We start from the raw sequence: 40,893 nt of genomic DNA, 5'->3' as shown, positions 1-40,893 counted from the left end.
CACTTGGTCCTTGAGACCGCCAAGGCGTTGAAGTCTTGACCAGCAAGTAGCACTTGCAGCTTAGCCGTTCAAGGCACACTATATTCATAACCGTGATGAGACACCGGCTGTACTTGATGACGCTTGGCTGCCTCGTTAAAATCACTCTGGACAGATGCTCGGGCTTACCTGTCTGATGCTTTGGCCAGGGATGGAATGACCATGATGTTCGCGACCTACGAGATGAACTTTGCCCGTGGAAGTCGCTGACAGCGTCTAATTCATGGCCGCGGGTCTGCATCGGCTATTGATAGACAGATTCTCAAGGTCGAGGAAGAGCTCGGCGTACCGCTATTCGAGCGGCTGCCTACCGGATTTAGTCTGACATCGGTGGGTGAATTGGTATGGGCCACTGCTTGGCAGAGATGAGGGAGTGCATGGCGCTCTTGAGCGAGCGTCAGAATGTGAACTCATAATTGTGGGGGCCTACAAATTGATTCGCCGGAAGAATCGATGCTGATGTCGGGTTGCTGGTCCCCGGAGGAGAACCGTACTTGCGGGGCCCAGAGTTGAATGCAGTGCTCCTAAATATAGTAGCGGCAACAAGCAATTTTCCTATTTACGTCAACGGGCAAATGATTTCTACTGATTGTATACGCTGATATACATCACATCACTAGATTTTTTTGGTTTTCAAGATTTAGGTGCTATAGGCTATCCTTTAATAAGGTATGTCATCAGAAAATTCTGCTGGCAGTGGTGATTTTATAATTTCGTAAACCACCATTCGAGAAGCATTGTTTTTCAAGTTGTCGTAATAAATATATTCTATTTTAATGTCCGGGGACGTGGTGCTTTCTGGGTTGACAGAAGGAGAGTTGGTTGAGTTCTCTATAAGTTGCTCAATTTTTTCCTTTAGGTCTTCTTTTTCTAGAGTTTTTGCCATGTGGAGTGTGATCATTCTGGCGTAGAGTTGAAAACCAGGCCAGAAGTTATGGTAATGATTAAAATTTATTGTAATGGCGGTGTTTTTTTCATCGTCTGAAATGTAATTCCATACCAAATTGAATTTTTCTTCTGTTGATTCTGCGACAATCAATTTTCTTGCAAGGTTTTCGGGGACGCAGGGGAATCGCATTAGGGCTTTAACTGATTCTTCTGGGTTTGTCCAAGTGCTACCAGATCGGGCTTCGTGCTCGACCTTTGCTACTGCATCAAGTATCCATCCAATGCATTGAAATCGACAAATCCTCACAATTCTGAATTCATTGCTTAGGTACTCAAAGTCAAGCCCGACGGCCGACTCTAGCTCGTTGCTACTTACACTTATAGAATAAGCCATAATGTTTTCTTGATGCCTGTGTATGAGAAGTGGTTTTATTTGCCAGCTATATTTTCCATATGCTCGGCGGGCAGTCAATAGTGTATTTTGTAGAATGTCTGTCAATTGTGTTTTTTCAGTGGGCAAGCACTGAAAAATGACTGTAAATTCAGGGTATTTTCAATGAGTGAATTTTTACGAATTTCTTCAGGCACCCGCTTTTTTTGCCGATTTTTGAGTCAGAATTGCTTGTGAGTTGATTACTTTTAAACGTCTGGAACCGGGATGGTGATAGCAAAATAGTAACAGTTGCAAAATGATACCAGCGGAAATTAGCTTTTTTCTACAAGTGTGGTAAATCGATACGGAAATGGGTTTTGAAAGTCTGGTGAATTAAATCTGTCCGGATCGGTGCCTGATACACAAAGTTTGCAGAACATATCAATCGATATAGAGTGAGGGATCGAAACAGCAAGAAACTACCCAATGAAAAGCTTATTGGGTTACCGGTGAAATAACACGGAAAATTGTGCCCTGCTCCAGTGTCAATTCGACCTCTATCGTTTCACAATGGCCCTCGACAATCTGAGCGGCTATGAATAGTCCCGGACCCCAACCAGAGGTACCGCGCCTGGGTCGTGATGCAGCTTTTCTTGGACTTGGACTCCAGCAGTGCTCGGAGCGCGTCTTTGTCGGGTCGGTTAAGCAATTTGAAATCCCTATTCGGAAGCCAGGCACTCGCTATTCGATTGGTACATTGAGCAGTTAGGGATGGTCTGAAGTAACCGCCAATTTTTCGGCGATTGAGCCATTGGCGCTTTCAAAAAACGACAGCCGTAAAAAGTCGGTCAAATCTGCCGACTACTTTATGTGTTTTGCTGCTGCGAGCGCCTCGTAGCAGCCATTTCCCCCATTACGGACGCACCTCTCCCACGCCGCAGAGCAAATGTCGATGCATCATCCATAGGTGCGACAAGGCGAACAGCGTCACCATTTGAGCAGTGTTCTTCACCAAGCCCCGGAAACGAACTTTGGTATAATCAAACTGGCGCTTGATCACCCGAAATGAATGCTCAACCTTGGTGCGAAGCTGAGCCTTGGCTTTTTCGATCTTGCGTGTCGCGTTGTACAATACGCTGCGTTTGCGATGTTTTTTGTAGGTGCTACGCCGGGTTGCAACCTGCCAGATGACTTTGCGTCCCGCATGTTCTTCACACTTCTCGACGCCGGTATAGCCCGCATCAGCGCAGACCACGTTCTCGGTGCCGTGTAGCAGTTTTTCGACTTGGATTACATCCGCGACGTTGGCCGCAGTGACCACCACGCAGTGCACCAGCCCTGATTCATCGTCGACCCCAATGTGCGCTTTGGCACCGAAGTTATACTGGTTGCCCTTTTTTGTCTGGTGCATTTGCGGGTCACGCTTGCCATCCTTGTTTTTGGTCGAACTGGGCGCATGAATCAGCGTGGCATCGACAATGGTGCCTTGTCGCAGTGACAAGCCACGGTCGCCCAGATAGCCATTGATCACACCGAGAATACCAGTGGCCAACTCGTGTTTTTCCAGCAGGGGACGGAAGTTGAGGATGGTGATTCCATCCGGAATTCGCTTCAGGTTTACACAGGAATACTGGCGCAAGATCGTCGTTTCGTACAGGGCCTCTTCCATCACTGGATCGCTATAACCGAACCAGTTCTGCATGAGGTGAACCCGCAGCATCGCCATCAACGGATAGGCAGGACGGCCACCTTCGCTCTTCGAGTAATGGGGTTCGATCAAGGCAATCAAACCCTTCCAGGGTACGACTCAATCCATCTCGATCAGGAACAGTTCTTTGCGGGTCTGCTTGCGCTTGCCGGCGTACTCGGCATCGGCGAAGGTCATTTGCTTTATCATCGAAAAGCTCGGCGATTGGTATCCTGGGATTTTGCCAAAGGGGATGCGGACAAAAACTTGGACTGTTATGCCGCGAAGCCCAGGCTTTCACGATACTCAATGGGACTGAGCGCGCCGAGGGAAATCTTTATACTTTTTTCGTTGTACCAGCGAATGTATGAATCCAAAGCCTGAATGAACTGCTCGATGCTCGTTGACTGCCAGTTGCGAGGATAGAACAGTTCCGTTTTCAGTCGACCGAAGAAACCTTCACAAGCCGCGTTGTCAGGTGAGCAGCCTTTGCGCGACATCGAACGAATCAGCTTCGCATCAGCGATGCGCGATAACCAGCCGGGCCAGCGGTAGTGAGCGCCACGATCGGAGTGAACAACAGGCCGTTTATCGTTGCTGGCCACCGTTTCGACAGCGGCATCCAGCATCGTGTTCACAAGCTCGGCGTCGGGACGCGTGCCGATCGACCAACTGATTACCTTCCCATCGAAGCAGTCGATCATGGGGGGCAGGTACACCTTGCCGGCTGGGATCTGGAACTCCGAGATGTCGGTCAGCCATTTCTCATTCGGAGCTAGGGCCGTGAAGTCGCGGTTGAGCAGGTTTTCCGGCGCCGGACTGATCTCCCCGAGGTAGGAACCGTATCGACGCCGTTTCGGCTTAGCGACGACTAGGTACTCCTGCTTCATCAAGCGCTGCACCACCTTCTCTGAAAGGCGCACACGCTGCCTGCTCAACGAAGCTCGCATCTGACGGTAACCATAGCAACGATGATTGCGCTCGAATATGTCCGCCATGGCGCGACGCACTTCGATGTACTTTTCCGCGACCTGCATTCGGGCTCGATGATAGAAATAGGAGCTTCGGGCCAAGCCCAGCGCGTCAAGCAACTCTAGCAAGGAGTACCTCGGCCTTAGGGCATCAGCCAGCAATGTCTTCTCCCGATTGGTCAGGACTCGCCGGTTGATGCCCGTCTCTTTTTTTATGAGTTCATTCGCCCTGATCAACAGGTCATGTTCAAGCTGCAAACGGCGAACATCGAGCTGGAGAGATTCGAGTTGTCGCTGCAACTCCTCTCGTTCCGGTGACGATGAGGGTTCAAGCCGACACTTCATGGATGGGGATACCTCTGGGCCGAGTAGCTGGTTTTTCCAGTTGTACAAGGTAGGCCTGCACACGCCCAGCTTTTGAGCCAGGGCTTTTGCACTTTCTTTTCGCGTGCACAGTGCGATGACCGCTGCCTGCTTCACCGCAGGTGGCCGCGCTAATCCGTCTGATCGACTGACAATACGCGTGTGCAACTCGGGGTGCATTTCGTAAATCCAGGCACGCAACGAATTTCGCGCGGGGTAGCCCAACGCCTTGATAGTAGCGGCGATGTTGCGACCGTATTCGAGATAGTGCCCGACAGCCTTTTCCCTTTGGGCCAGTGAGTACTTCGACTTCGAGTTCTCGTAGCCGCGTGGCAGGTCGAGGCATCGCTCATACTCTGCGTGCCAACTCTTCAAAGAGTTCTTCGTCGGGTAGCCCAACTTACGAATAGTTGCCCCGGTTCGCTTGCCTCGCTTGATGTAGAGCTTGACCGCTCGGATACGGTCTTCGTATGAATACATGAACTACCTCCAGGTAGTCCAAGATTTCAGCCGCATCCCCAGGTGTTCAACTGCTTCTGCTCACTTTTTGAGCAGGAGAACACAGTGTGATCGGCATGGAAATGTTGGGAAAAATCCGGCGGATGTACTTCCGCGACAAGCTCTCGCTGCATCAGATAGCCAAGCGTATCGGGCTGTCGAGAAACACCATCCGAAAATGGGTCAGAGCGCCCGAAGCCACTCAGCCGGCGTACGAACGGTGCGCAACCTTCAATAAACTCAGCCCTTTCCAAGAGACACTGCAACAGGCCCGATTCGTTCCGGCCAAAACACAACCGCAGGAGCGCCAAAGCGCTTTTCGAGCAGATCAAGGCCGAGGGTTACGACGGCGGCTACAGCCAGCTCACGGCGTTTGTACGCTCTTGGCTAGGTGAGCAAGGGAAGTCTTTACGCGCTTTTGTACCGCTGACTTTTGCGCTCGGCGAGGCGTTTCAATTTGACTTGAGCGAAGAGAGTCTGCTGATCGGTGGCCTGTTTCGACGTATCCAGGTCTCCCACATGAAGCTGTGCGCCAGTCGCGCATTCTGGTTGGTTGCGTACCCCAGCCAAGGCCACCAGATGCTGTTTGATGCCCATACCCGTTCGTTTGGAGCGTTGGGTGGCTTGCCACGTCGCGTCATCTACGACAACATGAAACCGGCTGTCAACAAAGGCAAAGGCCGCACGGTCAACGCCCGGTTTTCCGAGATGCGCGCGTACTATCTGTTCGATCCGGACTTCTGCAACGTGTCCTCTGGCTGGGAAAAGGGTATCGTCGAAAAGAGCGTTCAGTACAGCCGGAGGCGAATCTAGCTTGATGCTCAAAACTGCATGTTTCAAACCTTCGAGGAACTGAATGTCTGGCTCGGCCAACGTTGCCGGTCGCTCTGGAGCGAACTGGTGCATCCGCAGTACAACGGGCTGACGGTGGCCGAGGTACTGGAGCTGGAGCAGGTCGAAATGATACCAGTGCCAACGGCATTAGATGGCTACGTCGAGCGCACCGTGCGGGTCTCCAGCACCTGCCTGATCAGCGTGGCGCGAAATCGCTATTCAGTGCCATGTGAGCGAGTCGGCCAGTGGGTCAGTAGCCGTCTATATCCTTCACGAATCGTGGTCATCGCCGACGAAACGGTGATCGCCAGCCACGAGCGCCTCTTTGATTGAGATCAGGTCAGCTTTGACTGGCAGCATTACATCCCGCTTTTCGAGCGCAAGCCTGGTGCACTGCGCAATGGCGCCCCATTTGCTGAACTGCCAAAGCCGTTACGGCTTCTCATACGTGGACTGAGGCGTCACACCAACGATCGAATCATGATGTAGCAACTGGCTGCTGTGCCCATCGGTGGTCTCGAACCAGTGTTGGTGGCGGTGGAGTTGGTTCTTGAGTCGGGAAGTCTTAGCGCCGTTCACATCCTCAATGTCCTTGCCCGCTTGACCTTCACCGCACCAAAACCATGTATTAGCGTCGGAAGGAAAAGCCGTCCAGGATACATGTCGTACTGATTCTACCGATGGACAAGACCCTACAGTTTCCTAGGCCAGCGCAGTGCGGCGGCAAGAGAAAAAACTCAAGTTCAAGACTCAAATGAAGGAGCTTCACGCTGTTGAAATCCAGCGCGATGAACGCCGGATTAACAATTCTCATCGACCGATCCAGACGCCTGCTTGCCGCGCAACATAACAAGGGGGGGAGCTCTTAATGAAGCATATTTATACGATGAACTTCACTTCTCCAGAGTGTAGCTGATAAACCCCGCCAATAATCTTCAAGCGCCCTTGCTGCACCGCATCAGCCAATAAATAAGATGAGCTTTTTAGGCGCGCTACATTGTCCTTAACATTTTGGGAAATAGCATTTTCCAACAAGTCTCCGGGCTGTTTAAGGACCTTGCGCACGGACGGCTCAATGGCGGTCGCCAGGCTTTGGATGCTACCAGGATAAGTCGCACCTTCCTTGACGGACTTAACGCCCGCCGACACAGCACCGCAACGCTCGTGCCCCATAACAACCAGCAGCGGTGTGCCTAACACGGCGACCGCATACTCAAGACTGGCCAAAACGTCAGTGGTTATAAAGTTTCCCGCCACCCGTACTGCGAACAAGTCACCACGCCCGGTATCAAAGGCGTACTCAGGGGCAATGCGTGAGTCGGCGCAACTGAGTACGGCGACATATGGATTTTGCCCATCCACCAGTGCAGCACGCTCCGAAAGGAAGTCCTGTCGCCTGGTGACACCTTCTATGTAGCGCGCGTTACCGGCTCTCAATCTCTTGAGCGCGTCATCAGGATTAATAGCATTTTGGGGTTTGGGGGGGGGCGCGATAGGGCGTGCCTGAGCCGGCTTTATTGAGAGGACGTTTGAGAAAGCTACGAGGCCAACACCAATTCCTGCGAATCGCAAAAACCTTCGACGATCACTTCTTTCAAGTTCTGCATGCAATTTACGAGAGGAGCACATAGGTAATCTAATTCCCAATATAAGTCAAATTAAGGTGTGGGTAATATTAAAAGTGCAGAAAGCATTTGCTTATTAAAACTCGACAGTCGCTATTTTGTGGGCTTGACTCTCTGAATTACCTCGATAATCCCTAATGAATGATATGAACAAGCGAAAAGCAATTTTTGTATCGCTCACTGCTTGGGAAGTCCCGGCTGCGACGGCACAACTCTGTGCAGATAGAGATTAATTCAGCGAGGGCAGCCTGGCTTTCATTAAGTCGCAACAGTACTTCTGGAATGGATACATAGCTCTTCATGGCAACGCTTTGACTGGACGGTTCGAATTGCATCATGGAAATGTCGAGCTCTTTATATGAATAAGTCGACTGAATTTATACTCCTAACCATATAGATCTTATTGCGTAACGTATTTCAGAAAACTCCTAATTTACCGCATCAACCTGACCGGCGATTACTTATGGCGGCAGAGCCGCAAGCTGGAATACGGGAAATTCAGGCCGTTACGATAGCTCGGAAAGCCTTAGCGTACGATTTTTCCGAATTCTCTCGGCTCCCCATAAAAATTCATGCATTGGCCGGACTCAGTAAAATGCGATCCTCTAAACTTCTAGAAATAGTTAGTGGAAGCAAGTTGTTGAAATTTAGAAGTAAAAGTCCTGCTGACGGTTACTAAGGGGCCGGACTAATTCGTGATGTGCCACTCTGCCTGTTCCATTTAAATGCATGGATACGGGGGGAAGTACTGACGATACGTAGAAAGCGGGAGGTGCCGATTTCTTTATATCTCGGACGTTTAGCGAAAATTGAATGTTGGCACGTCCCAATGCCTGGCTTCGAATCCGGGCGCATGTTTTTGCCAAGTCGATCAGAAACGCTGTTAGGAGGCCGTATCAACTTAAGCCTCTCAGGGCGCGGCGATAAATCTGGGTGCGAGAAAAGGAGGGAGGCAAACTGAATATAAAGGCGTTCTTCTTAAGCCATAAACAAAAGGGTCATCGCAATGGATGACCCTTTGAGCATCAAGCTATCGAATTGATCGGCCTTTCCGGGTACCAGACGTCGAGCCGCGGGCTGACTTCAACGCTGGTTAGCTCGGCGCGGCCTTTGAGCCAGATTTCAACGGCAGCGCGTTACTCAGCGCTGACCGAGCCACGCTTATGCAAGCAATCCAGGTCGTAGTCATCGCCGCCAACATAGCCGAGACCATTGGCTTCCATCGCTTCTTTCAGGAATGCGTTGAGGAGTGCGTCGATTGCGTCTTCAGCCAGAGGTTCCTTGAAGTCCAAGTGCAATTCGAAGCCCAATTCCGGGAACTCGCTCACAAAAAGCATTTTTTTTTGCAGACGCTGGGAGCGACTAGTGGCCATGAAACGATCCTGTTGAGAAATAACGGTTAGTACTTTTCCAGTTAATAGACATAGATGCCTGGTTGAATGAAGCGAAATCGATTATATCGATTACGGCTATTTCAGTTACCCTCAAATACTGTCACGTGTCCTTGAGGTCGGTTGTTGAAAGCCCAGTGTAGCCTGTAACGCTGTTATCTAACGGTTAGAAATCACTTGGAGGGAGCAAATTTAGTAAAAGATTTTTTCTTTGTAAAGGATTTTCTATGCTGATTTACGCTGGTATAACTCAAGCTGCTTTGAGTGTAGTTTGGCGCTATGAATAAAGTGATCTCCTTCCGGACATAACCGCGTCATCGAGTTTTTGATATGGCCGAGGCCCAAAAGTAGGTCAGGACGGATGTACGTAAGTCTCAAGCGGTGGGGGTATAGCGATATGGTACGTGTTACTGATTGAGTTATATTGACCCCCCCCCTAAAGTATGTTATTTCAACACATGAACAACCGTGTATGGCTGATAGTAATCACGCTTATTCGACGACCATCGCGCTAGCAGATGATGGCAGATAAAATGTGACGGCTTAGCTCGGGAAGTTTCTCCGGATCAAGTCTGATGCCGACGGGTGGGGGGCATGACGATCTCCGAGTGCTGGCTGAAAGAACATCTATAACCAGTCAGCCGGAGATCTAATTTCTGAGACCGTAAACTAGCCTTCGCTCAAGCGATGATATCGGTTGTCGCGGCCTGCCCGACGGTACCTACCGCAAAGTCCACCTGGCCACTGCCATTGAGATCGATCATCAGACTGCTCTGATTACTCTCTAGGAAGTATGTCAGGATGGCGTCGCCGGCATGACCTGTGAAGCTGCTTACGAAGTTCAGCGTCGCGCTGGCCGACGAAAACGCGGCAATGCCTGACAGATCTATTTTGTCTTGCCCTGTGGTGAAGTCCATGATCCAGGCCGGCGCTGTCATCGTCGAGTCGCTAGCTTGGCCGAACACAAAAGTGTCTGCCCCGGCACCGCCCCACAAGGAATCCCCACCGCCACCCCCATAGATGATGTCGTTCCCGGCACCGCCTTCAAGAATGTTGGCCGCCAAATTACCAATCAAGAGATCGTTACCAGCGCCTCCGATCGTGTTTTCCAGCGTCACACCATGAGCAACAGATACGTTACCCACCAGGCCACCTATATCGGAGAACGAACCTGCATTGAGGTTGATTTTCTGGTTCTGGCTGAAACCGGAGAAGTCCAGGGTGTCGTTACCACCGCCATCCCACACCGAAAACACCAGCTTGTCGCCGGATGCGGTCGCCGTGTAATAGTCGCGCTCGGTGTTCGAGTTGAACCCGTAAACGGTGTTGCCACTGCGGGTATCCAGGTTCGCCCCGTAGAGCTTCTGGATTGCCACGATGTCATCCATTAACGGCGCTGACGAATAAGTGCCACTGAAGTTCTGGTGGGTATTACTTTCGCTCCAATAACTCATGAGGCTATAGCCACGCGTGTCCTCAGCATAAGTGACATCGTTGTACGTCGGGTTGCCGTTTCCAGCGTTGTAGTTGCCGGGGTGAGACAACCCCAGGGAGTGGCCAATTTCGTGGGTGAGCGTTTGCCGGCCGTAGTTACCGTTGTCCGGCGTGGTGTTGACCTGATACTGATCATTGACCATATACCAGGACTGACCGTCACGTGAACCACCGGTTGGTAAGTACGCGAAGGCTGCACCGCCCGTATAGGTGCTGTAGTTGCCAAACGTCAGGTGACCATCGGCCCCGCCAGGGGTGTCAGCGAAGGTCACATCTGCAACATCAGACCAAGACTGCAAAGCGAGCACTGTCTGGGCCTTTTGCACTGCATTGAACTCACTGAAATTACCCAGGTTCGGGTTGAAGTCAGCGGGCTTGGAGGTCAGAAATGTGTAGCTGAGGCTGATTTTTCCGTCCCCGCTCTGATCGTGCCAGCTTGCGCCTTTACGCAGTAATTCGTCTGCAGCCTGATCGGCGGTGAATGAAGGCTTACCGTTCACCAGAGCGGGCCCGCCACGATCATACCAATGATTAAAACTATCGACCTGCTCGTGTGCATTGATGGCCTGAATAGGGGGAGATACTTTATTCTCTTTTGGTTTTGACATATAATTCCTTGTTTATAAATAATTAAGAATCAATTAGCGGGAATGGTTCTTCTGGATGGAGTCAAACTCTTATATTGTGGTGGTAGGGCATGATTTTTTAATTAATATTTAACTAGTTTTTAGTGCTGTCCAGGTATGGCAAGGCATTCTTTAGAGGTTTTGGTTGAAGTTGATCGTCCTCATTTTTTGAAGTGATTGTGGTATATTTAGATATCTTTATTTGCGTATTGGTGCGAGATAAATACTTTAAAGATAGTTGTCATTACTCGAGGAGTAAGATAGCAAATATGCACTAGGTTTGGGCGGTTGTTGTTAGCTCCTAATCCTGATTGTCCCTTGTATCCGGGGCAAGAGTATTAATCAGAATAAATTTTGTTACAAATTAATCGAGTGGGTACAATGAATGGGTACCTGAATTCAGTGTGTTAAGGCCGCGCTTGTAGTGCTGCTCATCTAATCCTTTAGATGCTAGCCTTGGAAACCTGCAAGCACTTGGCACAAACGATCTTTCAAAAATTGCTGTTCATGAATGTCTTGCGGGGCACTGACGAGCAAGGCTTTCAATTGATTGATCGCTTGGGTTTTCGCTCAGACTGCGTTGCGCCGAGCGACCGAAACCTCCCGCGTCGCCTCGGCACACCCGATTGGGTCATGGCGATCGCCTTGGCGTCTCCCGAAAGAACGGATCGATCAGCGCTCTCAGCGCTCTCAGCGTCGGTAGGGTTCGGATTTCTCCTGGAGCTGGCGTTTGGAGCGATCAGGGCGGTTAACCTCCAGCACCTTGATGCCATGATCACACAGGATACGGGCTCAATCCGAGCCATAAGTTCTGGTGCCTTCCACGCTCGCACGCTTCAACATACCGAAGGGGTTGGCCCAGGTAACGAGCTTGAGATATCCGCGGGTATCGGTTGTTGCCGCCAAGCTGCCAAGAAGGTTTCGACACTTGATCCGAATTGTATAGCAGTCCTGAAGGCATACCACGCTGCTCGTATGCCATATCCACGGCCTTGATTACGAGCTCAGCGTCCGGTTTTTCAGGCAGTGCCATCCCACTATCCGGCGTGTGCAGAGATCCAGAACGACAGCCAAGTAATGCCACTTTTCTTGCGCCAAATATAGGTGATTGCGTCATCACGAGCGAGTTAGCAATGGTCGGGATTGAACTCGGCAAACACAGCTTTTATCTGCACGGTCAGGACAAGACAGGCCGGGAGGTGTTTCGTAAGAAACTCTCACGTCAGCAGATGATGCAGTTCTTCAGCAACCTTCCGGTATCTACCGTGGTTATGGAGGCCTGTGCTGGAGCGCATTTCGTTGCTCTTCATTGATGGTCATCGGTCATGAAATCAAGCTGATTTCCCCCCAATTCGTCCGCCCTTACGTCAAGGGTAGCAAAATGATTTTGTCGATGCTGAAGCCAGCTGCGAAGCGCATCACGCCCGTCCATGCGTTTCGTTTCGCCTAAGGCCGAAGCCTGGCAGGCACTTTCAGTTTTGCATCTTCTGCGAGAGTCACCGGTGCGAGGCGGCACCAAAACCGCCAACCAGATGTATGGTTTCCTATTGGCGTTCGGGATGAGCCTGCCCAGAGGGCTGGCCATCATGAGGCGCCTGCCGGTCATCCTGACTCAGCATGAGCTGCCCCATTCGTCTCAGGACACTCTTGGATCGTTTACGCGAACACTTCAACTACTTAGGGGCACTCTGAAGAGGACTTCCAAATCTGGTGAAATACCCGCGTGACACGAACACGACGGTTGAGTCCCGATGAAACAGATGTCCTTCGCCGATGCCGAGCACGCCGGCAAACGTAAGCCGACCCGCCGCTAGCGCTTTCTGATCGAGATGGATCAGGTCGTGCCCTGGAAGGGCTTGGTTACTTTGATCGAGCCGCATTATCCAAAGGGCGAAGGGGGCCGTCCGGCATATCCGTTGATGGCCATGTTGCGCGTTCATTTGATGCAGAACTGGTTCGGCTACAGCGATCCGGCGATGGAAGAATCACCATATGAAACGACGATTCTGCGTCAGTTCGCGGGCTTGAATCTGGATCGGATTCCCGATGAAACCACGATCCTCAACCTCCGCCGCTTGTTGGAAAAACATGAGTTGGCAGGCGGGATCTTGCAGGTCATCAATGGCTATCTGGGCGACCGTGGCCTGCTGTTGCGTCCCGGCACGGTGGTCGATGCGACGATCATTCACGCGCCGAGTTCGACCAAGAACAAGGACAGTAAACGCGATCCCGAAATGCACCAAACCAAGAAAAGGAATCAGTACTTTTTTGGTATGAAAGCGCACATCGGCGTCGATGCCGAATCCGGCTTGGTGCGTAGCCTGGTGGGCACGGCGGCCAATGTGGCGGACATGACGCAGGTCGATCACTTGCTGCACGGTGAGGAAACTTACGTGTGTGGCGACGCCGGTTACACCGGCGTGGACAAACGTCCCGAGCATCAGGATCGCAAGATGATCTGGTCGATTGCCGCCTGACCAAGCAGCTATAAAAAGCACGCAAAAAAGAGTCTGATACGGGCGCATGCGACGCAAGATCGAATACGGCCGCGAACGTGGTGGATGTCACCTAGGTCGACCAGTTGCTGCACGGTGACGAAACCTATGTTTCGAGTGGCGTTGGATACACCGGTGCGGCCAAGCGCCCGGCGGAGTTGTTGAGTCGATTGGGTTGGTCAATCTGATACTGGCTAGGCGGTATTTGCAACGGAGTCGGAATAAATCCGTCTGAAAGGCGGGATAGACCCGCAAATCAGCAAAGAGGGCGAAAATCGGCCTTGGAAATGGGGCCGATGCGAACGGGTTAATCGTTCAGCGTCTCCCTTGAGATCGTCGTTTGAATTCGTCTGTTGTTAAATAGTGCTTTAAGTTTCTTTAGATTCATCTTCATAATTCAAGTTCATCGCGAAACGCAATAAGTGAGCAACCGGCTCGAACAGTGAGGAAGGGATATAACTACCAGGAGCAACCTGTGCTGCGAGCATCCGCGCGATTTCTATGTTCTCCACTACCGGGATCCTGGCCTTTTCGGCAAGTCGAACAATATGTTGTGCCATGCGGTCATGACCGACTTCGAGTACCTGTGGCAGAGGGGTTTCTCCTTGCTGGTAGTAAAGGCATACTGCAATGTGCGTCGGGTTGCGAACTACCATAGTTGATTTTTTGACATTTTTTGCCAGGCTGCCGCTTTGAATTTCCCGATGAATTTCTTTGCGCTTGCTCTTTATTTCCGCATTACCCTCAGTGTTTTTGAACTCCTGTTTGATGTCCTCAATCGACATCATCAGCTTCTTGTTCGTGTTGTAGCGTTGAAACGCGAGATCGGCGAGACCAAAAATTGCATAAAAGCCTAGCAATACAGCCAGCATCCAGAACAGCAGGCGGGTTGCGGTCTTCATGCCGCAATCGATGTCGCACAATGGTAGGTACTGGATCGATGGGGTATAGGTTTTGATCAGGTAGTAGCAGATCAATGACAGAATCAGCACCTTCAAAATCGACTTGGTCAGCTCGAATAGACTATGCATCGAAAACATCTGCTTGGCATTGCTCAGTGGGTTGACCTTTTCCAGTGAGGGCTTGAGCGCTTCCGAGGCCAATAGCGGGCCGATCTGAGAAAGAATCGAGACCACGGTAATGACGATGACAAGCGCGGCAATGCCGCCGAGAAAGCGCAGTGCAAGTCCGACGAAGGTCGCAAGTATTCGGTCGGTAGCGGGTCCAATTGAGTAGTTGATAACTTCGATAGAGACAACCACCAGCAAATTTAATGCTTGCAGCAGGTACGGACCTTCAAGCAGGAAATAACCGAGGATGGCAGCCAGTTGCAACCCGCTGGTGATCTCCATGCTTTTGGCTACTTGCCCTTTCAAGCGGGCATCACGAATCTTTTTCGGTGTGGGTTTTTCTGTTTTTTCACTCAACGCAAATGATCCGACAATTCTTGCCAGTGTTCTACGATGTGAAGGGACCACTCAGTAGGCGATTGCATGGCATACTCGAGTGACACAATCAGCAAAAAGATGGCGAACGCACTCTTAACGGGCATAGACAAGAAAAAGACATTCATTTGCGGAGCTGATCGGTTGATGAGTCCAAATGCCATATCTACCAGTAATACAGCGACCATCGCGGGCATTGCGAAGCGAATGCTGAGTTCATAGAGCAGTTGCCATTGGCGTATGAGAAACGTTGGAAAACTTTCCCTCAGTTGCCAGGCAGCTCCCGGTGGGAAGGTTACGTAGGAGTGATAGAGAGCAGCAATCAGTTCATTCAAACCCCCTGTAACGAGGAAGATGACGCTGAATACGCGAGTAAGCAAGATCCCCAGTAAAGAAGATTCCTGGCCGATCATGGGGTTGATGACGCTGGCCATTGCCGTACCTCGCATGGTGTCGATCAGTGTGCCGGCCATATCGACTACCCAGAATGGAATAGCGGCGACGAAACCTATCATGACGCCAATGCTGATTTCCGAAGCGACTATCCACAAATATCCCCAGCCGTTCAACTGCTCGCTCCCCGGGAGGGGCCAGGTTTCGTACAAGGCTAGCGTGGGAAGTGCTAGTGATAGCGCGAAGGCATTGCGTATGAGCGTGCCTCCAAGCACTGACGGGGTCATGATCGGAACAATCAGCATCATCCCTAGGGGGCGCAGGATGGAAATGCCCAGTGCCGGCATCCAGACCGTCAGCAGTTCCATGTTTACAAAGCCATTCGATTGATCTGTTCGAACGAACGTATGGTGTAATTCATCAGCACGTCTCCCATCCAGTGATATGTAGCTGCCAGCGTTATGGAGACCGCGATCAGCTTAATAAGAAACTGAACGGTTTGATCCTGTATCTGAGTCAGTGCCTGCACCAGACCTACGATGACGCCGACGGTGGAAGCGACGACGACGACAGGTAGGGATAGCAGAAGAATGATCCATAGCATCTGGGTGGCTAAATGGGTGATAACGGCGGTGCTCATTGACGCTCCCGGCAGGCTTCATCAAGAAAATGACAGCAGCAATTGTCCAATCAGTTTCTCCCAACCGTTTATCAATACAAATACGAGCAGCTTGAGCGGCAAGGAAATAGTCATGGGCGAGACCATCATCATGCCCATTGCCAACAGTATATTGGAGACGATTAGATCTATAGCAACGAAGGGCAGAAACAACAGGAGGCCGATCTTGAAGCCCTCGATCAGTTGGCTAACCGTAAACGCCGGCAATATGACGAGTAGAGAGTTTTCGGGGATACGCGCGTGGTATTTCTCGGGCCAGATCTGATGACCTATTTCCGAGAAAAAGATCACCTGCTCTGGCGCGGTGTTATGCTCCAAAAACTCTCTATAAGGCACAAGAATGCTAATTTCGATCTGCCGCACGAAGTCCTTGGATTGAAGCTCGATGGGTTCCCTTGAGATGCGTTCCTGTATATCGAATCCCACCGGTGCCATGATGAATAACGTTAACACTAAGGCAAGGCCGTAAAGTGCGATGTTGGGTGGAATCTGCTGTGTGCCCAGTGCATTACGCAGCAGCGCAAACACGATTGCCAGTTTAAGAAACGACGTTCCCATAATAACAAGTAGTGGCATGATCGAGAGTGCTAGGAGCACGACTATCAACTGCAAGGGCTGATCCAGCAAACCCATTGGTGGCTCCGCGTGTTAATGATGTAATTCATTGTCCAAGGGAGTCCTCTCTGTAGATATAGGGGTAAGACCTGAACTTTCCTAGTAAGGATTCCCCTGGAGTGCTACGTGTTTAGGCCAGCCGTTCAATACGGGCCGCGAGTTGGCCATCGATATCGAGAAGGATGCCGTGCGCAAAAGTACGCCCGCCGACTTTTAGCGTTACAAGTTCGTCCTGATGGATTAGCCCTTGCAAAATGTCGCCTTTTTCGAGAGATGTGAGCCTATTCAGCGCTAGCTCTATACTGGCTACTTCGACCACAACTGTGACAAGCGGGTCTGGAGTGGAAATGCTCACATTCGTGGGGGCGGCCGGTTGTACGTCTAGCCAATCATTGAAGTCAGACATGAGGCCCTCGATTTGAATGGTATCGGGAAACGTGAGTTTGACAGTGGCCAGCGGACGCTGCAGGAAAAGGAATAGGCGGGCCTCCGCGACGGCGCAAGCGCGGCGCATGACAAGTGCATCGCCTATATGCATGCTGTGTAGGCGAGTCCTTTCAAGTGTGCTCCAGCCGGCCACGAGTGACACTGGAGCTCGAAAGGCAGGTGCTCCATCGTCCATTGCGTAAATGGGATGCAGAGCATTGATCAGTGACTCCAACCATATTAGCGGGACTTCTAATAGTTGCAGGCTCAAGAAACGGTCACCCTGCTCCAGACGCAGAAACCAACCCTTTTGCGCTTGAGTCGGTGGCGTCTCGTGGAGCTTGCACGCGAACGGGTAAGGCAGGTTGAGCGCGCGTAGCGCCTTTTGCAGGGCTTCTAGTGTCAGAGCCGCTAGCGGTAGGTGTAAATCCTCAGCAAGCATTTGCCAGGACGGAATCGGCAACTCAAGATCAAGCCAGCCGCACCATTGTTCTGGGAGCATGCCCAAACGCAACGGTTGCTCGTCGAGCATGCATTCGAGTACCAGTTCACAGGTCGGCTGCTCGGTATAGCCAAGGCGTAGTCGACCTCCGTCCCAAACGTATTCTCGTCCTATGCCGAGTTTGCGCAGCAGCTCGCCCTCTAGTGACGACAATTTAGTCAGTGGGCGCATCGCAATCGAAAAACTCTAAATGGATGGGAAGTTCAAAGTGTGCGGCGAGTTCGAGCTTCAACTCAGCCTGCCAGTCACCACAGCGACCGCTTCGTTGAGTGCCACTCAAGCGTAAGCGTAGTGTGAGTGTGCCTGCTTGCCTGTGTATTTCGATGAGCATGCCTGCGAGTGCTCCATTTGTGAGGCGCACACTCAGTTGTTCAGGTGGTTGCAAGGTACGCGGTAGCATGAGCTCGTATAGGTGTGTGATCTCTTCACGCCGACCGACCGGCTTGGTTTGCGACGTGTACAGTTCGTCCGCGACACGCGAGGTGCCGTTGTTCAGCAATGTAAGGAAGGAGGTTTGCTGTCCAGCGCTTATAAACTCAACCATGGGTGTTTCGCAGTGTACGCGCGGCTTTGTGTTCTTCGAAATCTGCATAAATTATTCCAGGATCATTCTGAGCTTCTCTTGCTCGAGCAAGTTCTTGCGTAACAGCGACTGTTGCTCTGATTTGCTTACCTGTAGTTGCTGCCATTCGGCCTTAATCTGATCCAGATTTTCTGTGAATCGGATATCTTCCTCCCCGTAGCTGGCAAGCGTGCGTTTGTGTATTTGAAATTGATCATGGCTGAATTGTTGCTCAATCCCGCTTAGCCGACGCCAGGACTCCCAGTGTTGCTGGCGCTGATCGAGCAGTACGTTCTTTCTTTCCAGCAGATCCGCTTCCTGTTGCAGGTACGTAGCGAACAACAAACGCAAACTGCGTTCACGCTTTGCCTTGATGGACAGCAGGGTATTCAGAGTTGTCCTTCCGTGGTTTTCCATAGAGCCTCCAGTGTCTGTTCATAAGCAATTTTTTCATCGGTGCGTTGACATAAAAATGCTTGGATTGCTTCCTTGCGTGCGAGTGCCTCGTCGGCTTGTGTGTCTTGACCCGCTTGATATTCTCCAACCCTGACCAGTAGTTCGATTTCTTTGTGTGCAGCGAGTAGACGGCGTAGTTTGCCTGCTTGACGGCGATGGTCATCACTGGTGACCTGATGCATGATCCGGCTCACGCTGGCGCTAACATCGATGGCTGGATAGTGGTGGGCCTGGGCCAGTTGGCGCGATAGAACGATGTGCCCATCGAGGATCGAACGCACCTCGTCAGCTACGGGCTCGTTCATGTCATCTCCTTCCACCAGCACTGTGTAGATTCCTGTGATGCTGCCGACCTTGGCAGGCCCCGCGCGTTCCAGCAAACGGGGTAGTCGTGCAAAAAAGCTCGCCGGGTAGCTGCCTGCCACAGCTTGCTCACCCGCCGCGAGTCCGATTTCGCGTGCCGCGCGCGCAAAACGCGTGAGCGAATCCATCATGAGCAAAACCTTCTTGCCTTGATCGCGAAAGTACTCGGCTACGGTCGTAGCAGTGTAGGCAGCTTTCAATCGTTCAGTTGCTGGGCGGTCAGAGGTTGCAATGATGATCACACTGCGCTGTCGCGATTGTTCAGGTAGGGTCTGTTCGAGAAATTCGCGAACCTCTCTACCGCGCTCGCCAATCAATGCCAGCACGATGACGTCGGCCGAACAGCCGCCGCAGATCATCCCTAGCAACGTACTCTTACCGCCGCCGGCTGCAGCAAAGATTCCGATGCGCTGCCCTTCTCCACAGGTCAGCATAGCGTCAATGGCTCGAACACCCAGTGGTAACGGTGTATCGATGAGCGTTCGGGTAAGCGGGTTGGGGGCGGTATTCTCAAGACCTCGTCGGGGGGCGTCGTCGGGGCTGACGTTGTCATCGAGAGGGCGACCCAACCCATCGATGATGCTGCCAAGCAGGTGCTCTCCTACGCTGATCGAATGAGGTTCGCCCTTCGTGCTGACTAAGTTTTCGACCGTTATCCCGAAGGGCTCGCCGAAAGGTAAAAGCCAGGCGAATTCGCCTTTGATGGAAACGACCTCTGCTTCGAGCCCTTGAGGTTCTATACGGCAAAGCTCACCCAGCCCAACCCCTGGCAGAGACGCCCGCAGTAGCGTTGGGCCGACCTCTACGATGCGTCCGAAGCGGGAGGCTATCGCTATCGGACAATGGCTTAGCGAGTCAATACGCTCTGTAAGGCTGGCGGTGACTAAGTCGTGCACTTTGTGTGGATTGGGTCGGTGCATATCAGACCTCGCCGATCAGATCGATATTGCTGATCACGTGTAACTCGCTTTCATCGCTCACTTCCTGGAACGAAAGCACAGGCAAATGGTAGAACTCCCGCTCTATGAGTTTGCGCAGGAAGCGTCGCACATCGATCGCCGTCAGAAGAACGCTGCTCTGTGATTTTCGTTGCTCGAAAGCAGATCGGATACAGCCTAGAATAGCCTGGTTCTGTTCCGGTGCGAGGGACGAGTAGGATCCCGCCGAAGTCTGTCGGATTGATTCGCGAATCATGCCCTCGATACGATCTCCGATCGTCCAGGCATTGATACAAATCTGGCCGGCCCGATGCCGTGTGGTGATGTGTCGGCGCAACGCCATGCGCGCGTACTCTGCAATCATGAGCGGATCTTTCTCGCGCGGTGCCCACTCAATCAGTGCTTCGAAAATAGTCCGCAGGTCGCGGATCGATACTTGCTCACTAACCAGGCGTTGCAGTGTGTCCGCGATTCTTCCAATCGGAAGTTGGCGTTGTACCTCCTTCACCAATTCTGCGTATTTGCCCTCCATCGCGTCCATCAAATAGCGCGTTTCCTGTACGCCAATGAAGTCCGCGGCGTAGCGCTCGATTGCCAGCGATACGCAATGAACTGTACGGGCATCCCCCTCGTATAAAGTCACGCCCGTAGCTGCCAGTGCCTGACTTGTGGAGGGATCGAACCATTGCAGGTTCAAGCTGTTGAATGGCAGTGCATCGGTCTGTCGGGCGAGTGCCTGTAATGGCGTCGAAGTGTCTGCCAGTAGCATGTTCTCGTGGAGCTTGATGGACAAAACAGGCTCCAGATAAAGCAGCACTCGCAAGGTCCCCGGTAGTAGCTCTGGACTTTCCTGGACGTGAATTTCCGGCAGCGGAATGCCAAGTTGCTCAAACATTGTGTATCTCAGGGAAGCAAGGCTTTGGGGGAGTGTGCCTGTGTATAACAGGTCGGGAGCTACTTTCACCATCAACGGCTCTGCGCCAGGTCTAAGCTCGCTGCCGCCTTCGCTTAGTCCGTCAGCGCTAGCAGTAAATGCCCGCTCAGCATCGTTGGTTGCAGCAGTGCCGTGCTTGGTGGTGCCACGACGCCGCTTCTTCAGCCACCAGGTGCAACTGAAGATTGCCGCTGACAGCAACACGAAGTATACGAATGGAAAACCAGGGATCAATGCGAAAGCGATCAGTACGCAAGCTGCCAGTATAAGCGCCTGGGGATATTTGGTGATCTGATCACTTATGTCATCTGCAAGGTTCTGGCGTTGTTCGCCTGGCACTCGCGTGACGATGATGCCAGCGGTAATTGAGATCAGGAGCGCTGGAATCTGACCGATCAAACCATCACCGATGGACAGGAGTGCATAGGTGGACATTGACTCCCCGGCACTCATGCCATGCATGAAAACACCTACCGCTGCGCCGCCAAGAATGTTCACGATAATGATGATGATACCGGCGATGGCGTCCCCTTTGACGAACTTCATCGCGCCATCCATCGCGCCGTACAGTTGGCTTTCCTTTTGCACCAGCCCTCTCTGACGGCGCGCTTCGCGCGCATCAATGACGCCTGCGCGCAGGTCTCCATCGATACTCATCTGCTTGCCTGGCATGCCGTCAAGCGAGAAGCGTGCGCCGACCTCGGCCACCCGCTCGGAACCTTTGGTGATCACGATGAACTGGACAACCGTAATGATCAGAAAGACGATCATCCCGACGCCAAGATTGCCGCCTACCGCAAAGGTGCCGAAGGCATAGATGATTTCTCCGGCATCGGCCTGCAGAAGAATGAGTCGCGTAGTACTGATGGTGAGTGCCAGTCGGAACAGCGTGGTTATCAGCAATAGAGACGGAAATGCCGAAAACTCGAGTGGGTCGCGGATGTAGAGCGACATCATCAGCAGGATGATGGATACGGTCAGATTTATTGCGATCAGAAGATCGACCAGCCCGGTAGGCAGCGGCACAATCATCATGAAAACGGCTACCAGCAAAACGATTGCCAGTACCACATCCTGGCGTTGGGCTGCCAGAGTCAGCCATTTGCTTATGTATTTCATTGTGCGCCGCTGAAATGGGCTTCAAGTAGCCGCCGCATCGTCTGGTAGCAGGCCAGCCAATGTCTGACGTCATGCTCCGGAGCGGGGGAGAGGCTGAGAAACAAGCGTTCGCTAATCATGTAGGCACGCAACGGTATTCCCTGCGTCCGAGCGGGATGACACAGGCTCAGCAGAGTCTTGAAAGTGCTGGCTCGGTGGGGATGTTCGACAGTTCGACTCATCGTAAACACGACACGGGAATTCATGTACTCAATGTAGAAATGCAGGGGCGGCATATGGAATTCCATGCGCGGATCGATGCGCACCATCGGGATAGCTGATAGTTGCAGGAATTTTTCTAGTCGGCGCTCGGTTTGCAAGTCCATGGTGTTCTTTCAATGTCATCACTGTGCTGTATCTTCTGCCACTTGCCTGCCTGGCTCTATCGGGTAGAAACCTGAAATCGGGATTGGAGTGATTGTTCCGATGTCACTGCTGAACATGATGTTGAGAGGGCTCTGGCATGAACGTCAGGGGCGGCGTATCGGGTTTGTGCTGGCTGGTGTGATGGGTTTTTTCTGGCTTCTGCCCGAAATGATCGGGCTTTATTTTCGTTACATGAAAGGCCAAGAGGACGCTCACACCGCGATGCGTATTCATTTGCAGGGAGTTGTGGAGCGCGAGGAACAGCGTTACCAGTACGATGAAATGCGTGTGGATTTGCTAATGCACACATGGCTCGGCTTGCGAGAGCGTCTGCGAGTTGGTCACGGCTTGGAACAGTTGTTGAACACGGTGTTCATCCCGTTCGTAGGCATGACATCTGACCCGAACACTTTGCGGATGGCGCGAGAGGTCATCAGTCTGTTTGGTAGTGGTGCGCCTACAGATCGTTCAAATCTCTTTTTGGTCTTGCCGGGGCAGGGAGTGATCTTCTATCGACCAACGTTCGAAACCCAGGATCTTGAACGTACCGCTGTCGAGCTGAAAAAACATTCATCGCGCGAGGTCGATTCTGCCCTGGTATGGAGCATGCTGCCCCGGAACAAAGGAGATGCACCTTTATTGCTGCTGCTCAAGAAAGATGCCGGCACGCAAATGGTGGCCGGCCAAGTACTGAACGCTGAGGTCTCTCCATCTGTTCGAGTGGGTGTGCAAATAGCGATAAGGGATCGCGCAGGGCAGTTTTTGCGAGCTTCGCCAGAACTGCTGTCGTCCTCTTTGCTTCCGGAGCATTGCAGTCAAGAGGCCAAGTGGTTTTCCGGTTTTTATGTGCTGTGCATGCCCATGCGTGGCCCGCATGGCAGCATTGTGATGATCTACTCGCAGGAGATCATTTCGCACTTGGCGTTTGCTGTATCGCATCCAGCAATGCATTGGGAATTTTTTGCTCAAGTGCTTTTGTTGGTAATCGTTGTGATGCTCTTCAAGCGAACACACGGTTCGCCGTTAAAATACATTATCAGTGTGCTGGGTGGGGGGCGTTTCTATAACAGGCAGCAGTGCTTGATTAGGTACAGCCAGCGAACGCTTGAGCAGCAGGTGCTATCGCGTACTCGCGACTTAGTCGATGCAAAATTCAAGGCTGAGCAGGCGAGCACTCGCAAGAGCGAGCATCTGGCTAACCTCAGCCATGAGATCCGTACACCGCTCAATGGTGTGATGGGGGCGCTCACATTGCTGGAGCGCTCAAATCTGCCTTCGCGTCAGCTTGAGCTTCTGAGGACCGCCAGGCAGTCTTCCGCACTGCTTTTGGACATCATCAACGACATGCTCGATTTTTCACGTATTGAAAGTGGCCGGATGGTGTTGACCTACAGTCGGATAGGGTTGCTGTCGATATTCGATCAGGCATTGCTGGCAATCACTCTCAAGGCTCAGGAGAAAGGCCTGAAGTTAACCGCATTTATCGCGGCCGATGTGCCACAAGATGCAGTAATCGACGGGTTGCGCGTTCGGCAAATTCTGGTCAATTTGCTGGGTAATGCCGTTAAATTTACTGAGCAGGGCGAAATTCGCCTTCACGCCGAAATGCGAGGGGATCGACTCTCCGTCAACGTCAGCGATACCGGGAAGGGTATTGCGAAAGAATGCCATGACATGGTTTTCCAGCCATTTGTTCAAGGTAGTGCTTATGACAGCGGTAGCGGATTGGGCCTGGCAATCGCCTGGCGCTTAACGCAAATGATGGATGGTGAGCTCAGTCTGGAAAGCGACAACGGGGCAGGCGCGAGCTTCAACCTGTGTGTGCAATTGCATGACGCCAGTGCACCCTTGCCCCTGTTCTCGGGAAGTCTGCCCGCACCTTTGCTGTTGCATGAACAGTTGCGTGAATGGGGAGTCTGCGTAGTAGATAGCCCTTCTATTTTGTTGGATGTGCCTGAGCTTGCGCATTTGCCGGGACGTCTTTGGCAGAAATTGAACAGTATCTTGATCGAGAAAGACTCGGATGGTTCAGAGTCGTTTGTGTGCTCTGCCGCATTGTGTCCTTGGTCATTGAAGGTACTGATCGTCGACGACGTAACAACCAACCTTCGTATTCTAGGGGGCATGCTGCACGAGATGGGGCACGTCGTCCAAGCTGTACCCTCAGCATTCGAGGCGCTGAAAGCCGGACGGTCGCACGTGTTCGATCTGGTGTTGATGGATATTCGCATGCCTGACGTTGACGGTTTCACCGCTACGGAGATCTGGAAAAAGGAGGGCTCCGCGGTACTTGACCCTGATACACCAATCATTGCAGTGAGCGCAAATGCGGCGTTGGAGGAGCATGAGCGAGCTATAGGGGTCGGGATGTGTGGTTATTTGACCAAGCCTGTCGGTATCGATGAGTTGGCTGTCACGCTCTCTGAAATTGCCCTTATGCAAGTTTCCAGAGGCGTCGAGATGCCGCCTAATCGAAATCTGGAACGGCCCTTGGTCGATGTGTCGGACGAGCAGGTAAGGCGTGCAGCAATTGCAGAACTCATCAGTCTATATGAGCAAGTTGTCGCTGCTTGGCGTGCGAGGGAGCAAAAGCAGGTGCTCGATGCTTTGCATGCATTGAAAGGATGTGCGGGATTGGTTGGCATGCCCCTCGTCAGCCAGGTCGTGGAGCATCTGGAGAACCAGATTCACCGTGACGAGGTACTTTGTGACGAGAGTCTATCTGATTTGCGTTGTCTGATTTCCTCCGATAGCTGAATGCTTTTTTCGGCCCGTACCTAGACAAATTCGGGTTATCACCTGATCACAATTCTGGCGCGTAGCTCCGAGAATAGTCGACTATCGACTACTTCAGAGCGTTACGCCTTCGTGATGAAACTTCCTTCTGCGCTTTCCTCATTAGAGTCGTTGGTGCCGCTAAACGAGCAAGGTGGACTGATTCATTTCAGGCTGGCTGGACACTGTGGCTGGACCGTGGAGCATACCAACGGTTTGCTGGTAGCTATGGCAGTTGAGTGCGATGAACCTGATGGCGCGTGGTTTGAGCAGATAGCTCTATGGCTTGCCTCCACGCCAGCTGGTCTTGATGACAGCTTGCAGATCGCGGAGGAGGCCATATGGCTGGTGCGTCGGCACACACTAACCATTGAGGCCGTTGAGTTGGAGTCATCGTTGACCCAGTTAATTTCGATTGCCCGGTGGCTCGCCAAGTTTGGCGAAACATCTTCCGAGGTTTGCTTCTCCCTCACCTCGGAGAAACCGGTATGAAGACCGCTTACCATGCGCACTGCAAACCAGTAACCAGGATACTTTTTGCATCCTGCATCGTTTGGTTGTCGGCGGTCGCAGTCAGTGCGAGCGCAGAAGAAACTCAAGCGTTCTACCTTTCCACACGAGGCAGTAAGCTTGCACACGTTCTGAGGGATTTGGGCGCGCATCAGGGGGTCCCGGTAATCGTCAGTCAGAAGATCGATGATTCGTTCATTGGCAGCCTTAATGGTGTGAGCCCTGAGCAAGCTTTCGACCGTCTGGCCATGCTGCATCATCTTGCTTGGTATTTCGATGGGCAAACGATCCATGTGTACAAAGCTGATGAGTTCGGGAGCCGTTTGGTTACGCCAACTTACCTGAAAATTCAGTCCCTGATACAACAGTTGGATGTCGTAGGTGTTCTGGACAAACGCTATTGTCAGGTGCGTGAAGTATCCGGCTCCAATGCCATGGAAATACACGGTCTTCCCGTCTGCCTTGAGCGTGTTGAAAAGCTCGCCACGGAGCTTGATACGCAAAAGCTTAACCATGAGCAGAATCAAGAGGAAGTTCGCTCATTCCCGCTTCGTTACGCTACAGCGGCTGATGTGAATTACACCTATCGCGGCCAGGAAGTAGTGGTGCCGGGAGTGGCGACGCTTCTGAAGGAGATGATGCAAGGGCGCGCATTGCCGTTGAAAGAAAGTCACGGCCAGTCGCAATCTTCGGATAGGGCTTCGCCAATGCTTTCGGTCGACGCGCGGCGTAATGCCGTGATCGTGCGTGATCGAAAAATCAACTTTCCCATTTATGACGACCTCATCGCTCAGCTCGATTACAAACCGGAACTTGTCTCGGTCTCAGTAACTATCATCGATATCAACTCGCAAGACTTGTCGGCGCTGGGAGTCGATTGGTCCGCGTCAGCAAGAGTGGGTGGCGGTTCCGTAAAACTCAACAGCGGTACGGGGCTTGCTGGCGGTAACTTCTCTAGCATGATCAGCGACACCGACAATTTTATGTTGAGTCTGAGCGCCCTGGAGCAGAATTCGAAGGCTCACATGATATCGCGTCCGTCGGTTGTCACCTTGAATAACACACAAGCAGTGCTGGATCGTAATGTAACCTTTTACACCAAGGTGAGCTCGGAAAATGACGCCCGGCTGGAGTCAATCTCGACCGGCTCATTGCTGCGTGTCACACCGCGGGTAGTCCGTTCGGACGACGGCTCCACAGATATCATGCTTTCGCTGGTGATTCAGGATGGTCGGCAAACGACACCGCTCAGCAGCCAGGAGCCTCTGCCGCAGACCCTTAACTCCGAAATCGTTACTCAAACATTACTCAAGATGGGGCAGGGGCTGCTACTAGGAGGATTGATCCAAGATGAGCAGGTCGTTGGTGTCCGAAAGATTCCCTGGTTAGGCGATATACCGTTGCTCGGTAGGTTATTCCGTAGCACTCAGGAGAACACGCGACAGACACTCAGACTGTTCTTGATTACCGCAGAACCATTGCCGAGCATTTGAGTACTCCCATGGCGTCTGGATTCAAGTTGAAATGGCTAAACGGGCCGTTCATGGGCAGGGAGTTGGTGTTGCCCGAGGGAGAGCTGCGCATTGGCGGGCCCGATGGGGACATCCTGCTGCCCTTGGAAAGCATGACTGGGGCTGTGCTTTCAACAAGTGAGGAGGGTGTCCGACTGAGTTTTGAAGGCGCTGTATGGATAGACGGTACGGTGGTGGGGGTGGTGGACTGCTTGCCGCTTGGGCAAACAATCGATCTCGCGGGAGTCGCTTTCATACTTGGGTACGAAGACTCGAACATCAATTACCTTTGCGTCCCTGAGCGAATTTTTTCGGAGGATAAGCAACCCGGGGGGCGCCTTAATCATTTTCTTGTCGCTATGTCCGTCTTTGTTCTGATTGCGATTGGTTTGATGGTGTGGCAACCGACAAAAGAGGAGACGGTTTTTGATCCCCAGACCTGGCTCCAGGCGGAAATAAGTAAGCCAGCGCTGCAAGGATTGCGTGTGAAGCAGGGATTACGTGGCGAGTGGGTGTTGAGTGGCAGCTGTAAGCACTCAAGCGATATCAGCGCGTTACGCGATACCTTGCGCGAATGGCGAATGCACTTTCGCGACGAGAGTGTCTGCGCCGACATACTGCGCGAGAGCGTACGCAAAGTATTGGCGCTCAATGGTTACCATGATGTAGAGGTATCCAGCGGTACGGCGGATACAGTCGATGTTTACGGTGCCATTCGTGCCGACGGCAACTGGCTGCGTACTGCTGAGCAACTGCGCAATATTCCAGGCCTGCGCGATTGGTCAGTAAGGAATGACCAGGCGCAACTGTTTGAGCAGCTACTGGCCGCTCTGGCCGAGTACGATTTGCTCGAAGGTTTGAGTTTGGCCGTATCCAATCGGGCCTTTCTGTTGAGTGGTGAACTTTCTTCAGATGAGAGCATTGCTTTGGCTAGTGTGATTGAGGCGTTCAATGAGGCTCGGCCACGTCTCAAAGCGCAATACCAGAACATTCCGTCAGCTCCGCCTGTCACTCAGGTACTGCCAGCCATGATTGTAACGGTGGGAGGCGACCGGAGTTCGATCTATTTGGAACTGGCTAATGGAATGCGCCTGCAGCAAGGAAGTGTGCTGCCGAGTGGATATCGAGTGTATGCACTTAGCCGCAAGGCCATCGCCTTGGTAAAGGATCAACAGCTGCTGTCGCTCCCAATCGATTTGTAAGCCTCGAGAATGAATTTGGAGAGAGTAAACGATGCGTCTGACGAGCCTTGAGGACACCTTGAGCATGGATACCTGTGGTTCGGCGCGGGATCATGCAATGGCAATGCTGCAGGTTGAGCAGGCTCGCCTACGAGTTCTTCTAAATCAGCCCAATACACCCGACGACTACCGCACGCTCACAAATGGCCTATCTGCCTGCGAGGCGGCGGTGATGATCATTGTGACGTTATGGCGTCGCTATCACGGAGTGCAGTGGTGACTGACGAGCCATTGTAAGAATTCAGAAGTACCGACTGTTTTTGTGAAGTGGCGAGGAGTGGTCCAAGTAATGATGATCGACATCGTGGCACCTGCAAGGGAATGGTGTCCTTAAATTGAAGGAACTCTCATGGGTATCAATGTTTCAACGCTTTCCACTGCTCGAGCCACACCTGGGCGCGAAGCTATCGAGTTGGGTGAAGTACCGCGAGCACTTGAGTCAAGTAAGACCTCTTTCGAGCGAGCAACGGGGCTGAGGAACCTGGCCCCGCCGCAGGTCTCAACCGCCGACGCTCATGCTATTGCTGCTGGCGTTTTAGAGATGCTTGATACGGCCATGAAGCTAGATGAAATTCTTGAGCAGACACAAGAGTTAACGGGGCCTATCCATGACCCTCTTATTCAGCAAGGTGCGCAGGCGCTGTCCTCTGGTATCAGTACCTACCTGCGAGACGGTGAGACAGGCATGCGGGGGGCTCTTCCCGCGAACTCTCCTGCCGAGGAACTGAACGAGATCTTCTTTGATGCCCTTTGCGAGGTGGAGGATGATTTTTTTGATGCGCGCTCCAGCTTCAGCGTTGAGTCTGGCTCGGACGATGTGTATTACGATGCCCGCACCGGAAATGAAACAACGGTTGCCATACGTTTGCGCAATGTTTTGGCAGCGTTCGAACAAATCGCCCGAAATGAATTCGAAAGTCCACATGCACGACGGCTTTCGAACGTTGCCAACATGGCGCTGCAGTCGGTGGTCGCCACCGGTATTCCGACGTTCGTCAGGCAGGCCGTTGCTTTTGGAATCGAACAGTCTTTGACGAGCGGCAACGCCAGCTTAGCGGCGCGAACGGCGCTAGGCGCGGTTGCAGGTTCGCTGCCGTTGCTGTTGGGGGCTGCGGGATTGGTACACGACAATGTACGTGGCGTGGCTACCACAACCTCGAATCTTTCCCGTGGAACGGGTTTGCTGATAGGGGGAAGTGTCATGACCGCGGCGGGCATGACCGGGTCGCTCGCAACCCTCGCACCGACGCTGGCGGCCTACAACCTGGTTCATGCTGTGATGAGTGAGGCGATACAGGCGTGGATTCGGTTGCAGAGCAACTCCAATCCCGTCAATGCCCAGGCTGCGGCCATGATCACAGCTTCATCGGTGGTCAACACAATGGTCGCCAACCAATTGACCTCTCACGGCGCTCCCACTTCGGGGCAAGGGCCAGCGGCTGCAGGTCAGGGTTGGCAGCCTCTGACGGACCTGACCCGCGGCGCTATCAACGCCGCCGCCTCGACTGCCGGTGGATTTCTTTCTCATGTCTGGCGGCACTGCTCGAGTACGCCTGATGCGCGCCAGGGTTTGCGCTTGTCCCTAGAGGCCGCACTACCGCAACGCCAGGATCTCGTTCAACAACTTTTTGGCAGTTATGCGCTAGAAGCCAGCGCGGGTACCAATACTTATCTTATGGACGACATGCTCGCCCTATTCATCCAGTCCACAGGCTTGAGTGAGATACAGATTATTGCGGTGCGTGATGCCTTGGCTGCGGTTGTTGGAGGAGCGCAGTACCCGCTTATTATGGGTGCGATGTCGCATCGCGAACTTCCTCCACCGGCGTCCGACCCGGAGGCCGGTCGCGGTTCACTTTAGCGCTTCGATATTTGCTTAGCTGTGCGGGGAAGTTTGAAGGTGCTTTTGATCAGGAGCCTCTCTATTTTAAAACCGGCGCACGTACCGCCACAGTTGATCCCCGTGCTGAATCCTGGAGAGGAGTCATTCTTCATTATCCAATCGATCAAGAAGCTCGTTGAAAGCGTCAAGAATGGAGTCGCGCTGTTCGATGTTAGAAAAGCAGTCCTCTGGCAAGAGCTTGGTTAGCTCCTTCAGGTGACGGGCGTATTGGTGGCGAGGCTGATCTCCGGGTAGATCGCGTCGTGTGCGCTCGTCCAGCCAGTCAGCATAAATCCAGGGTTGCTGAATCGTGTCGAGCAAGGCGCGCATGATTGACTCATTGTCCAGTGCTTCCCGGTTCATTTGCTCAGCGACGCGCCCGCAGTGATCTTCGATGGTGAAGAAGTGCAGGATACGCTTCAGGTCAGTAATGACGGCCGCCAAATGCGTGCCGCTGATGGTCTCCTGCGCGGACAATTCGAACGCCAGTGCGCGGATCAACGCACGCAGTTTGCCATGCCGATTTGGTAGTCTGCGAAATTCATCGAACCATTGAGTCAGGCGTGTATCACGATCGGCAGCTCGCTGGTACAACTGTTTGAGCGCGGCGAGGTTGACTGCGCCCTGCAGACCGAACTCCAACGTGCAGAATAATTGCAATGCCCATTGCTCATCCTCCATCACCTGATCGAGGGCGGATTCGAGACGGCGGTGTCGGGCGCTGTCCTTGCGCTTTTCGTCGGCTGCCAGCGCAGCCAGCAACAGAGCGATTTCACCGGCACCGAAGCCGCCTCTGCGCATACTGTCAGCCAGGTCTTCTTCGTTGTCGAGCGAGGGTATACGTGTTAGCAAATCCTCCAATCGTGCATCGTGTTGATCCTTCATCTGTTGCACCAACTGTTGCAGCATGGACTGAGCACGCGGCCGCTGGATCCTGCTGCCATGGCGTGATTCGGGGCGGTGTCGATGTAGGGCGAAGCCACCATCCTCCAATACTTCGGCAAGGCTGGTAGGTTCGAGCACTGCTGTCGGTGGCACACTGCCCGGTTTTAAGGCTGCCTGTGCCTGATCCAGCGCTGAGCGAGCAGGAAACACTTGTCGAGCACCTTCCTTGGCCGATGTCGATTGCAGGCTGGGGAGCGCGGTGGCCGGGATTGACGAGGTGTCGATTCTGTTGAGCATTGCAACTCCTATCGGGCGCGTGACAGACGCTCAAGGATGAGGTGGTGATGAGCATCGAGATCGAAGCGTATGAGGATCAGACGGGATTCGAGCCGAGCCTGTCCTTCGCTGAGCGTGGCGTCGGTACAAATGCTTACGCGAGGTAGGGTGCTCAGCTGTTTACGTACGACATCTTCAACTTCGGAGGCAATATAAAGTGTGGCAAGCTCTTCGCCAGCCATTTTTTCGAGACTCTGTTTTACGCGCCGCATCACATCATCGACGACGTTACGTTCATCGATCCAGGAGGCGAGTGTTTGGGTTAGCAAGCTGCGTATTCGTTCATCCAGGTTGTTGGCTATTTGGCGTTCGAGTTCGTCTTCGGCAATAAGCCACTCGACGGCCTGGGCGATGGTTTCTGCACGTAGACTGTCGAGTTCTGCTTTGGCTTCGCTGAGTCCTGTCTGGCGCGCCTGTTCTCGGATTCGGCGCAGGTCGCTGCGTGTCATGGCCATTTTCTGCTCGAGCTCGGCAAGGATATGCGCTGACTTTTCATTGGCGTTCGCAATGATCCGTTGCGCGGTGTAGTAATGCGCCAGCTCGTCGGCAGAGATAACAGTTTCGAGAGGCGGCGGACCCGGCAGGCGGGTGATGGGAATGAAGGGCACGCTCATAGAAATCGTCCAAGCTTGATAAGCCATTCAGGGGCACTTGCAGCCTGTTTGAGCAGACTGTCTTGCACAGCGTTACCGCTGTGGGGTAGCAGTCCGAGCAGCCCATGTGAAACCGCGCAGTTACCGGCCTCTCGACTTAACCATTGAGTGCCCGTTTGAAGCGCAACTTCGCCAAGGCGCGAGTGATCTTCGATTGTCGGTCGTGCCTTCCAGCCAGGATGCAGGATGAAGAGTTGCTCGCAGGCGCGATCTCCCAGATGTATCGATAGCGCTTCGCGGTAATCGCGCAGCAACAGGTATTCGGGGCAATCGAGAGCAATCAGACCTAATGCGGTAGCCAATTCCGATAGCCTAGGTTCAAGTGCCATCAGTGCATTCTGACGAACGCTCAATGTTCCTGGTAACGGTTGTTTGGGAAAGCCACGGCGGGCTACGAGGGTCGCATCAATCGCGCGGCGGCATGAGGCATGGTCATCATAGATCGATTCCCACTCGGTAAGGCTCAAGTGTGCCCACCAACTGCGGTCGAGCCAGGCGCCTGGTTGCCAGGCTAATTGATGCAGGCGCTTGACTGCCCCCGACATGACCGAACTCATGCTTTGCTCAGACGTGGCAGTCGAGTACGTTGTCGCCAAGCAAACAGCGCGAGGCACAATAGTGAGACAGTGCCAAGCGAGGCGGCCAGTTCGACTCTATAGCGTGCCAGCCAACTGTTATATTCCTCGGCTCTTTGAGCTGGTGCAAATTGTGGCCGATAGCGGTACTCCGTGGATTCGAGCACTACGCTGATGTTTTCAGCTTTCAGGTTCGGTACTCCCTTTTGCACCAGTGCGCGAACATCCGTCTCGCGGCTGCTAAAGTTGTGATCTGGGCTGTATTTCAACAGTACTGAGGCCGATAGGACCGGACTATCGCGGCGCGATAGTGGCGCGCTTTCGGCGACGGATACCTGCGCGCGTATAACACCGTTCATATTGGTGAGCATCGCCTCAAGTTGCTGTTCCTTGAGGAACAGGATCTTCGCCTGCTCCTGGGTGGGTGACGTCACCAGTTGTCCGGAAGGAAACAGATCCTCCAGGGTGGTCGTGTTTTTGCGTGGCAAACCGTGCTGACGCAACACTTCTACTGCCTCGGAGAACTGATCCTTTTCGACCGTTATTGAAACTGAACCGCCCTTGATGGTCTGCTTTTTCGCCGAGATGTCACGCAGCATGAGCAGCGCAAGCATCTCGTTAGCCTCCTGTTCAGGCAGATCGTTGTATAGGTCGATCTTGCATCCTGTAAGCAGCGTGACCGTGAAGACTGCCAGGGCACATCTAAAAAAACGAATCATTGCAGGCTGGTGAGTTTATTGATGCCCTGCGAAATGCCCCCCGCTGCCTTGGCGATGAGATCGACTTCAGCTATTGCGTTGAGCGCTCGTGTTTGAGCAGCCAAGGTATGAAGAGGGCTCTGTAGTATATCTGAAGTAGCACGCGTTTCTTTGATTCTGGAGTTGATGTCTGCGGCTTTCGTCTGGAACTGCTCGATAGCTTGCGTGTCAGGCAGCTTGTCAAGGCGACCGAATAGTGTACGGGTGAACGCCTCAACTTCAGCGGTCGAAACTGCAGGTGTTACGGGGTCGGTGTGGGTAGTGGCGAGAGAGGGTGAGATTGCGTCGATGGTCATGGTTTTTCTCATAATGGAAAGGGTGTCAAGAGTCAGGGCGTTTTTCACTGTTTAGCAATTGACGCAGCAGTTGCGCTTGCGCCGAAGTGTCGCCTTGTAGCAACTGGTGTGCAGCGGCGGTCTGACCGATGCCGATCAGCATGGTGGCTTCGACAATACGACGCGCATGGGTAGAGTCGATCAGATCACCGAGTGCTGCATGGATCGTGAACATTTCCTTGTGCATGCCGTGGTTGGCGGCGGCGAGCCCTGCACAGACGATTAGTTGGCGCGCCTGCGTATCAAGGCGTACGTTGGCTTTCATATCTTCTGGATGATCCCGGACATCATGTCTTTGACGGACTTCATGATCGCGCTCTCGAAATTTACGAAGTTGGTGTACTGCTGAACAGCGAACTGCACTTGCAGCATTTTCGCCGGGTCGTTGAGGTCTTCGGAGGACATTTTCGATTTCACGTCTTGACCAACGTGGTCGATCATTTGAGACAGCTGATTGATGATGCTGAGGATTTCCATATCGGGTTCTCAAGGTCTGATAAGGGTCGACTGTTCCACCGCATGCAAGCGCGCTTCGGTGGGATTGATAAGAAAGCGTTTACGGAACGTGTCGGTGAAATGCGCGTGATTGATGAAGCCGCATTCGAGGGCTATATCCAGAATCCGCATCTGCGTCGAAAGTAGCAGTGAGCGTGCGTGTTGCAGGCGGCGCTCCAGCAGCCAGCGTTTGGCTGATACGCCGAACTTTTCCTCAAACAGCACGTTGAACTTGCGCAGTGGCAGACCAAATTCATCAGCGAAGCGCGAGACCGACCAAGGCATCAGTTTGTTGGACTCGATGAACTCTATGAATGAGCGATCGCCTGACATAAGAAGGCGCAGTAGGGCTGAGAAATATACGTAATCAGTACCGAGGCAATATACGTAGGCGAAGCGCAGTAACATCGAGCGAGATCCGCGCGCCAGTAGCTCCATCACCCGCATCATGTCCTCGTCGGCACTGACGATGCGAAGTACTTGTGGGGAAAAATTGCGTATTGGTTTGTCACCGATCAGATCGATCAGCTCCGTGTAGATTTCCTGAAAGTCCGACTCATGAAAGTCAAAGTAAGGAAGGCCATTTTTCTGTGGGCATACGCTGTCCGAGGTAACAAGCAGGGAGTAATCGGGGAAAGGGTACTTTTCACCGTTAACCTTAAGCATGCCGCCTCGCTTGCCGACTAGGATTCTTACCGTTCGCATCATTCCCTGTACCTCTTAGGGGCTTTACCTGCTGAGGACATCATCACCACCTGAATCCTCTTTGGGGATCGGGTAATGACCTGAAGATGTGAGTGTTCCCAAATGCTGGATTTCATTCCGCCGCGAACTTTAGTTGCGGGTCTCGGAGTGGCTGAAAACAATTGGCGGATCCGAGCACTGATGAAAGAAGTGGAGAGTTCCCTATCAGGGGATGTGAAGAAATCGATACTGCGTAGGAAAAGAGCAAAGCGCCCGGGTTGGCTGCTGTCGATGATGAGCGCTCATTTCAAACGTGCAGCAGTTCGTTCACATCAACCCAGAGGAAACATAAAAATGACGAGCGTAATTGAATTCAAAAACTTGAGCCTGGATTACGCAAGTAGTGCCGTCGAGGGCGAGGACTCTAGCGTCGAAATGGATGTCAAGGCGCAAGCGCAAGGCTCTCTTGAGCCTCAAGGTAAAGCAGTCGATCCGCGTAATGTGCTTGCCGAGCAGTTGCTGGCCTCTGCGCAGTCGTTGCAGGGGCGGAGCCTGGGGCGGGAGGGCGAAGTCAATACTCTGGCCAGCGGCGCCCTGGCGTTGGGCAGTGACATTCTCAGCAGCGCCCCCTCTGGCGGCAGCGGCTCCAATAGTTACTTGCAGGGCTTGAAAAATCTGGGCGTACTGAACACCGGCATCGTGACGATGTCGGCGGTCATGATGTTGTTGCAGGAGCATGCCAACGCAACTTTCGAGTCAATGACCACTAAGACTGAAATTTCCCGCGAAGCGCAGGACATGGCCAATCGGGTCAAGGCGATTCTGGCCAAACTGACCAAGCCAGAGGACAAAGCCGAGCTGCCGCCGGAAGTCATTCAATACATGCGCGAGAACAACATTCTGGTCGAAGGCAAGTCTGTTGATGAGTTCCTTGAGGGGATTGTTGGTTCGGGGCTTCCGGGTGCGGATGCACAGTTGGCGCTGCTGGACGCAATGATCGCAAAGGTTGGTTCGGAGGGCTCAGAGAGTCGCCACTGGCAGAGCGTCGTGAAGTTCATGGATGACAACGGCATTCGTATGGGCGATGGCCAGAAAGCCTCAGACTGGATCTGGGCATTGCCAGAAGTAGGTCATCAATCAGGCCAGAAGGTTTCACTGGAGCACATGAAGGAGTTGCGTGACACCCTCGCCGCGGCGATGAAGCCTGAACTTGATCAGGGAGATCTCAAAACTGTCGAGATGGCTTTGGAAAGCGCTTCGGGTCGTGCCTCTGACTTCGTTCAACAAACTCAACTCAAGTTGCAGCAGTTGATGCAGAACTACAACACCGCCGTACAGATGACTAACAGTTTGCAGAGCATGCTGGCCGAATCGGTTAAGTCCATCGCCTCCTCGATCCGCTAAAAATCAGCGTCATGACCACTGACTTCATCGAGCGCCTAAAACTTTGGGCGATTTTCAATGGAGTCGGAGAGTTTACGAAAGCCGCGCGAGTTCCCGCTCTCTAAGCTAGGTGATGTGGAAGGAGAAATGAAGATGAACGAAAACTTTGATCCCGGGTACGCGGCGGCTGTCTTCAATCGGCAGCGCGCCTCATTCAAGGCAACCATGCAAGAGTTCCATGCACTACAGCGTGAAATCGATCTGCTAATTGGTAAGTCTGCTTCGGATCCAGAAGCGAGGCGCAAGGTAGCCAAAGTCAAAAATGACATACAGCGCTCTGGTGCACAGCGGGACATGTCGTTGCAACAGATCCTAAAGGCGGAAAACGCTTTCTCAGGACTTGAGGGTGATTTCGCGAAACGCTTTCCGGTTGGTGCGCCTGCCAATCGTGAGCAAGTCGGCGTGAATAAGGCAGCAATCAAGAAACATCGCATATTTGTTTAAGCCATAGGAAGAAAGTCAAATGACTACTGCAATTGAATTCAAGAGCGTGACCATGGACTACGCAACCTCTATCGCTGAAGGCGAGGCGGTTGAGTCTGAAGTAAGTGGGCAAGAGAAGGGGCGAGAGTCCGATAGAAAAGGCGTCGATCCGCGTATTGCTCAGGGCGAACAGCTGTTCGCCTCCATCGACGCAGCCCAGAAACGTGGCGTCGGTCAGGGTAGTGATATCAATACTTTGACCAATGAAGTCCTAAGCCTGGGTAACAACATTCTCGATAGCACACCGCGCGCTGGTAGTGGCTCCGACAGTTACCTGCACGGTTTGAAGAATCTCGGAGTGCTGAACACCGGTATTGTGACGATGGCGGCAGTCATGATGTTGCTACAAGAGCATGCCAATGCGACCTTTGAGTCGATGACCACCAAGACCGAAATTTCCCGTGAAGCACAGGATATGGCTAATCGGGTCAAGGCAATCCTAGCCAAGCTGACTAAGCCGGAAGAAACCGCAGCGTTGCCGCAGGAAGTGATCCAGTACCTTCGCGAAAACAACATCCTGGTTGAAGGCAAGACCATCGACGATTTTTTGATTGGTAAGGATGTGAGCAAGCTGGGTCAGGGCGATCTGAAGGCTGTTGAGATGTCTCTAGAAAGCGCCTCCGGCCGTGCCTCGGACTTCGTTCAGCAGAGCCAGCTCAAGCTGCAACAGTTGATGCAGAACTACAACACCGCAGTGCAGATGACAAATAGCTTGCAAAGCATGTTGGCTGAATCGGTCAAATCCATCGCTTCGTCGATCCGTTAAGACGAGTACCTGTTGATGCGACGCCGAAAAAGGGTGTCGCATTGCCAAGGCGACAGGAGAGCTGTATGTCAGCGCAAAAAATGCTCGTCGAGGATGTAGGTGATGACGAAATCCTGCGTGATTTTTTCTCTCGCGGTGGCTCGATTCGCATGCTCTCGGATGTGACCTCGCAAGATCTTGAAACGCTGCACAACTATGCAGGCCAGCTATTCGATGTTGGCGAGCTGGATGCTGCTCGAAACTATTTCTACCTGCTTGTTCAGGTTGATCACTGGTGTTTCGACTATTGGCTCGGACTGGGTATGTGTCAGCAACGTCTCGCGTCGCATCAGGAGGCAATTTTTTGTTTTAGTCGAGCGGGAATGATTGAGGTCCAAGACCCTCGTTCTTCGTACTTCGCGGGAATCAGTTACGACCTTACGGGTAATCGGGAGTACGCACGCAAGGCTTTCACCGCTGCGATCAGATGGTGTGCCGCGTGTCCTCAGTATCAAGAGCTTCGCCACAGTGCGGAGCAACTACTTGCCCAATGCGAGCGGGAAGAGTGAACATGACAGCTATTACAGGCATGCGTCCCTGGCAAGGCGGGATACCGGCAGTTTTATCGGTAATGCAGGATGGAGAAAAAGAAAAAGTTGCTGCTACGAAGCGTCAAGCACTTAGTCAGGAACTGTTGGCGCAGACGGAAGCAGCAAAGCCAAGCTGGTTACGCTTAAGCCAGGAGGCAAAGATTACGCGCCAAGAGGCAAATGAAGTGTTTGGTCGACTGTTCCGTAACGCAGACAAAGACGTTGTAGTACTGAACGGCGAGATTCGCCCTTCGGTAATGCCTCCGGCGCACGCGTTCGAGAAAATGTCGGTGGAGTTGATGATGGTCGCCGCCACACTCACCGCCGGCGAGTTGATGGGGCACATCACTGATGCTAAGGCCAAGGCTATCAGGATCCTTGGCGATCAGCAGGACAAACTGCGTACGGAAGAACTCAAGGAATTCCGTGAGCAGATCGACAACGCGCTGGAGCAGCAGAAGAAAGCTAAGAAGGCAGGTGTCTTCGGGGTGATCTTCGACTGGGTCGTGGCTGCCGTGCAGGTCGTGACAGGCGTCGCCAAAATGGTTGGCGGTGCATTGACCGGTAATGTGATGACAGCTGCTGGCGGGGCGATGGATTTGATGGCAGGCCTCGCGGGCGTGGTCAAGGCCACGATGAATACGATGGCACTGATCGACACAGCAAATGCTGACAAGTACCGCAAGATTGCCGATGTGGCTGCAAAGGTGCAATTGACCTTCGAAATCGCCGGTGCGGCGATCGACTTCCTTAGTGCCGCGCGCAACTTGATTACAACCAAGGTGATTCCTCAGGCGACTAAGGCAGTACTCAAGGAGGGTGCCGACCAGGCGCTCAGCCAAGCGATCAAGAAAGGCAGCAAGAGCGCGGCGACAGAAATCGCAGAGCAGGTGGGCAAGCAGGTTGCCGATCAGGTGTCAGACAACCTGATGCGTAGCTTGGGCAAGACTGCGTTGGAGGCATCTAAGTCAGCTGGAAAAGACGTAGCATCCAAGGTTGTACAGCAACTGGGCGTGAACCAGATGCTGGAGAAATTCAGCCGTGAAGCAATTGAGAGTTTGGTGACTGACGCCGTCAAGAAAGTCGCTAATAACGCCATCGACAAAGGCGTTGAAATGAGTGCCAAGCAATTGACAAAGGCTATCCATAAGGAAGTCGTCGAGCAAGTTGCACTGAGCACCATGAAGGCCTCGACCTATATAGGCATTAACGCCGCGCGAGAAGCGGTGGGCGGAGCGCAGAAGATCACCGCCGGCGTACTTGCGATGGAGCGCGCGCAATTGCAAAAGGAAATCGACCAACTGGTTCTGGATCAGCAGTGGCTGATGATGTTGGTGGATATGTTCGAGCGCGACAAGGAACAGCAGGTCGAAGAAATGAAGCGGCTCACTGAAGGGCAGACCGACGCTTTGGCGGGTGCCAGTGACGTGCTGCGCGATGCCGCGCAAACACGGGTGCGTGCTGCAACGTCAATGGCTGGGGTTGCTGTACATGCAGTCTGAAGTGGAATCGAAAATGAGGAATACATGATGTCGATCAATCTGGACAGTGCCGCACGTGTACACGGCCAATGGAGCAGTACCGAAGAGGCGAATCAGGTCAAAAGCAGTGGTGAGCAGATACGAGGGCAACTGCCTGTAAAGGCTAACGCCAATGGCCGAGTTGTCGAGGATCAGCTCAATCAGATCAAGGATATGGCCGCCTCGAATGAGCGGATCGCTTCGGTGCTTGATGACGGAGCGCTGGCGACACTCGAAAAACTGATGATCATGTTGCGCGAGATGCAGGCCAAGACCCGCGACATGTGGCGCGAATTTGCCGCTAATCAGCAACAGGCCGCGCATACCATGCGGATCACGGCATACGAGACGCGTATGACGTCGATCGAGGAAACCTACAACGCAGCTATGACACAAGGCTTCAGTCAGATTCTCTCCGGCATCGTCAGTTTGGGAGGTGCAGTCACCGGTAACCAGTTGATTTCAACGGGTACCACGAGCTTTGGAAAAATCTCCGAAGGTTTTGGCACTATGATTTCGGCTTCACAAACCCGGGAAGCACAAATCAATCAAGCGATTGCCGGATTCCAGGAGAGTAACTCCGATGAGATTCGCAAAATGCTCGACTCTGCTGTGCAAAAGGCTTCTGAAGCTTCACGGCAAATGCGTGAGTGGGTGAAGGAGCTGATGGATCTGCAAAATCGCATTCTGTCAGCAGTGCGAATCTGAGGAGGGTGGCATGAGTAACCTTGAACTGGATGCACTTACGACCTTCCTTCACGGGCGGGGTGAAAGCACTGAGGTCGAATATTTTGGCCAAAGTGAGTTCGTGATTGGTCGGCGCCTTCGCCGACGCGAATTCGAAGTCGTCTACCGGCAAGACGGTAACGAAGTGGTGATCGCTGACTTCATTACCCGCGAAGGGTGCGATGACGTTGACGCGGTATCAGCTTTTATTCGTCTGATCCATTGGATCGAGCGTGAGCTACCGGATTTGTATCGCGTCCGTGGGTTGTTCGTGCGTACCGAGGCGCAGCCACAGTTAAACCAGGTCCGTGAGCGCCTGTCACGGGTGCTTGAGCGGAAGGGCGCGCACTGGCAAATGATCGAAGGTGATGCCTGGCTGGTTTATCCGCTGCAGGCCGCACGCGACAACAGGCGTTGACGGACGCAACTCCAGAGTTTGGGATCTCCACGGCGAATGCCGTGGAATCCAGTTGGTCTCTTGACTCAGTATTGCCCCATAGACCTGTTCTTTTTTAATTTCTCAAGCCAGCCTTCGATGTCAATTGGGTCAGCTTTACCATGCAATGCTATCCGCAGCACCTAAAAACCTGCCTGACGACGTGTTGGCGGTCTCAGGTTCCAAGTG

General features: G+C 52.8%; 38 protein-coding genes and 7 pseudogenes. 20 read left to right on the top strand and 25 right to left on the bottom strand.

Going from position 1 to position 40,893, the window contains the following annotated elements; all coding sequences use genetic code 11:
* Nucleotides 1-258 precede the first annotated feature (258 nt).
* Nucleotides 259-408 carry a LysR family transcriptional regulator gene (locus HYE77_RS22975; RefSeq protein WP_177069440.1) on the top strand — a complete coding sequence of 50 codons (150 nt, stop codon included), beginning with the start codon at nucleotides 259-261 and terminating at the stop codon, nucleotides 406-408.
* Between the two features lie 292 nt (nucleotides 409-700).
* On the opposite strand, the gene HYE77_RS22970 is transcribed toward HYE77_RS22975, so the two are convergent.
* From HYE77_RS22970 to HYE77_RS22960, 3 genes and pseudogenes are all read right to left on the bottom strand, one after another.
* A complete protein-coding gene (locus tag HYE77_RS22970; protein WP_177069435.1) occupies nucleotides 701-1,321 on the bottom strand; it encodes a hypothetical protein in 621 nt (206 codons plus the stop codon).
* A gap of 892 nt (nucleotides 1,322-2,213) precedes the next feature.
* Nucleotides 2,214-3,194, bottom strand: a pseudogene (locus HYE77_RS22965) (IS5 family transposase).
* 68 nt (nucleotides 3,195-3,262) lie between these two features.
* Nucleotides 3,263-4,801, bottom strand: a complete 1,539-nt coding sequence (locus tag HYE77_RS22960; RefSeq protein ID WP_177069434.1) for an IS3 family transposase — start codon at nucleotides 4,799-4,801, stop codon at nucleotides 3,263-3,265.
* A 95-nt stretch (nucleotides 4,802-4,896) separates the two neighbouring features.
* Between HYE77_RS22960 and HYE77_RS33010 the strand changes: the two are divergent.
* The 3 genes and pseudogenes from HYE77_RS33010 to HYE77_RS32665 form a co-directional block, all read left to right on the top strand.
* A pseudogene (locus HYE77_RS33010) lies at nucleotides 4,897-4,977 on the top strand (hypothetical protein); the annotation flags it as partial.
* 76 nt (nucleotides 4,978-5,053) lie between these two features.
* Nucleotides 5,054-5,632, top strand: a complete 579-nt coding sequence (istA, locus tag HYE77_RS32670; RefSeq protein WP_371321564.1) for an IS21 family transposase — start codon at nucleotides 5,054-5,056, stop codon at nucleotides 5,630-5,632.
* Between the two features lie 18 nt (nucleotides 5,633-5,650).
* On the top strand, nucleotides 5,651-5,986 hold the full coding sequence (locus HYE77_RS32665) for a hypothetical protein (RefSeq protein ID WP_256347471.1): 336 nt from the start codon (nucleotides 5,651-5,653) through the stop codon (nucleotides 5,984-5,986).
* Nucleotides 5,987-6,532: 546 nt separating this feature from the next.
* On the opposite strand, the gene HYE77_RS22950 is transcribed toward HYE77_RS32665, so the two are convergent.
* From HYE77_RS22950 to HYE77_RS22935, 4 genes and pseudogenes are all read right to left on the bottom strand, one after another.
* Nucleotides 6,533-7,282, bottom strand: coding sequence for a carbonic anhydrase (locus HYE77_RS22950; RefSeq protein ID WP_177069433.1), 750 nt, complete (start codon nucleotides 7,280-7,282; stop codon nucleotides 6,533-6,535).
* Between the two features lie 1,021 nt (nucleotides 7,283-8,303).
* A pseudogene (locus HYE77_RS22945) lies at nucleotides 8,304-8,651 on the bottom strand (50S ribosome-binding protein YggL).
* 698 nt (nucleotides 8,652-9,349) lie between these two features.
* On the bottom strand, nucleotides 9,350-10,771 hold the full coding sequence (locus HYE77_RS22940; protein WP_177069432.1) for a serralysin family metalloprotease: 1,422 nt from the start codon (nucleotides 10,769-10,771) through the stop codon (nucleotides 9,350-9,352).
* 937 nt (nucleotides 10,772-11,708) lie between these two features.
* Nucleotides 11,709-11,898 (bottom strand): annotated as a pseudogene (locus HYE77_RS22935) (DDE-type integrase/transposase/recombinase); the annotation flags it as partial.
* Nucleotides 11,899-11,922: 24 nt separating this feature from the next.
* Between HYE77_RS22935 and HYE77_RS22930 the strand changes: the two are divergent.
* The 3 pseudogenes from HYE77_RS22930 to HYE77_RS33005 all read left to right on the top strand — a co-directional run.
* A pseudogene (locus tag HYE77_RS22930) lies at nucleotides 11,923-12,469 on the top strand (IS110 family transposase); the annotation flags it as partial.
* A 140-nt stretch (nucleotides 12,470-12,609) separates the two neighbouring features.
* Nucleotides 12,610-13,263, top strand: a pseudogene (locus HYE77_RS22925) (IS5 family transposase); the annotation flags it as partial.
* A 98-nt stretch (nucleotides 13,264-13,361) separates the two neighbouring features.
* A pseudogene (locus HYE77_RS33005) lies at nucleotides 13,362-13,469 on the top strand (IS5/IS1182 family transposase); the annotation flags it as partial.
* Nucleotides 13,470-13,652: 183 nt separating this feature from the next.
* Here the strand turns inward: HYE77_RS33005 and HYE77_RS22920 are convergent.
* The 10 genes from HYE77_RS22920 to HYE77_RS22875 form a co-directional block, all read right to left on the bottom strand.
* Nucleotides 13,653-14,711: an EscU/YscU/HrcU family type III secretion system export apparatus switch protein gene (locus HYE77_RS22920; RefSeq protein ID WP_177069431.1), complete on the bottom strand. Its 1,059-nt coding sequence runs from the start codon at nucleotides 14,709-14,711 to the stop codon at nucleotides 13,653-13,655.
* The gene (gene sctT, locus HYE77_RS22915; protein WP_177069430.1) at nucleotides 14,708-15,490 is read right to left on the bottom strand and encodes a type III secretion system export apparatus subunit SctT; all 783 of its coding nucleotides are present in this window, start codon (nucleotides 15,488-15,490) and stop codon (nucleotides 14,708-14,710) included. Before sctT ends, HYE77_RS22920 begins: the two co-directional genes overlap by 4 nt.
* 2 nt (nucleotides 15,491-15,492) lie before the next feature.
* A complete protein-coding gene (locus HYE77_RS22910; protein ID WP_177069429.1) occupies nucleotides 15,493-15,762 on the bottom strand; it encodes an EscS/YscS/HrcS family type III secretion system export apparatus protein in 270 nt (89 codons plus the stop codon).
* Nucleotides 15,763-15,783: 21 nt separating this feature from the next.
* A complete protein-coding gene (sctR, locus tag HYE77_RS22905) occupies nucleotides 15,784-16,434 on the bottom strand; it encodes a type III secretion system export apparatus subunit SctR (RefSeq protein ID WP_177069428.1) in 651 nt (216 codons plus the stop codon).
* 112 nt (nucleotides 16,435-16,546) lie between these two features.
* Entirely contained in the window at nucleotides 16,547-17,374 is an 828-nt protein-coding gene (locus tag HYE77_RS22900; protein WP_177069427.1) for a FliM/FliN family flagellar motor switch protein, read from the bottom strand.
* A 124-nt stretch (nucleotides 17,375-17,498) separates the two neighbouring features.
* Nucleotides 17,499-17,936, bottom strand: a complete 438-nt coding sequence (locus HYE77_RS22895) for a hypothetical protein (RefSeq protein ID WP_177069426.1) — start codon at nucleotides 17,934-17,936, stop codon at nucleotides 17,499-17,501.
* 3 nt (nucleotides 17,937-17,939) lie between these two features.
* Nucleotides 17,940-18,323, bottom strand: a complete 384-nt coding sequence (locus HYE77_RS22890) for a hypothetical protein (protein WP_177069425.1) — start codon at nucleotides 18,321-18,323, stop codon at nucleotides 17,940-17,942.
* Nucleotides 18,296-19,645, bottom strand: a complete 1,350-nt coding sequence (locus HYE77_RS22885; RefSeq protein ID WP_177069424.1) for an EscN/YscN/HrcN family type III secretion system ATPase — start codon at nucleotides 19,643-19,645, stop codon at nucleotides 18,296-18,298. Before HYE77_RS22885 ends, HYE77_RS22890 begins: the two co-directional genes overlap by 28 nt.
* A gap of 1 nt (nucleotide 19,646) precedes the next feature.
* On the bottom strand, nucleotides 19,647-21,716 hold the full coding sequence (locus HYE77_RS22880; protein WP_177069423.1) for an EscV/YscV/HrcV family type III secretion system export apparatus protein: 2,070 nt from the start codon (nucleotides 21,714-21,716) through the stop codon (nucleotides 19,647-19,649).
* Nucleotides 21,713-22,081 (bottom strand): type III secretion chaperone SycN, encoded by a 369-nt coding sequence (locus tag HYE77_RS22875; protein ID WP_177069422.1) that lies wholly within the window; start codon nucleotides 22,079-22,081, stop codon nucleotides 21,713-21,715. Before HYE77_RS22875 ends, HYE77_RS22880 begins: the two co-directional genes overlap by 4 nt.
* Before the next feature lie 100 nt (nucleotides 22,082-22,181).
* On the opposite strand from HYE77_RS22875, the gene HYE77_RS22870 reads away from it, so the two are divergent.
* The 6 genes from HYE77_RS22870 (at nucleotide 22,182) to HYE77_RS22845 (ending at nucleotide 30,019) form a co-directional block, all read left to right on the top strand.
* Complete coding sequence (locus HYE77_RS22870; RefSeq protein WP_177069421.1) at nucleotides 22,182-24,878, top strand: response regulator; 2,697 nt, start codon at nucleotides 22,182-22,184, stop codon at nucleotides 24,876-24,878.
* Between the two features lie 114 nt (nucleotides 24,879-24,992).
* On the top strand, nucleotides 24,993-25,388 hold the full coding sequence (locus HYE77_RS22865) for a hypothetical protein (protein ID WP_177069420.1): 396 nt from the start codon (nucleotides 24,993-24,995) through the stop codon (nucleotides 25,386-25,388).
* Entirely contained in the window at nucleotides 25,385-26,899 is a 1,515-nt protein-coding gene (locus HYE77_RS22860; protein ID WP_177069419.1) for an EscC/YscC/HrcC family type III secretion system outer membrane ring protein, read from the top strand. Before HYE77_RS22865 ends, HYE77_RS22860 begins: the two co-directional genes overlap by 4 nt.
* 8 nt (nucleotides 26,900-26,907) lie before the next feature.
* Nucleotides 26,908-28,119, top strand: a complete 1,212-nt coding sequence (gene sctD / locus HYE77_RS22855; protein ID WP_177069418.1) for a type III secretion system inner membrane ring subunit SctD — start codon at nucleotides 26,908-26,910, stop codon at nucleotides 28,117-28,119.
* Between the two features lie 31 nt (nucleotides 28,120-28,150).
* Nucleotides 28,151-28,378, top strand: coding sequence for an EscE/YscE/SsaE family type III secretion system needle protein co-chaperone (locus HYE77_RS22850; protein WP_177069417.1), 228 nt, complete (start codon nucleotides 28,151-28,153; stop codon nucleotides 28,376-28,378).
* A 129-nt stretch (nucleotides 28,379-28,507) separates the two neighbouring features.
* A complete protein-coding gene (locus HYE77_RS22845) occupies nucleotides 28,508-30,019 on the top strand; it encodes a hypothetical protein (RefSeq protein ID WP_177069416.1) in 1,512 nt (503 codons plus the stop codon).
* 123 nt (nucleotides 30,020-30,142) lie between these two features.
* Here the strand turns inward: HYE77_RS22845 and HYE77_RS22840 are convergent, their stop codons facing one another.
* From HYE77_RS22840 to HYE77_RS22805, 8 genes are read right to left on the bottom strand one after another with little or no spacing between them, the layout of a single operon-like run.
* The gene (locus tag HYE77_RS22840; protein ID WP_177069415.1) at nucleotides 30,143-31,222 is read right to left on the bottom strand and encodes a TyeA family type III secretion system gatekeeper subunit; all 1,080 of its coding nucleotides are present in this window, start codon (nucleotides 31,220-31,222) and stop codon (nucleotides 30,143-30,145) included.
* An 8-nt stretch (nucleotides 31,223-31,230) separates the two neighbouring features.
* Nucleotides 31,231-31,875, bottom strand: coding sequence for a hypothetical protein (locus tag HYE77_RS22835; protein WP_177069414.1), 645 nt, complete (start codon nucleotides 31,873-31,875; stop codon nucleotides 31,231-31,233).
* Nucleotides 31,872-32,471, bottom strand: coding sequence for a type III secretion system domain-containing protein (locus tag HYE77_RS22830; RefSeq protein ID WP_177069413.1), 600 nt, complete (start codon nucleotides 32,469-32,471; stop codon nucleotides 31,872-31,874). Before HYE77_RS22830 ends, HYE77_RS22835 begins: the two co-directional genes overlap by 4 nt.
* On the bottom strand, nucleotides 32,468-33,208 hold the full coding sequence (gene sctJ / locus HYE77_RS22825; RefSeq protein ID WP_177069412.1) for a type III secretion system inner membrane ring lipoprotein SctJ: 741 nt from the start codon (nucleotides 33,206-33,208) through the stop codon (nucleotides 32,468-32,470). The genes HYE77_RS22830 and sctJ overlap by 4 nt, the downstream gene beginning before the upstream one ends.
* The gene (gene sctI / locus HYE77_RS22820; protein WP_177069411.1) at nucleotides 33,205-33,543 is read right to left on the bottom strand and encodes a type III secretion system inner rod subunit SctI; all 339 of its coding nucleotides are present in this window, start codon (nucleotides 33,541-33,543) and stop codon (nucleotides 33,205-33,207) included. The genes sctJ and sctI overlap by 4 nt, the downstream gene beginning before the upstream one ends.
* A 25-nt stretch (nucleotides 33,544-33,568) precedes the next feature.
* On the bottom strand, nucleotides 33,569-33,847 hold the full coding sequence (locus HYE77_RS22815) for an EscG/YscG/SsaH family type III secretion system needle protein co-chaperone (RefSeq protein ID WP_177069410.1): 279 nt from the start codon (nucleotides 33,845-33,847) through the stop codon (nucleotides 33,569-33,571).
* A complete protein-coding gene (sctF, locus tag HYE77_RS22810) occupies nucleotides 33,844-34,059 on the bottom strand; it encodes a type III secretion system needle filament subunit SctF (protein WP_177069409.1) in 216 nt (71 codons plus the stop codon). Before sctF ends, HYE77_RS22815 begins: the two co-directional genes overlap by 4 nt.
* Before the next feature lie 9 nt (nucleotides 34,060-34,068).
* Nucleotides 34,069-34,743 (bottom strand): helix-turn-helix transcriptional regulator, encoded by a 675-nt coding sequence (locus HYE77_RS22805; protein ID WP_218174591.1) that lies wholly within the window; start codon nucleotides 34,741-34,743, stop codon nucleotides 34,069-34,071.
* A 141-nt stretch (nucleotides 34,744-34,884) separates the two neighbouring features.
* Here HYE77_RS22805 and HYE77_RS22800 point away from each other — a divergent pair, with 141 nt between their 5' ends.
* The 7 genes from HYE77_RS22800 (at nucleotide 34,885) to HYE77_RS22770 (ending at nucleotide 40,686) form a co-directional block, all read left to right on the top strand.
* Complete coding sequence (locus tag HYE77_RS22800; protein ID WP_177069408.1) at nucleotides 34,885-36,165, top strand: hypothetical protein; 1,281 nt, start codon at nucleotides 34,885-34,887, stop codon at nucleotides 36,163-36,165.
* A 126-nt stretch (nucleotides 36,166-36,291) separates the two neighbouring features.
* Nucleotides 36,292-36,648 carry a hypothetical protein gene (locus HYE77_RS22795; protein ID WP_177069407.1) on the top strand — a complete coding sequence of 119 codons (357 nt, stop codon included), beginning with the start codon at nucleotides 36,292-36,294 and terminating at the stop codon, nucleotides 36,646-36,648.
* Between the two features lie 19 nt (nucleotides 36,649-36,667).
* A complete protein-coding gene (locus HYE77_RS22790; RefSeq protein ID WP_218174590.1) occupies nucleotides 36,668-37,453 on the top strand; it encodes a hypothetical protein in 786 nt (261 codons plus the stop codon).
* Nucleotides 37,454-37,518: 65 nt separating this feature from the next.
* Nucleotides 37,519-38,001: a SycD/LcrH family type III secretion system chaperone gene (locus HYE77_RS22785; RefSeq protein WP_218174589.1), complete on the top strand. Its 483-nt coding sequence runs from the start codon at nucleotides 37,519-37,521 to the stop codon at nucleotides 37,999-38,001.
* A gap of 2 nt (nucleotides 38,002-38,003) precedes the next feature.
* Nucleotides 38,004-39,524, top strand: coding sequence for a type III secretion system translocon subunit SctE (sctE, locus tag HYE77_RS22780; RefSeq protein ID WP_218174588.1), 1,521 nt, complete (start codon nucleotides 38,004-38,006; stop codon nucleotides 39,522-39,524).
* A gap of 27 nt (nucleotides 39,525-39,551) precedes the next feature.
* Nucleotides 39,552-40,250 (top strand): hypothetical protein, encoded by a 699-nt coding sequence (locus HYE77_RS22775; protein WP_177069406.1) that lies wholly within the window; start codon nucleotides 39,552-39,554, stop codon nucleotides 40,248-40,250.
* A 10-nt stretch (nucleotides 40,251-40,260) separates the two neighbouring features.
* On the top strand, nucleotides 40,261-40,686 hold the full coding sequence (locus HYE77_RS22770; RefSeq protein ID WP_177069405.1) for a secretion protein: 426 nt from the start codon (nucleotides 40,261-40,263) through the stop codon (nucleotides 40,684-40,686).
* Nucleotides 40,687-40,893 lie beyond the last annotated feature (207 nt).

It is taken from the genome of Pseudomonas sp. IPO3774 (assembly GCF_013386835.1).
Classification (GTDB): domain Bacteria; phylum Pseudomonadota; class Gammaproteobacteria; order Pseudomonadales; family Pseudomonadaceae; genus Aquipseudomonas.
The sequence above is the reverse complement of the archived record's forward strand: the minus strand, read 5'-3'. Positions and strand labels throughout refer to the sequence as shown.

Excerpts from the sequence above, each read along its gene's own strand:
- HYE77_RS22970 (WP_177069435.1), bottom strand. The coding sequence starts at position 1,321 with ATGGCTTATTCTATAAGTGTAAGTAGCAACGAGCTAGAGTCGGCCGTC.
- HYE77_RS22960 (WP_177069434.1), bottom strand. The coding sequence starts at position 4,801 with ATGTATTCATACGAAGACCGTATCCGAGCGGTCAAGCTCTACATCAAG.
- HYE77_RS32665 (WP_256347471.1), top strand. The coding sequence starts at position 5,651 with ATGTTTCAAACCTTCGAGGAACTGAATGTCTGGCTCGGCCAACGTTGC.
- HYE77_RS22950 (WP_177069433.1), bottom strand. The coding sequence starts at position 7,282 with ATGTGCTCCTCTCGTAAATTGCATGCAGAACTTGAAAGAAGTGATCGT.
- HYE77_RS22940 (WP_177069432.1), bottom strand. The coding sequence starts at position 10,771 with ATGTCAAAACCAAAAGAGAATAAAGTATCTCCCCCTATTCAGGCCATC.
- sctT (WP_177069430.1), bottom strand. The coding sequence starts at position 15,490 with ATGGAACTGCTGACGGTCTGGATGCCGGCACTGGGCATTTCCATCCTG.
- HYE77_RS22910 (WP_177069429.1), bottom strand. The coding sequence starts at position 15,762 with ATGAGCACCGCCGTTATCACCCATTTAGCCACCCAGATGCTATGGATC.
- sctR (WP_177069428.1), bottom strand. The coding sequence starts at position 16,434 with ATGGGTTTGCTGGATCAGCCCTTGCAGTTGATAGTCGTGCTCCTAGCA.
- HYE77_RS22900 (WP_177069427.1), bottom strand. The coding sequence starts at position 17,374 with ATGCTCGACGAGCAACCGTTGCGTTTGGGCATGCTCCCAGAACAATGG.
- HYE77_RS22895 (WP_177069426.1), bottom strand. The coding sequence starts at position 17,936 with ATGCAGATTTCGAAGAACACAAAGCCGCGCGTACACTGCGAAACACCC.
- HYE77_RS22890 (WP_177069425.1), bottom strand. The coding sequence starts at position 18,323 with ATGGAAAACCACGGAAGGACAACTCTGAATACCCTGCTGTCCATCAAG.
- HYE77_RS22885 (WP_177069424.1), bottom strand. The coding sequence starts at position 19,645 with ATGCACCGACCCAATCCACACAAAGTGCACGACTTAGTCACCGCCAGC.
- HYE77_RS22880 (WP_177069423.1), bottom strand. The coding sequence starts at position 21,716 with ATGAAATACATAAGCAAATGGCTGACTCTGGCAGCCCAACGCCAGGAT.
- HYE77_RS22875 (WP_177069422.1), bottom strand. The coding sequence starts at position 22,081 with ATGGACTTGCAAACCGAGCGCCGACTAGAAAAATTCCTGCAACTATCA.
- HYE77_RS22870 (WP_177069421.1), top strand. The coding sequence starts at position 22,182 with ATGTCACTGCTGAACATGATGTTGAGAGGGCTCTGGCATGAACGTCAG.
- HYE77_RS22865 (WP_177069420.1), top strand. The coding sequence starts at position 24,993 with ATGAAACTTCCTTCTGCGCTTTCCTCATTAGAGTCGTTGGTGCCGCTA.
- HYE77_RS22860 (WP_177069419.1), top strand. The coding sequence starts at position 25,385 with ATGAAGACCGCTTACCATGCGCACTGCAAACCAGTAACCAGGATACTT.
- sctD (WP_177069418.1), top strand. The coding sequence starts at position 26,908 with ATGGCGTCTGGATTCAAGTTGAAATGGCTAAACGGGCCGTTCATGGGC.
- HYE77_RS22850 (WP_177069417.1), top strand. The coding sequence starts at position 28,151 with ATGCGTCTGACGAGCCTTGAGGACACCTTGAGCATGGATACCTGTGGT.
- HYE77_RS22845 (WP_177069416.1), top strand. The coding sequence starts at position 28,508 with ATGGGTATCAATGTTTCAACGCTTTCCACTGCTCGAGCCACACCTGGG.
- HYE77_RS22840 (WP_177069415.1), bottom strand. The coding sequence starts at position 31,222 with ATGCTCAACAGAATCGACACCTCGTCAATCCCGGCCACCGCGCTCCCC.
- HYE77_RS22835 (WP_177069414.1), bottom strand. The coding sequence starts at position 31,875 with ATGAGCGTGCCCTTCATTCCCATCACCCGCCTGCCGGGTCCGCCGCCT.
- HYE77_RS22830 (WP_177069413.1), bottom strand. The coding sequence starts at position 32,471 with ATGAGTTCGGTCATGTCGGGGGCAGTCAAGCGCCTGCATCAATTAGCC.
- sctJ (WP_177069412.1), bottom strand. The coding sequence starts at position 33,208 with ATGATTCGTTTTTTTAGATGTGCCCTGGCAGTCTTCACGGTCACGCTG.
- sctI (WP_177069411.1), bottom strand. The coding sequence starts at position 33,543 with ATGACCATCGACGCAATCTCACCCTCTCTCGCCACTACCCACACCGAC.
- HYE77_RS22815 (WP_177069410.1), bottom strand. The coding sequence starts at position 33,847 with ATGAAAGCCAACGTACGCCTTGATACGCAGGCGCGCCAACTAATCGTC.
- sctF (WP_177069409.1), bottom strand. The coding sequence starts at position 34,059 with ATGGAAATCCTCAGCATCATCAATCAGCTGTCTCAAATGATCGACCAC.
- HYE77_RS22805 (WP_218174591.1), bottom strand. The coding sequence starts at position 34,743 with ATGCTTAAGGTTAACGGTGAAAAGTACCCTTTCCCCGATTACTCCCTG.
- HYE77_RS22800 (WP_177069408.1), top strand. The coding sequence starts at position 34,885 with ATGCTGGATTTCATTCCGCCGCGAACTTTAGTTGCGGGTCTCGGAGTG.
- HYE77_RS22795 (WP_177069407.1), top strand. The coding sequence starts at position 36,292 with ATGAAGATGAACGAAAACTTTGATCCCGGGTACGCGGCGGCTGTCTTC.
- HYE77_RS22790 (WP_218174590.1), top strand. The coding sequence starts at position 36,668 with ATGACTACTGCAATTGAATTCAAGAGCGTGACCATGGACTACGCAACC.
- HYE77_RS22785 (WP_218174589.1), top strand. The coding sequence starts at position 37,519 with ATGTCAGCGCAAAAAATGCTCGTCGAGGATGTAGGTGATGACGAAATC.
- sctE (WP_218174588.1), top strand. The coding sequence starts at position 38,004 with ATGACAGCTATTACAGGCATGCGTCCCTGGCAAGGCGGGATACCGGCA.
- HYE77_RS22775 (WP_177069406.1), top strand. The coding sequence starts at position 39,552 with ATGTCGATCAATCTGGACAGTGCCGCACGTGTACACGGCCAATGGAGC.
- HYE77_RS22770 (WP_177069405.1), top strand. The coding sequence starts at position 40,261 with ATGAGTAACCTTGAACTGGATGCACTTACGACCTTCCTTCACGGGCGG.